Source organism: Mesorhizobium sp. M0119 (assembly GCF_040322615.1).
Taxonomy (GTDB): Bacteria; Pseudomonadota; Alphaproteobacteria; order Rhizobiales; family Rhizobiaceae; genus Mesorhizobium.
Map to the genome: position 1 here is coordinate 1 of NZ_JAMYTU010000035.1, position 52250 is coordinate 52250.

The 52250-nt window shown below is 62.7% G+C and carries 47 protein-coding genes and 1 pseudogene; 26 read left to right on the plus strand and 22 right to left on the minus strand.

Translation table 11 applies throughout. The annotated features are described in order from the left end of the window. From NKJ40_RS24650 to NKJ40_RS24675, 6 genes and pseudogenes are all read right to left on the minus strand, one after another. Window positions 1-229 (minus strand): annotated as a pseudogene (locus tag NKJ40_RS24650) (hypothetical protein); the annotation flags it as partial. A gap of 438 nt (window positions 230-667) precedes the next feature. Continuing rightward, on the minus strand, window positions 668-1150 hold the full coding sequence (greA, locus tag NKJ40_RS24655) for a transcription elongation factor GreA (protein ID WP_352468308.1): 483 nt from the start codon (window positions 1148-1150) through the stop codon (window positions 668-670). Between the two features lie 161 nt (window positions 1151-1311). Beyond that, a complete protein-coding gene (locus NKJ40_RS24660) occupies window positions 1312-1677 on the minus strand; it encodes a VOC family protein (protein WP_352468309.1) in 366 nt (121 codons plus the stop codon). Window positions 1678-2124: 447 nt separating this feature from the next. Further along, window positions 2125-2589, minus strand: coding sequence for an SET domain-containing protein-lysine N-methyltransferase (locus NKJ40_RS24665; protein ID WP_128185026.1), 465 nt, complete (start codon window positions 2587-2589; stop codon window positions 2125-2127). Window positions 2590-3244: 655 nt separating this feature from the next. After that, entirely contained in the window at window positions 3245-6367 is a 3123-nt protein-coding gene (locus NKJ40_RS24670) for an MFS transporter (protein WP_352468310.1), read from the minus strand. A 345-nt stretch (window positions 6368-6712) separates the two neighbouring features. Further along, on the minus strand, window positions 6713-7762 hold the full coding sequence (locus NKJ40_RS24675) for a LacI family transcriptional regulator (protein ID WP_352468311.1): 1050 nt from the start codon (window positions 7760-7762) through the stop codon (window positions 6713-6715). 392 nt (window positions 7763-8154) lie between these two features. On the opposite strand from NKJ40_RS24675, the gene NKJ40_RS24680 reads away from it, so the two are divergent. From NKJ40_RS24680 to mgrA, 7 genes are all read left to right on the plus strand, one after another. Continuing rightward, window positions 8155-9393, plus strand: a complete 1239-nt coding sequence (locus NKJ40_RS24680) for an ABC transporter substrate-binding protein (protein WP_352468312.1) — start codon at window positions 8155-8157, stop codon at window positions 9391-9393. 107 nt (window positions 9394-9500) lie between these two features. Further along, window positions 9501-10394: a carbohydrate ABC transporter permease gene (locus tag NKJ40_RS24685; RefSeq protein ID WP_352468313.1), complete on the plus strand. Its 894-nt coding sequence runs from the start codon at window positions 9501-9503 to the stop codon at window positions 10392-10394. Beyond that, a complete protein-coding gene (locus NKJ40_RS24690; protein ID WP_502903753.1) occupies window positions 10387-11316 on the plus strand; it encodes a carbohydrate ABC transporter permease in 930 nt (309 codons plus the stop codon). The genes NKJ40_RS24685 and NKJ40_RS24690 overlap by 8 nt, the downstream gene beginning before the upstream one ends. 5 nt (window positions 11317-11321) lie before the next feature. Next, the gene (locus NKJ40_RS24695) at window positions 11322-12452 is read left to right on the plus strand and encodes an ABC transporter ATP-binding protein (protein WP_352468314.1); all 1131 of its coding nucleotides are present in this window, start codon (window positions 11322-11324) and stop codon (window positions 12450-12452) included. A 105-nt stretch (window positions 12453-12557) separates the two neighbouring features. Further along, window positions 12558-13304, plus strand: a complete 747-nt coding sequence (locus NKJ40_RS24700; protein ID WP_352468315.1) for a sugar phosphate isomerase/epimerase family protein — start codon at window positions 12558-12560, stop codon at window positions 13302-13304. 12 nt (window positions 13305-13316) lie between these two features. Beyond that, window positions 13317-14465 carry a Gfo/Idh/MocA family protein gene (locus tag NKJ40_RS24705; protein WP_352468316.1) on the plus strand — a complete coding sequence of 383 codons (1149 nt, stop codon included), beginning with the start codon at window positions 13317-13319 and terminating at the stop codon, window positions 14463-14465. A gap of 129 nt (window positions 14466-14594) precedes the next feature. Beyond that, a complete protein-coding gene (gene mgrA / locus NKJ40_RS24710) occupies window positions 14595-15641 on the plus strand; it encodes an L-glyceraldehyde 3-phosphate reductase (RefSeq protein WP_352468317.1) in 1047 nt (348 codons plus the stop codon). Between the two features lie 85 nt (window positions 15642-15726). On the opposite strand, the gene NKJ40_RS24715 is transcribed toward mgrA, so the two are convergent. Next, window positions 15727-16032: a DUF2934 domain-containing protein gene (locus NKJ40_RS24715; protein ID WP_352468318.1), complete on the minus strand. Its 306-nt coding sequence runs from the start codon at window positions 16030-16032 to the stop codon at window positions 15727-15729. A 190-nt stretch (window positions 16033-16222) separates the two neighbouring features. Here NKJ40_RS24715 and NKJ40_RS24720 point away from each other — a divergent pair, with 190 nt between their 5' ends. Then, window positions 16223-16573, plus strand: coding sequence for a hypothetical protein (locus tag NKJ40_RS24720; RefSeq protein WP_352468319.1), 351 nt, complete (start codon window positions 16223-16225; stop codon window positions 16571-16573). A 68-nt stretch (window positions 16574-16641) separates the two neighbouring features. On the opposite strand, the gene NKJ40_RS24725 is transcribed toward NKJ40_RS24720, so the two are convergent. After that, window positions 16642-17736: a S1 family serine peptidase gene (locus NKJ40_RS24725; RefSeq protein WP_352468320.1), complete on the minus strand. Its 1095-nt coding sequence runs from the start codon at window positions 17734-17736 to the stop codon at window positions 16642-16644. Between the two features lie 390 nt (window positions 17737-18126). On the opposite strand from NKJ40_RS24725, the gene NKJ40_RS24730 reads away from it, so the two are divergent. Next, window positions 18127-19209: a trypsin-like serine peptidase gene (locus tag NKJ40_RS24730; protein WP_352468321.1), complete on the plus strand. Its 1083-nt coding sequence runs from the start codon at window positions 18127-18129 to the stop codon at window positions 19207-19209. An 84-nt stretch (window positions 19210-19293) separates the two neighbouring features. On the opposite strand, the gene NKJ40_RS24735 is transcribed toward NKJ40_RS24730, so the two are convergent. The 3 genes from NKJ40_RS24735 to NKJ40_RS24745 form a co-directional block, all read right to left on the minus strand. Next, the gene (locus tag NKJ40_RS24735; protein WP_352468322.1) at window positions 19294-19995 is read right to left on the minus strand and encodes a DUF4760 domain-containing protein; all 702 of its coding nucleotides are present in this window, start codon (window positions 19993-19995) and stop codon (window positions 19294-19296) included. Next, window positions 19992-20372, minus strand: a complete 381-nt coding sequence (locus tag NKJ40_RS24740; protein WP_352468323.1) for a hypothetical protein — start codon at window positions 20370-20372, stop codon at window positions 19992-19994. Before NKJ40_RS24740 ends, NKJ40_RS24735 begins: the two co-directional genes overlap by 4 nt. A 101-nt stretch (window positions 20373-20473) precedes the next feature. Next, the gene (locus NKJ40_RS24745; protein ID WP_352468324.1) at window positions 20474-22675 is read right to left on the minus strand and encodes a caspase family protein; all 2202 of its coding nucleotides are present in this window, start codon (window positions 22673-22675) and stop codon (window positions 20474-20476) included. Between the two features lie 211 nt (window positions 22676-22886). On the opposite strand from NKJ40_RS24745, the gene NKJ40_RS24750 reads away from it, so the two are divergent. After that, entirely contained in the window at window positions 22887-23291 is a 405-nt protein-coding gene (locus NKJ40_RS24750; protein WP_023675234.1) for a Fur family transcriptional regulator, read from the plus strand. Window positions 23292-23517: 226 nt separating this feature from the next. Here NKJ40_RS24750 and polA read toward each other — a convergent pair whose 3' ends face one another. Beyond that, window positions 23518-26466: a DNA polymerase I gene (gene polA / locus NKJ40_RS24755; RefSeq protein WP_352468325.1), complete on the minus strand. Its 2949-nt coding sequence runs from the start codon at window positions 26464-26466 to the stop codon at window positions 23518-23520. Between the two features lie 447 nt (window positions 26467-26913). Here polA and NKJ40_RS24760 point away from each other — a divergent pair, with 447 nt between their 5' ends. The 7 genes from NKJ40_RS24760 to NKJ40_RS24790 all read left to right on the plus strand — a co-directional run bounded on the left by NKJ40_RS24760 (window position 26914) and on the right by NKJ40_RS24790 (window position 34090). Then, a complete protein-coding gene (locus NKJ40_RS24760; protein ID WP_352468326.1) occupies window positions 26914-28299 on the plus strand; it encodes a M20/M25/M40 family metallo-hydrolase in 1386 nt (461 codons plus the stop codon). A 103-nt stretch (window positions 28300-28402) separates the two neighbouring features. Beyond that, window positions 28403-29023: a ribonuclease D gene (locus NKJ40_RS24765; RefSeq protein ID WP_023675237.1), complete on the plus strand. Its 621-nt coding sequence runs from the start codon at window positions 28403-28405 to the stop codon at window positions 29021-29023. Between the two features lie 42 nt (window positions 29024-29065). Then, the gene (locus NKJ40_RS24770; RefSeq protein ID WP_352468327.1) at window positions 29066-29317 is read left to right on the plus strand and encodes a hypothetical protein; all 252 of its coding nucleotides are present in this window, start codon (window positions 29066-29068) and stop codon (window positions 29315-29317) included. A gap of 291 nt (window positions 29318-29608) precedes the next feature. Further along, on the plus strand, window positions 29609-31861 hold the full coding sequence (locus NKJ40_RS24775) for a transglycosylase domain-containing protein (protein ID WP_352468328.1): 2253 nt from the start codon (window positions 29609-29611) through the stop codon (window positions 31859-31861). A gap of 61 nt (window positions 31862-31922) precedes the next feature. Beyond that, complete coding sequence (locus NKJ40_RS24780) at window positions 31923-32675, plus strand: SDR family NAD(P)-dependent oxidoreductase (RefSeq protein WP_023718933.1); 753 nt, start codon at window positions 31923-31925, stop codon at window positions 32673-32675. A 366-nt stretch (window positions 32676-33041) separates the two neighbouring features. Beyond that, window positions 33042-33686 (plus strand): DUF433 domain-containing protein, encoded by a 645-nt coding sequence (locus NKJ40_RS24785; RefSeq protein ID WP_352468329.1) that lies wholly within the window; start codon window positions 33042-33044, stop codon window positions 33684-33686. Beyond that, entirely contained in the window at window positions 33683-34090 is a 408-nt protein-coding gene (locus NKJ40_RS24790) for a hypothetical protein (RefSeq protein ID WP_352468330.1), read from the plus strand. Before NKJ40_RS24785 ends, NKJ40_RS24790 begins: the two co-directional genes overlap by 4 nt. Window positions 34091-34460: 370 nt before the next feature. Here the strand turns inward: NKJ40_RS24790 and NKJ40_RS24795 are convergent, their stop codons facing one another. Further along, entirely contained in the window at window positions 34461-34910 is a 450-nt protein-coding gene (locus NKJ40_RS24795; protein WP_352468331.1) for a baeRF12 domain-containing protein, read from the minus strand. A 440-nt stretch (window positions 34911-35350) separates the two neighbouring features. On the opposite strand from NKJ40_RS24795, the gene cysG reads away from it, so the two are divergent. From cysG to NKJ40_RS24825, 6 genes are all read left to right on the plus strand, one after another. Continuing rightward, the gene (gene cysG / locus NKJ40_RS24800; RefSeq protein WP_352468332.1) at window positions 35351-36802 is read left to right on the plus strand and encodes a siroheme synthase CysG; all 1452 of its coding nucleotides are present in this window, start codon (window positions 35351-35353) and stop codon (window positions 36800-36802) included. Then, window positions 36799-37104: a DUF2849 domain-containing protein gene (locus NKJ40_RS24805; protein ID WP_352468333.1), complete on the plus strand. Its 306-nt coding sequence runs from the start codon at window positions 36799-36801 to the stop codon at window positions 37102-37104. Before cysG ends, NKJ40_RS24805 begins: the two co-directional genes overlap by 4 nt. 73 nt (window positions 37105-37177) lie before the next feature. Continuing rightward, complete coding sequence (locus NKJ40_RS24810; RefSeq protein WP_352468334.1) at window positions 37178-38848, plus strand: nitrite/sulfite reductase; 1671 nt, start codon at window positions 37178-37180, stop codon at window positions 38846-38848. Beyond that, complete coding sequence (locus NKJ40_RS24815) at window positions 38823-39587, plus strand: phosphoadenylyl-sulfate reductase (protein ID WP_292664601.1); 765 nt, start codon at window positions 38823-38825, stop codon at window positions 39585-39587. The genes NKJ40_RS24810 and NKJ40_RS24815 overlap by 26 nt, the downstream gene beginning before the upstream one ends. 59 nt (window positions 39588-39646) lie before the next feature. Continuing rightward, on the plus strand, window positions 39647-40183 hold the full coding sequence (locus NKJ40_RS24820) for a DUF934 domain-containing protein (RefSeq protein WP_292664602.1): 537 nt from the start codon (window positions 39647-39649) through the stop codon (window positions 40181-40183). Window positions 40184-40320: 137 nt separating this feature from the next. Next, window positions 40321-40941: a DJ-1/PfpI family protein gene (locus NKJ40_RS24825; protein WP_352468335.1), complete on the plus strand. Its 621-nt coding sequence runs from the start codon at window positions 40321-40323 to the stop codon at window positions 40939-40941. Window positions 40942-40981: 40 nt separating this feature from the next. On the opposite strand, the gene NKJ40_RS24830 is transcribed toward NKJ40_RS24825, so the two are convergent. Together NKJ40_RS24830 and NKJ40_RS24835 are read right to left on the minus strand one after the other, a co-directional pair. Then, window positions 40982-42004, minus strand: coding sequence for a fatty acid desaturase (locus tag NKJ40_RS24830; RefSeq protein WP_023675248.1), 1023 nt, complete (start codon window positions 42002-42004; stop codon window positions 40982-40984). A 126-nt stretch (window positions 42005-42130) separates the two neighbouring features. Beyond that, entirely contained in the window at window positions 42131-42334 is a 204-nt protein-coding gene (locus tag NKJ40_RS24835; protein ID WP_023675249.1) for a hypothetical protein, read from the minus strand. A 237-nt stretch (window positions 42335-42571) separates the two neighbouring features. On the opposite strand from NKJ40_RS24835, the gene grpE reads away from it, so the two are divergent. Further along, window positions 42572-43207, plus strand: coding sequence for a nucleotide exchange factor GrpE (gene grpE / locus NKJ40_RS24840; RefSeq protein ID WP_352468336.1), 636 nt, complete (start codon window positions 42572-42574; stop codon window positions 43205-43207). A gap of 143 nt (window positions 43208-43350) precedes the next feature. Here the strand turns inward: grpE and olsB are convergent, their stop codons facing one another. The 7 genes from olsB to NKJ40_RS24875 all read right to left on the minus strand — a co-directional run bounded on the left by olsB (window position 43351) and on the right by NKJ40_RS24875 (window position 50796). Further along, entirely contained in the window at window positions 43351-44226 is an 876-nt protein-coding gene (gene olsB, locus NKJ40_RS24845; protein ID WP_292664606.1) for a l-ornithine N(alpha)-acyltransferase, read from the minus strand. A 149-nt stretch (window positions 44227-44375) separates the two neighbouring features. Beyond that, window positions 44376-46664 carry a PAS domain-containing hybrid sensor histidine kinase/response regulator gene (locus NKJ40_RS24850; protein ID WP_352468337.1) on the minus strand — a complete coding sequence of 763 codons (2289 nt, stop codon included), beginning with the start codon at window positions 46662-46664 and terminating at the stop codon, window positions 44376-44378. Between the two features lie 87 nt (window positions 46665-46751). Further along, a complete protein-coding gene (gene acuI, locus NKJ40_RS24855) occupies window positions 46752-47741 on the minus strand; it encodes an acrylyl-CoA reductase (NADPH) (RefSeq protein ID WP_292665188.1) in 990 nt (329 codons plus the stop codon). 51 nt (window positions 47742-47792) lie between these two features. Beyond that, entirely contained in the window at window positions 47793-48269 is a 477-nt protein-coding gene (gene lspA, locus NKJ40_RS24860; protein ID WP_352468343.1) for a signal peptidase II, read from the minus strand. 26 nt (window positions 48270-48295) lie between these two features. Next, on the minus strand, window positions 48296-49159 hold the full coding sequence (locus tag NKJ40_RS24865; RefSeq protein WP_352468338.1) for a TrmH family RNA methyltransferase: 864 nt from the start codon (window positions 49157-49159) through the stop codon (window positions 48296-48298). Further along, on the minus strand, window positions 49160-50221 hold the full coding sequence (locus NKJ40_RS24870; RefSeq protein ID WP_352468339.1) for an RsmD family RNA methyltransferase: 1062 nt from the start codon (window positions 50219-50221) through the stop codon (window positions 49160-49162). Window positions 50222-50310: 89 nt separating this feature from the next. Then, window positions 50311-50796, minus strand: coding sequence for an anthrone oxygenase family protein (locus tag NKJ40_RS24875; protein ID WP_352468340.1), 486 nt, complete (start codon window positions 50794-50796; stop codon window positions 50311-50313). 124 nt (window positions 50797-50920) lie between these two features. Between NKJ40_RS24875 and NKJ40_RS24880 the strand changes: the two genes are divergently transcribed. Both NKJ40_RS24880 and NKJ40_RS24885 read left to right on the plus strand, forming a co-directional pair. Next, the gene (locus tag NKJ40_RS24880; RefSeq protein WP_352468341.1) at window positions 50921-51604 is read left to right on the plus strand and encodes a helix-turn-helix transcriptional regulator; all 684 of its coding nucleotides are present in this window, start codon (window positions 50921-50923) and stop codon (window positions 51602-51604) included. A gap of 86 nt (window positions 51605-51690) precedes the next feature. Beyond that, window positions 51691-52059 (plus strand): VOC family protein, encoded by a 369-nt coding sequence (locus tag NKJ40_RS24885; RefSeq protein WP_352468342.1) that lies wholly within the window; start codon window positions 51691-51693, stop codon window positions 52057-52059. Window positions 52060-52250: the final 191 nt, after the last annotated feature.

A 52250-nucleotide genomic window follows, 5' to 3' on the forward strand; every position in this document is an offset into this window, starting at 1 on the left:
CCTTCCAGATCAAAGGGAAGTCATCTACTTGCCGTTGGTCATTGTAATAGATGGGATATTTGATCATCTGCGATACGGCTTTTTGGTCGCTCTTGTCGACGGCAGCCTTGAATTTTGTCCAGAACGCTGCGAATCCGTCATCGCTCTTCGCCGCCAGCGCTGATCCCGCCGATATGAACAGACCAGCCAAAAACAGTCCCTTTGCGATCGCCGACCCGATCGAATTCATGATTGCCCCCGATGAATAATTTTTATTGCCTGTCGTTTGTAAGTTAGCCGACCTTACGAGCATGCTCAATCGGTTATGACTGCCTGTTGTCAGAACGGTCGATATCCGGGGAGGCGGACTCACAGTCGCCGTCACGCACCCCTTCGTCGATCAATTTAAGTGCCAACGCGACGGCAGTCGGGTGCGCTGTCATTATGCTATCCGTCGAGCGCGACTGAAACCCGACAGTCAGCAATCGGCCCATTACTCGCCCCTGAGTTGCCGCTATTAAGCGCAGAATGGGTGGCTCGCGGCAAGCTGGCAACCTCCATGTTACGGCGACGGGTGTAACTCGCGCGCGTCACCTGACAGTGTACCAAACGTGACGGTGGCGGTTGACCGTGACGAAGTCACAGAACATGCCTGCAATTCGGTCGTGCGTCGTAGCCCGATGCCCAACTAAGAAATGGACAGGATCTCGAGTTCGCGCTGCCCTAGCTGGACAACGTCGCCAACGGTTTTGCCAATCAATGCGATGGCAACCGATGAACCATGCGATATGGAAGCTTGAGACGGGTTGGCCTCATCCTCACCGACGATGCGGAAGGTCTGAGTGCGGCCATCATCACGCTCGAAGGTAACGGTGTGGCCGAAGGCGATCACTTCATTAGACGTCGGCACCGACATAAGCTGAGCCGTACGGACGCGTTCGGCATAATAGCGCATATCTCGAACCGGAACCGCCGACTGCCGTCGCCTCTCGTTGACATCTTCCAGCGCGTTAGCGGCCTCGAGAGCCTGCTGAGCGCGAGCCAATTCATCCTGCAGCATCTTGAGGCCCGCGTCCGTGACGAGGTTGATCCGACCGGAGATAGGGCGAGCCGGCAGGATGGTTTCCGATGCTGCCTCCGCGCTTTCCTCCTTGGCAAATGCTACGCTCAATTGGTCGGGACTCCGTGTCGAACACCGTCACCGGGGTGGATTCCGGCTCGTCCGCTTTTGATCAAAGACGGCAGAAATCTGTCGTCGGTGGCGGAACGCGACATGACCATGAGCAGACGCATCAAAACCAACCGCCCGCCGTCACCAGCTCTACGTCAGGCTCAGTCCTTTTTGAACTCGAATAGCTCGATGACGTTGCCCGATGGATCTTCGAGCAAGATGGCGCGACCGGCACCGCCGTCGCTGATTTCGCCGCGGAATCTTGCATCAGCCCGGCGCAACCGCTCAATAAGGACATCGACCTCGTTCGTAACGATCATAAATCGGTTCCACCCGCCTGGCTTCGGATCGCCGCCCGCCTGACCACCGCTCCCCGCACCTGGGGCGCTGAGATACAGCGTCAGGTCGTCGCGCAGCAGCGCAGCGAACTTGCCCGGATTGTGCATGTCGATCTTGAAATCGAGATTGTCTCGATAGAACGCGACCGCCTCGTCGACGTCCGCGACGATGTATCGGACGGATGCCATTCAACCTTCTCCTCTGTCTTGTAGCTACAACAGTCAACTCGCGCAAAGGTTTCCCTGTCGGTGGAGCCGAGTGCAGAAGCGGGCTGTCTGGATGTCAGCCGAAGTAGTCGGATGAGGGTTTTTGGACATAGGTCGTATTTCGGCGGTGTGTATGACACTCTATACGACCCACATTGGGTCGGCAGCGTAATGGCTGCTTTTGACAAGCCAGTACCAAAAGCAGACCGTCAACTTCCGGCCCACTTTCGGACGTTCGGAGGCGATGGCGAACACCTCCCGCACGAGGCCGAGCAAGAGGCAATCCGAGAAATGGTCGCGTTCCGGGCTCCGGAAAGCCCCCTGAGCGACATGGCCGACACTGCGCGCGGGCCGGAATGCGAAAATGGGGCCATGGTTCTGATCAGCAAGTTTTGGTAATGAGATCAACGGAAAAACGTGACAGCAGCATCAATTCCGTTCCCAAATCGCTTTCGCGAATTCGCCATACAGAGGGGCCCACGGACATTTTCCATAGTGGGAATAGTCTTCCAGGATTTCGGCTCCCGGTCCGATGTCATGAAGCGCTAAGCTTTGAAGTTTGGTTGGGTCGTCGACGGAGTTGGGGGTGAATGAATGGTTGGTGAATTGTGCTCCATCCAGGATCAAAATAAGCCGGTTAAGACCACTCGGGTAGTAGCTATAATGCAAAATGGCGTCCAGAAGCCCATTGACAAGAACGGTACGGGGCAAGGAGTCAATAGCTTCGTATTGATCTCGCTCTATCACCAGCACATCTTGCGAACGCGCCTGCCACCAAACTGTCCCCTTAGGGATGAGTCGTCTCGCGAACACACCCCAACCATGCAAGGCGCTAGCGCGAACTTCCGTCAGCTCGCTAAAAGGATTATGGGCAAAAACAATTTCGTTTTGCATCAGCAAACTCCTGCGTAACGGATGGTTCGTTGGACTCGGGAAATCGACGATGCGGCTCTACTATCGTAATTAGCATCTTGCTCCGAAGGGAAGGCTTGTGTGATGCATCATTACTGTATAGTCGCTTCGGTCGGGATCATGCCGTCGATAAACCGACGCCTCGGGTCAGAGGATCATGGGCAGCGCCCTTTGTCAAAGGCCGCTCCGCTTCACCTTCTGCTCTCTCGAGGTCAGCACCTGTTCCAGCCGCGCCCGTAGGTGCGGTGCACGTTCGAGCAGATATGAAAACTGTTCGCGCTGCAGCGATAGAAAGGTGCCTTGAGGTCAAAAGGTGACCACCAAGGCCGGCACGCGCCGCAATCGGTTCCCTCACCGCACTGCTCGACGTTGCCGTGCTGAAAAAAGGCACTGCGTCGGCGAGCGAAACAGTTGGGATCGATTGACCTGGACCACTGCCGAGGTCAGATGACGACGGCAGCGTTCAAGAGTAGTTGTCCGATTGCCTCGAAAGTTCGACGTTCGTATCGGGTCAAAAGCCGACAATTGGCTGGCGGGCCGCTCGTGCTGATGTTGTGGCTAATTAAACGGCGTCGAGCGATGGCGTTCCGAAACGTCCGCTTTGCGCCCGCCAATGGACATTCCGATTACCTGAAAATCACTGCAATCCGCGCGATTGGGCTGTAGAACTGGATTCCAGCAACCCACTCTTTGCTGACTTCGCTGTTTGCAGGTCATGGAGTTTCTGGTTCGCGGCACGCAGTCTTCCACCCAACACCCGGCAGATCTGCAGCAGAATACCCGGCCGCTGCCGGGCAAGGTCCTCGAAATGCGAACGCTCCAGCACAAGGCAGCTTGCGTACCCGACCGCAACTATATCCGCCGAGCGCTCACCTTCGCCGAACAGCGCCATCTCTCCGAACATCGAGCCGGGTTTCAGCGTTGCAAAGTCGGTGAAGCCCGAAGGACCGCGCTGTCTCACTTTGACTTCGCCTTCAAGGAGGACAAAAAGCTCCTCGCCATGCGCGCCCTGCTTGACGATAACCTCGTCGGATAGGTAGTCGGTGCGCTTCATGACCTGTTGCACTGCATACAAATCGTCGAGCGAGCAGCTTTCGAAAATTGGCACATTGCGCAGGAAAAGCAGGCGGTCGAGCAAACCGTGTTCGGCATTCGGCATATCGGACTCCAATGATCGTGCAGCCACAGCGGCCCGGCGTAGCCAGGGCAACGAGGAGGTGCTCATGGCATCGAGCACGGTTTTGATAGGGAGGGTCTTGCCACGCTTGGCCGTATCACCGTCAAGCAGTGGGATGAGCGGCGTCACCAACCGCCGCTGGTCGACGGCGGTAATTGCCTCTGCCGCGCGAGCACGCATACGCTCGTCGCGGGCGCTCAGGAAGCGCCGGATATAGCTGACCGTCTGTTTGTGGCCGAGGGCAGCAAGCGTCACCAGGACCTCGTCGATCGCGGCCTGATTGGCCTCTGCCATTGCAATTCTGGCGATCGCAGCCCAGGCGAGGTTGCTGTCGGGCACTGCCTGACGCCATTGGCGATACCTGTCAATACGGGGGAAGGCATCTTTCTGCAGATAGCTGAACAGGGCTTCGGTGGCGCCTACGTGGCCGAGCACCTCGATGACGGCGAGGCGGACGGATGGATTCTCGTCTCGCAGCATAGGCAATACCGCTGCCACGGAATCCTTGCGGGCGACCAATGCCGCGATTGCGACGCGGCGTACCGATTCATCCCGATCCGTCAGCCCGACAGCGATACGCTTCGCCGGCCAGCCTCCTCGCACCGCCAGTTGATAACCAATCACTCGTCGTCCCGTGTCGTTGGAACGGACGGCTTCCTCGAGCAGGTCCTGGGGCAGACCAGTACTCCCGGGCTTGGAATAAGGCAGGGCAGCGATCGTCTTGACTATGACCTCTTCAAGCGAAGCATGATTGCGAATGATGCTGACGAGCATCGGCGTGAACGCGTCGTCGCACCGCGCGGCGGCGATCGGCAGCAGTGCCGTGGCTACCTCCAATTGAGACTGGGCCATCGTTACGAGCGCTTGCGCCGCTTCCGGCGATTTGCCGAGGCGTGCAGCCAAATCGAGCGCGATCATCACCGGTCCCTGATCCCGATCCTCGGGCAGGGATCGCCCCACTGCCACAAGGTACTGGGCGATGCGGACGCGGAGCACCGGTTCCGCATTGGGCCAGAGTGTCAGCAGATCTGCTGCATGCCGGTCGCCTCCACGAGCCAGGGCGATGACCGTTTCGTCGCCCGATGTCGTGAGTTTCTCGGTGATTGGTTCGAGGAATGGTCCTATCGAGGTATGGGCAACAATACGCAGAGCAAGTTCGGTCGCAGTTCTGTCCTGTCCACTTAGCATCACGACGAGGTCCGCACTGTTGCTCGCGGCGACGGCCGATGCTTCGCGTATCAGGAACTCGTCGCGATCGAGATCGACAGCCCCCTCTCGCAGTATCCCTACGAGCCCGCTGACATAGCGCCAGCCGATACTCCATCCGCATGCGAGGAAGCAGAGGCTAAGAACAACGCCGAGCACGCCGACACCGAAAAGACCTGCGAATTGCGCCACCACCCAGACCAGCAGCCCGGATATGGCCAATGCCATCGGATAGATCAGGCTGTCGTTGAAGGCGCGCAGCCGGCTTGCAAACCGCCCTGGAACTGCGTTGTAGTTGATTGCCGTGACCGGCGCATCGATATTCTTGGAAAGACCATCATAGACGACGTGCGCAAACATCGCGACCGGCAGCGCCGGACTGGCAAGCATGGCGATGAAGCTCACTCCGCACGCGGCTGGGAAAACAAGGTTCATGCGCGCGATGCCGAGCCGTTGCATCAACGGGCTGGTCAGCCACAACCCGATCGCCATGCCAACAAAATTCAGGGCGCCGCTCATCAGTCCGAAGAACTTGGCAAGCGACTGTTCGTCCGGAAAACTGTCGGTGTAGATGTTGAAAACCATATACTCAGCGATGCATTGCGTAACAATATTCAGGAAAAGTGCGGTTGAAAGCAGAATTGCTATTAAAAATCCCCGCATCATGCTGCCTATGCTGCGAAGGTTTTCAAGTATTCCGGACTCTCCCTGCTCCTCCCTTTCGCCCGCCGGCTTCCAGCGGAGAGACAGCCAGGCCAGATGCGCGAGGCAGAGGCACAGTATCAGCGGCATGCCGAAGAGCAGCCAGAAGGGCGATACGAAACCTGCAAGCAAGCCGGCGAGGCTGCCACCCACCATGCCCCCTGCGGACAGGGCGACAGCGACACGCGTCGAATAGCGCGTCATTTCGCGCGCAGTCAGATAGTCGATCAACACCACTTGGAAGACGCTGTAGAGCAGCGACTCCAACACGCTGATTCCTGCGTAGAGCGCATAGTCCGCTGCCGTACCGCCAAACCCGCTGGCGAGGATCAACAATGCTGTCATCACAATGACGGCGACCATGAACCGCTGCAGCAGGACAACACGGCTGCCGCGGTCGATCATCCGGGCATAGACAACCCACGCGGGAATCGAGACGAGAGCGAACACCATGTAGTAAATCGCGACCCCCTCGCCGCCTTGAGTCGATAGAAACCGGGCAGCCGCCAAGGAGGAACCGAAGGTGTTTGCGGTCGCGAGCAGGAAGGCGCTCAGTACGAGATGCCCGATGCGATCGTTGGGAATCGGCAGCCTGCGAAGCCAGCGAAGGAGCATTTCAATTCCCGAGGGGGCACTCATGGGTTGGCCACTCGAAATCTTTTCCGCCTTGGTCAAACGTCGCATTCACGAATAGCTAAGTTGCGCCAATAGGGTCTCTTGGAACCAGACCATTTCATTGGCGCGAAGGATAGTGCCTTGCGGTAGAAGCGCTCCCAGAACGCACGACGGGAACCGGTGACCGGCAAATGTCACCTTTGGGTCACTCACGACATCGGAACTTGGGAGTTGAACGTCCGCTATCAGCCTTCCTACACCACAAGCGGACCTACTGCTTCCGGCCCCAAGGTTGCCAGTCAGCAGCGCGCATTTGCAGCCAAGTGGAATCACTTGGCGTCGCAGAAATGCGTCTAGGACAAATGGATGGAGGGGGATGCCCAGTTCAATCTGAACGTATCCCGCTCACGCCGGCCGGCGATAGGCCTGGACTTCGCCCGGCTCGCTCAGGCTTTGCAGGGTGCCGGGTGCGGCGCCGCCGATCCAGCCCAGCACCGAGCGGGCGAGTTCGGCGCCGGCCAGCCGGAAGTTCTCGTTGACGACCAGCAATTCGCTGCGAAACAGGTGCAGCAGCTCCGACGATTGTTTGGACACCACATCGACATCGCGGCCAAGCTTGAGGCCGGCGTCTTCGATGCCGGCGACGATGGCGAGCGTCGCGGCGGCGGCGCTGCTGATGAAACCGTCCGGCCTGACGTCGCGGCGCATCAGCTGCGCGGTCCGCATTCTGATCTGCTCGATCGAATGATCGATCGAAACGGTGTTGAACGGGACCTCGCTGGCGCCGACCTCGCTCAGCGCATCGGCAAAGCCGGCGAGCGTGTGGCCGTGATAGGTCAGCTCGACCGGCGGCGCCAGCAGCGCCAGCCGGCGGCGGCCGAGGCCGGCCAGATGGCGCACTGCCTCGGCTGCGAAAGCGTAATTGTCGAAATCATGATAGGGATGGATCAGCCCCATATCGGTGCGGCCATGCGTGGCAAAGGGGATGCCGCGCTCCAGCATATAACGGGCCCTCGGATCGTTCGGCTGCGTGCGCGAAATGATGACGCCGTCGGCTGAACCGGTTTCCACGAGGTAGCGGATCGGGTCGAGCGGATCCTGCGAGCGCGAGTAGGGCGTCACGATCAAATGATAGGGCGTGTCGGCGATGACTTCCGAAACGCCGTAGATGATATCCGAGACGAAGCTCATGATCTCGTGCTCGGTGTTGAGCACCAGGCTGATGACATTGGTCTTGCCGGTGCGCAGGCGTACGCCGGCACGGTTGGGCCGATAACCGATCTGCTTGGCGACAAGCTGGACACGCCGCCTGGTCTCGGCGCCGATCTCGGGCGCGTCCTTCAGCGCACGCGACACAGTGGTGACGCCCAGCCCGGTCATGAAGGCGAGCGTCTTCAGTGTCGGCCGGCCCTGGCCCGACGCCTCGTCGGCCGTCTCTTTTTGATGCCTGTTCATTCATCCCGCCCCGTCAGGCGCATAACAGTTGCCGGACAGGCCGGCAATCGGCCGGCCGCGGGTTCGCCGCGGCCCCTCACCGAATGAAACCGCTATATACTGAAACGTTACAGATTGTCACGCATCGCCATAATCACTGGTGACAGATGCAAAACGAGCGGTGCTGCAATCGGCGCAAAACAGCGATTGGAACGGGCTTTTCCGGTTTTTTGGCGTCGCAGCATTCTATTTCGCAGTGCAACCCCTCTTGTTGCGGCGCGGTAGGCCGGCGAGCCGCGCGATTTTATTCGTGCTTCGAAAAAACTTGATGCCACCTTCGCCTGAGGGGTTGCGCGCCTCAAGCAATTGCCGTATCGAAAATCTGTAACGTTTCAGGTTCTGGGAGGAACGAAATGCGATACCAACTCATGACTGCTGCGCTGGCTGCGACGGTCGCGCTGCAATTCGCCGGCCCGGCGGCCGCGACGGATCTGGAAGTCACCCATTGGTGGACCTCCGGCGGCGAGGCGGCAGCGGTCGCCGAACTCGCCAAGGCTTTCGACGCAACGGGCAATCATTGGGTGGACGGCGCTATCGCCGGCTCCGGCGGCACGGCGCGGCCGATCATGATCAGCCGCATCACCGGCGGCGACCCGATGGGTGCGACCCAGTTCAATCACGGCCGGCAGGCGGAAGAATTGGTGCAGGCCGGGCTGATGCGCGACCTCACCGATCTCGCCACCAAGGAAAAGTGGACGGAAATCGTGCAGCCGAAGAGCCTGCTCGACGGCTGTACCCTCGACGGCAAGATCTATTGCGTGCCGGTCAACATCCACTCCTGGCAGTGGCTGTGGCTGTCGAACGCCGCCTTCGAAAAGGCCGGCGTGCCGGTGCCGAAGAACTGGAACGAATATGTCGCTGCGGCGCCTGCGCTTGAAAAAGCAGGCATCCAGCCGCTCGCGGTCGGCGGCCAGCCCTGGCAAACCTCCGGCGCTTTCGACGTGCTGCTTGCGGCGGTCGGCGGCACCGACGCCTTCCTCAAGGTCTACAAGGACAAGGACGCCGAATTCGCCGCCGGGCCCGAAGTCGCCAAGGTCTTCAAGGCCGCGGACGACGCCCGCAAGATGGCGAAGAACACCAATGTGCAGGACTGGAACCAGGCCACCAATCTGGTTATCACCGGCAAGGCCGGCGGCCAGATCATGGGTGACTGGGCGCAGGGCGAGTTCCAGGTTGCCGGCCAGACCGCCGGCAAGGACTATACTTGCCTTCCGGGCCTCGGCCTCAACGAGATGATCGCCACCGGCGGCGACGCTTTCTACTTCCCGCTGCTGAAGGATCCCGAAAAATCGAAGGCGCAGGAAGTGCTGGCCCACACGCTGCTCGATCCCAAGACGCAGGTCGCCTTCAATCTCAAGAAAGGTTCGCTGCCGGTGCGCGGCGACGTCGACCTCAAGGCGGCGAACGACTGCATGAAGAAGGGGCTCGAAATTCTCGCCAAGGGCAATGTCATGCCCTGGACCGACCAGCTGCTTTCGCAGGATACGCAGAAGCAGAAGGAGGATCTGTTCTCCGAGTTCTTCGCTAAGCAGGACATGACCGTGGAAGATGCGCAGAAGCGCTTCGCCGCTATCGTCGGTTCGGCCGATTGAGCGATCGACCAACCGCCTCACTCCCGCCCCTGCAAACGCAGGGTCGGGAGCTCGGGTCAAGACCTCTTGACCCTCCGGCCCTTACCCGATCCAGCCCGGCTGTGCAGATGAGCAAGAGCGAACGCCCTAGCCAACTCTTTCGCAACCTCAATGCGAAAATCGCCTCGATCCCAATGATCTTCACCGCGCTGGTGATTTTTGTCGGCGGCACCGTCTGGACGGTGCTGTATTCCTTTACAAATTCCAAGCTGCTGCCGCGGCTGCACTTCGTCGGGCTCGACCAGTATTACCGGCTGTGGGCAACCCCGCGCTGGCTGATCTCGATCGAGAACCTGCTGATCTACGGCGTGCTGTCGCTGGTGTTCTCGCTGGTGATCGGCTTCCTGCTTGCTGCCTTGCTCGACCAGAAGATCCGGTTCGAGGACACGTTCCGGACCATTTTCCTTTATCCCTTCGCCCTGTCCTTCATCGTCACCGGTCTCGTCTGGCAATGGCTGCTCAACCCGGAATTCGGTATCCAGGGAGTGGTGCGCAGCCTCGGCTGGACGAGCTTCAGCTTCAATCCGCTCTATGATTCCAGCATCGTCATCTACGGCATATTGATCGCCGCTCTCTGGCAAGGCACCGGGCTCATCATGTGCCTGATGCTGGCGGGCTTGCGCGGCATCGACGAGGATATCTGGAAGGCCGCGCGGGTAGACGGGATACCGACTTGGAAGACCTATCTGTTCATCATCATACCGATGATGCGGCCGGTCTTCATCACCACGCTGGTCATCGTCGCCTCCAATATCGTTCGCGTCTACGACCTTGTCGTCGCCCAGACCAGCGGCGGGCCCGGCATCGCCTCCGAAGTCCCGGCCAAATATGTCTATGATTACATGTTCTTCGCCCAGAACCTCGGCCAGGGGTTCGCCGCCTCGACGATGATGCTGCTGTCGGTGATCATCGTCATCGTGCCGTGGGCCTATCTCGAGTTCGGAGGCAAGAAGCGTGTCTGACCAAGCCGTTTCATTGCCTGCCATCACCGGCGGGCTAGAAGCCTACGGGCCGAGCGGACCGAAGCCGCGCCACACATTCTCGCGCCGTAACATCTTCCTCTACGGCACGCTGATCGTGGTCGCGCTCTACTATCTTTTGCCGCTCTACGTGATGGTGGTGACATCGCTCAAAGGCATGCCCGAGATACGCCTCGGCAACATCTTCTCGCCGCCGATGGAGATCACCTTCGAGCCATGGGTCAAGGCCTGGTCGAGCGCCTGCACCGGGCTCAACTGCGACGGGCTGTCGCGTGGTTTCTGGAATTCGGTGCGCATCACCATCCCGTCGGTGATCCTGTCGATCGCACTCGCCTCGGTGAACGGTTATGCGCTTGCCAACTGGCGCTTCAAAGGGGCCGACACTTTCTTCATCATCCTGATCGTCGGCGCCTTCATCCCCTATCAGGTGATGATCTATCCGATCGTCATCATCCTGCGCGAGGTCGGCCTTTACGGCAGCCTCAGCGGCCTAGTGATCGTCCATTCCATCTTCGGCATGCCGATCCTCACACTCTTGTTCCGCAACTACTTTACCTCCATGCCGGAGGAGCTGTTCCGGGCAGCGCGTGTCGACGGCGCCGGCTTCTGGGGCATTTATTTCCGCATCATGCTGCCGATGTCGCTGCCGATCTTCGTCGTCGCCATCATCCTGCAGGTGACCGGCATCTGGAACGACTTCCTGTTCGGCGTCGTCTACACCCGCCCCGACACCTATCCGATGACGGTGCAGCTCAACAACATCGTCAACTCGGTACAAGGCGTGAAGGAATACAACGTCAACATGGCAGCCACCATCCTGACCGGCCTGGTGCCGCTGATCGTCTATTTCCTGTCCGGAAAATTGTTTGTGCGCGGCATCGCCGCCGGCGCCGTGAAAGGATGATGGCGATGAACGCAAACGGCAGCATTGCGGTAAACGGCAGCAAGGGGGCAAACGGCACCAGCGTCTCGATCCAGAACCTGTCGCTGAATTTCGGCGCGATATCGGTGCTGCAGACGCTCAACCTCGATGTCGCCGAAGGCGAGTTCATCGTGCTGCTCGGCCCGTCCGGCTGCGGCAAGTCGACCCTGCTCAACTGCATTGCCGGGCTGCTCGACGTTTCCGAAGGCCGCATCTTCATCAAGGGCAAGAACGTCACCTGGGAAGAGCCCAAGGATCGCGGCATCGGCATGGTGTTCCAGTCCTACGCGCTCTATCCGCAGATGACGGTGGAGAAGAACCTGTCGTTCGGGCTGCGCGTTGCCGGCCTCGCCAAGGACGAGATCGCCAAGCGCATCGCCCGGGCTGCCGAGATCCTGCAGATCGAACCGCTCTTGCATCGCAAGCCGGCGGCCCTGTCCGGTGGCCAGCGCCAGCGCGTGGCGATCGGGCGTGCACTTGTCCGCGACGTCGATGTCTTTCTGTTCGACGAGCCGCTCTCCAACCTCGACGCCAAGCTGCGCGCGGAATTGCGCGTCGAAATCAAGCTGCTGCATCGCAAGCTCGAGAACACCATGATCTACGTCACCCACGACCAGATCGAGGCGATGACGCTGGCCGACCGCATCGCGGTGATGAAGGGCGGCGTCATCCAGCAGCTCGATGCACCGCAGACCATCTATAACCGGCCGGTCAACCGGTTTGTCGCCGGCTTCCTCGGCTCGCCGGCAATGAACTTCCTCGACGGCAGGCTGGAGCAGGCGGCAGGCGACTGGCACTTTGTCGCCGAGGATGTGCGGATACCGCTTGCCACCTATGCTTTCGAGAAGGACCCGGTGCCAGGGCCGGCCGTGTTCGGCATCCGCCCCGAGCACGTGGCGTTCAACAGCGGCACGGGATGGCCGTTCGCAGCCACGGCAAATGTCGAAGTCGTCGAGCCCATGGGTTCCGACACGCTGGTCTGGCTGAAGCTCGGCGGCCAGAATTTCACGGTACGGGTGACAGCCGAGCGCACGCCAAACAACGCCGAGGCGGTCGGCATCGGTTTTGATCCGATGCGCGCTTCGCTTTTCGACGCCGCCACCGGCAGCCGCCTCTAGAGCATGATTTAGCCTCGCAAGACTCTTCCATTCCCCCCCAAGACTCATCCCCCAAGACTCTCATCCCCCCAAGACTAACCATCCACAAGAAAACGGACAGAGACGATGAACTGGTCATTCCAACTTTACAGCGCCCGCAATTTCCAGCCCTGGGAGGGCGTGCTCAAAATGCTGGGCGAGCTTGGTTACAGCCAAGTCGAAGGGTTCGGCGGCGTCTATGACGATCCCAAGGCGTTCCGTGCCGAGCTCGACAAGAACGGGCTCGCCATGCCGACCGGGCATTTCTCGATCGACGCGCTCGAGAAGGATTTCGACGGCGTGCGCAGGACGGCCGACGCGCTCGGCATCACGCTGCTCATCTGCCCCTTCCTGAACGCCGAGTTAAGGCCGGCCGACGCGGCCGGCTGGCGCGGCTTCGGCGAACGCCTGGCCAAGGTCGGCGAGACGGCCAAGAAAGCCGGCTATGGCTTTGCCTGGCACAACCATGATTTCGAGTTCAAGGCGCTTGCCGACGGCTCGGTGCCGCAGGACCATATCCTGTCCTCGGCGCCCGACATCGGCTGGGAGATGGATGTCGCCTGGGTGGTGCGCGGCGGCGTCGATCCGCTGCCCTGGATCGAGAAGCACGGCAAGCGCATCGTCGCCGTCCATGTCAAGGACTTGGCCAAGCCGGGCGAGGGCCTCGACGAGGACGGCTGGTCGGATGTCGGCCACGGCACCATCGACTGGCCCGGCCTGATCAGGGCGCTGCGCGCCAAAAGCGCCGCAAAATACTACGTCATGGAACAGGACAATCCCAACGATATCGAGCGCTTCGCCCGCCGCTCGATCGCAGCTGCCAAGACCTATTAGGAGCACACCAGCATGGCAACAAAACTTGGCATCGGCGTCATCGGCTGCGGCAACATCTCGAAGGCGTATTTCTCGCTGGCGCCGCTGTTTCGCGGCATCGAGATGCGCGCCTGCGCCGACATCAACAAGGAGGCGGCGAAAGCGCGGGCAAAAGAGTTCAAGCTACGCGCCGAAACCGTCGAGGGGCTGCTCAAGGCCGACGATATCGACATCATCGTCAACCTGACCATTCCGGCGGTGCATTACGAGGTGTCGAAGCAGATCCTCGACGCCGGCAAGCACGTCTATTCGGAGAAGCCCTTCGTGCTGTCGGTCAAGGAAGGGCTCGACCTGAAGAAACGCGCGGAAAACAAAGGGCTGCGCATCGGCTCGGCCCCCGACACCTTCCTCGGCGGCGCGCACCAGCTTGTCCGCGACCTGATCGACACCGGCAGGCTCGGCAGGATCACCAGCGGCACCTGTCATGTGATGAGCCATGGCATGGAGCATTGGCACCCCAATCCGGACTTCTTCTTCCAGCCGGGCGCCGGGCCGGTGCTCGATATCGGACCCTATTACATCACCAACCTGATCCAGCTGATCGGGCCGGTGAAGCAGGTCGCGGCTTTCGCTTCGATCCCGATGACGGAACGCATCATCAGCTCGAAGCCGCGCGCCGGCGAAAAGATCCCGGTCTCCACGCCGACGACGATCCACGGCGTGCTGGAATTCGAGAACGGCGCCGTTGTGACGCTCAACACCAGCTGGGATGTCTGGAGCCACGGCCACGCGCCGATGGAGCTCTATGGCGAGGCAGGCACGGTGTTCGTGCCGGATCCGAACTTCTTCGGCGGTGAAGTGCGCTACACCGAAGCCGCCAAGCCGGTGAAGAAGCTGCCGAAATGGGGGCATCCGTTCGGCGTGCCCAACGAGATGCATTCGCACGGGATGATGGCCAACTACCGCACCGCCGGCCTTGCCGACATGGCGATCGCGATCAGGGAAGGCCGGCCGCACCGCTGCTCGATGGAACTGGCGCTGCATGCAGTCGACGTCATGACCGGCCTGTTGCGCTCGGGCGAGACCGGAAAGTTCGTTGCCATGCAGACCAGCTGCGAGCGGCCCGCGGCACTCGGCGTCAAGGCGGCGAAGGAGCTGCTGGCGAAGAAGAAAACCAAGTAGGCGGCGCACCTCCCAAGCACCGCAAAAAGCCTCTCCCCGTTTGCGCGGGGAGAGGCTAAGGGTGGCAAGCTCGACTGCCCCACCGTCGCGGCGGCAGCCGTCGGGCTCGTTTCGATTTGAGGATTTCCCATGCCGTATGTCCCCGCCGAAAACCGCTACGAAAAGATGGTCTACAATCGCTGCGGGCGCTCCGGCCTGAAGCTGCCGGCGATCTCGCTTGGGCTGTGGCACAATTTCGGCGACGACACGCCGCATAGAACCAAGCAGGCAATCACGCGCAAGGCGTTCGATCTCGGCATCACGCATTTCGACCTCGCCAACAATTACGGCCCGCCGCCCGGCTCGGCGGAGCGGGCCTTCGGCGAGATCCTGCGGACTGACTTTGCCGGCTATCGCGACGAGCTGATCATCTCGACTAAGGCCGGCTATGAAATGTGGGCAGGACCTTACGGCGAATGGGGCGGCCGCAAATATGTGCTGGCCAGCCTCGACCAGAGTCTCAAGCGGATGGGGCTCGACTATGTCGACATCTTCTATTCGCACCGCTTCGACCCCGACACCCCGCTGGAGGAAACGATTGGCGCGCTCGATCACGCGGTCCGCTCGGGCAAGGCGCTCTATGCCGGCATTTCCTCCTATAATTCGCAGCGCACTCGCGAGGCCGCCGACATATTGAAGCAGCTCGGCACGCCTTGCGTGATCCATCAGCCGAGCTATTCGATGCTCAATCGCTGGGTCGAGGATGATGGCCTGCTCGATACGCTGGAGGGGCTTGGCGTCGGCTCGATCGTGTTCTCGCCGCTGGCGCAAGGCATGCTGACCGACAAATATCTCGGCGGCATCCCCGATGGCAGCCGCGCCAGCCAGGGCAAGTCGCTGCGCCCGGCATTCATCAACGACAAATCGATCGCCAATATCGAGGCGCTGCACGTCATCGCCCGTCGCCGCGGCCAGACGCTGGCGCAGATGGCGCTGGCCTGGGTGCTGCGCCGGGGCAGGGTGACGTCGGCGCTGATCGGCGCCAGCCGGCCGGAACAGGTCGTGGATTGCGTCGGCGCGCTTGAGGCGCTCGACTTCAGCGATGCCGAGCTCGCCGAGATCGACACCTTTGCCCGCGAGTCGGACATCAACCTCTGGGCGGCATCGGCCGAACGCAAGGGGCCGCCGAGGAAGTAGGCGACTCCCGGTCCGCGGGTCCGTTTCCATTCGAAAAGGCGCGGCAGTGCAAACTGATAGCCGTCTTCGACACGGTGGCCAGCGGCTAACTTTCGGCTGCCTTGAGGTTCCGCGCGGCTTCCTCGAGTGTTGCCCTGTCGTTGCCAAGCCTGTCGATCAGCTCTTGCGCCTGATCACCGGTTATCCCGGTGCGCATCGCCAGCGCCTCGACCGTCAGAACGTCGGAACTGGCGATCGTTCCAGCAGGAGCCTGGCCGGTCGTCGTCTCATCGTAGCCAAGCTCTTGCTTCGCCTGCTGCCAATGACGCTCATGCGCGCCATCCGGGCGGCCCTCGCGCAGCCAGATTTCATAGGCTCGCTGCCGAATTTTTTCATGCCGATCGTTGTCCATGACGGTTCCTCCCTTGTGGCGTTTTCACCAACGCGGGGAGCGCCGGAACGATCCTATGTTCAAGCCGATTTCGCACACATGCCGGACAAAACCCGGTCTCTCATCGAACAAACACCGGACAGACGCGTTTTGCAGAGGAACCTAGATAGCGGGCCGGCCGTTGAGCCGAACCTGAGCAAAGGAGATTACCATGGCCGACGAACCGAACGAATCCGCAACACCGAAGATGACTCAACGTGAAGCTCAGGAAGCCCTGGAGAAGCAGGTCGCGCAGCTGAGGCGCGAGATCAGCAAGATCAATCGGACCTTGGCCGAACGCGCGGAAGAGGCGATCGAAGACGCCGGCGGCTGGTATGACAACGCTGCTGAGCGCGCCTCTCGGACGGCACAAGCCCTCCGCAACAGGGCGCAAACGGTGTCGGGGGTTGTCCAGGAGAATCCTGGCACAATATCGTCCGCATTCATGCTCGGAGCGGCAGTAGGGGCGCTACTGGGCCTCACCTTGGCCGCCACAGACCAGCGCCGCGATCGCTGGTTCTAGTCCCGACCTAAGATTTCCCGGACAAAACGGCGGGATTGCTCCCGCCGTCATTCAGCAAGTGACGCCGGTCAGGGCGTGGCCGGCTTCTGGGCCGTGCCGAGGGCTTTGGGCGCTGCGGGTACGGGCGCTGCCGTCTTCATCTTCTCCTCGATCCAGCCGGTGTAATTCGCCAGCCGCGTGTAGATGCCGTAGGCGTTCTTGTGGCCGCAGGCGGTGCTGCCGTCGGCCGGACCTTCGCCCCAGCTGACGACGCCGACCTGCACCGGACCATCGGCGCCAGTCATGAACAGCGGTCCGCCGCTGTCGCCATTGCAGGCGTCGCGCTCGCCGCTTGCGGTGCCGGCGCAGATCATGTTGCCGGTCAGCGGATCGGCCATGTCAGCTGCAATCGCGTTGGCGGCTGCCTCGATGCCCCTTTCCGAGTAACGCATGCGGCGGGCGAGCTCGCCGAGCGCAGCCTTCAAATCATGCGCATAAATCGCCTTGATGCCGCTGTTGCAGGTTGCGTTCGGCTGGAGGTCCAGGTCGGCGACCATCAGCGCGGTGGGAAATGTTCCGTCCTGCATCTTGCCCCAACCGATGACCGTCGTCTTGCCGGCGTCGGGGGTCGGCTCACGCGCAATTTTGATGGTCGGGGCATCGGCCGGCTCGGCCAGCCGGATCAAGCCGAGATCGTTGTCCAGCGTCTGCTCGCTATAGCCCTCGTTGACGATGATCTCCACCGCCTTGTAGCGCTTGCCCTCGCTGAGATCGGTGGCGCCGGTGAGCACGGTGACCATATCAGGCGAAATCGGCTCGTCGTCGTCATTGAGGCAGTGCGCCGCCGTCAGCACCCATTGCGGCGCGATCAGGCTGCCGCCGCAGAACTGCGCATTCGCCTGCGAGGCCGGGCTTTTGTCCAGTTTGCCGGTGGTCAGCAACGCCACCTGGAACGGGTAAGCGCCCGTCTCGGCCTCTTTGCCGCCGTAGACGCGATCGGCGCCGTCGGGGTTCTCCGCCCTGGCCTTTGCCCTGGCCTCGGCCACGCGTTTCATCGGCGAGATCGCCGCCTCCGGCCGGGCGGCCGTGTTCCCGGCATGAACGGAATTGACGACCGGCACGACCGCCGCGATGCCAAGCAGCGCGGCGGCGGCAATCGGTCTGAACCTATGGATGATCTTCACCTCGAACCCCCTGAGACGATGTTCCGACAGGTCAGTCGCCGACGCATGATCCACTGAAATGGAACCGGCCGGTGAGATCATGCTCCACGGCGAAGCACGATCCGTCACAAAGCCGAGCACCATTTCTGCTAGTCGTGCTGTCGAGCCAAACCCGCCCAAAATCCTATAGCCCGCCACGGGCTATGTGGAAGCAATTTGTCGTTGCCAATGTTGGATTATTTTAGGCAGTATACCGTTGCAGGCATTTTTGGCGGGGACCTAAACTGGCTGCACTGAATAATGGCCCGGTAAAGGCACCGGTAACCAATTTCATTTTTCTGCGCCACCACGATCTCGACAATATTTCTCTATCTTGATCCAGTCCTTGCTGACTTTTGGGAGAGTCTCACCATGACAAAACTGACACATAGCATTATTGCGTCCGCGTTGCTTTCCACCGCAATGTGGGCGGCTCCTGCCTTGGCTGCCGATCCAGGTTCCGCCAATGCCGGCAACGGCGAAAGCATGCGGGACGTGACATCGGGCGATTACAAGCCCGGCCGGGCGAAACCGATCGCCCCGCCGAAACTGACCGACGACGAGGCCAACCGCGCCGCGCCGCTCGCCGACGAAGCAACGGCCGTCAAATCCTATGGCATCGTCGGCCGCTCCGCCGATGGCAAGGACATCAAGATCGACCCGAACGAGACGCTGAAGGACCTTGTCATCAAGGAAATGAACGCGCCCGCCGACGGGCAGAAGTCCGACAATTCCGGGCTGGGCGGAGGCGAAGAGGCCGGCCGTCAGGTGTTCGGCGCGGACGACCGCGAGCAGATCAAGAATACCAAGACCTACCCGTTCACCGCGATCGGCTATCTCGAAGGCAAATCGAAGAGCGGCAGCTATGGCAGCTGCTCGGCGACGCTGATCGGCCCGCGCACGGTGCTCACCGCGGCGCACTGCCTCTACAGCCACGAAGACAAGGCCTGGCTGGACGACATCCTGTTCGTCCCGGCCCTCAATGGTAAGACCGCCGACGACGCACCATTCGGCGCCTTCACCTATGAAAGCGCCTATATCGTCCAGGGCTTCATCGATAACTACCAAGGCTTTTACGGCTCGGTCGTGCCGTGGGATCTCGGCATCGTCACCCTGAAGCAGGATGTCGGCACCAATCTCGGCTGGCTGGGCTATGCCAATTACGAGGATCTCGGCGATTTCACCGCCAACATCATCGGCTATCCCGGCGACAAGCCGATGGGCACGATGTGGAAGGCGACCTGCGAAGTGCACGCCGAAAACATCGCCACCGAGTATTTCCAGTACGACTGCGACACGTATCCAGGATCGAGCGGCAGCTCGGTCTATGCCTATGACAATGGCTCCAAGCAGCGCGTCATCACCGGCGTGAACGTGGCCGAGAGCCCGGATGCCAATACCGCCGTGCGCCTGAACGCCATCAACGTCCAGTGGATCAACAGCCTGTACAAATAGGCGTGCAGAATTTCGGCCGCGATCATCGCGGAAAACCAGCCGGCGGCGGAGCATTTCCGTCGCCGGCTTTCGCATTTTGGGGGATTATCTGGACCGGGCCGAGGCTGGCGCCTGGCGGACATAGTTCTCGATCGGCAGGGCGAAGGTCGGCGAGCCGGCCTTGCGCTCCTTGTCGATATAGCCGGCAAAATAGCTCCAGAACGAAGCGGCGTAGTCGCGGAAATAGGAGTCGGCGACCTCGCGCGAGCACAGCCTGCCTTCGACGCAGAAGGAAAGGCGGTTGAGAAAATAGACGATGCGGTCGAAATTATCGCTGAACTCGGCAAGCGGCATGTCGCCGCCAGTAGCGCTCATCGCTTCGATGCCGATGCGCTGTCTGAACACCTGTTCCTCGGTCGGCGTCGGATTGGCGCTGAGCAGATTGCCGTATTTGGCGTTGAGCGCCGCCAGGCGTTGCTTGAGGGCCCGTTGCGCCTGCTGGTAATCCTTGCTTTCCCAGAGCTCGACCAGCGACATCGTCTGTTCGACGCGCTTCTGCTCCTGGTTTGCCAGGAACTGGTAGACCGAAAAGATCAAGGTGAAGATGATCGCCAGGCGCACCAGCAATCCGGACCAGGCATAGACGAGCATGCGCCAGTCGCGATCGGTGAACGGGTTGGCCTCCTTCTTGACCTCGTGATTGCTTACCCACGGCAGGCCTTCGACGGTTTCCGGCAGTGACACCGGCTTCTTTTGCGGTACCGGCGCCGCTGCCTGCTGCGTTGCGTTGCCCCCCGCTCTCGTCATCCGCAGCTGTCCAGTTCTATGGTGGCGGACGGGTCGAGCACGATGCCCGGCGTCTCCAGCTTCTTCTTCAGGCAATCCAGCTGTGTGCGCGATACGATGAACTGCACGTCAGGCTCCACCTGCGCCTTGCCCGGCGACGGCAACGGTTCGACCACGCCGCGCGAGGTGCAGCTGCTGAGATCGACGACGACGGCGGTGCTGCCGGTTTTGGCGATCTGGTCGTACTGGTCGAGAAAGCAGCTCGCCAGCTCGGAGTTGATGACGACCTCCTTGGCGCAGAGGCCACAAGCCTCGTCCGCCGAGGCATTGGCGGCCAACAATAGCCCGGCGACAAGGCCGGCGGTTGTTGCGCGCCACGAAAATACGATCCTGTTCACGAACGCCTCATCCGTTCCGTTCGGCCGCCGACAGCGGCGGTCGAAGAATGTTCATTATCAGCCGATCAGGCAAGAGGCCCGGCCGGGCACTTGATCCCGCTTCAGGCGCGCGGCACCGTCTCCATCGGGAAGATCATCACGGCGCCCTTCGACCCCTTGTCGTCGGTGAGCCGCATGGCCGATCGCGTCGCCGGCGCCATGCCGATATCGGCCAGCATATCGGAGAAGCTTGGCTGTCCCAGTCCGCGCGTTACCGAGACAACGCCGTCTTGCGCCAGGAAGCTCAGATCCTGCTTCTCGCTCTGCGGCGGCGCTTCGGTCAAGACGGCGATCATGCGCTCCATACCGAAGCTGGTATCGGTGAATTTGAACAGGCCTTCCTCGAGCACGGCGCCTTCGGTCAGGCGCTCGGCAAGAAAATGCTGGATGGAATAGTCGGAGCCGACATAGAGCACGTTGATGTCGACCAGGTTGGTCGAGCTGTTCCTGGCCAGCACGTGCACCTGATCGTCTGGCGAAACACGCGGCACCGTCGACGGTTCGATCGGCTGCAGCGTGTCGCTGTCGAAACGCTTGATCCGGAACTCGACACTGACCTCTTCCGGCCGATAATCGGAAGCGGCGGCCAGCCTCGACAGGCCGATGGCGCGGAAGATTTTCGTCAGATTCCGGGCCGCGGCGTCGATCAACTTTTCGCGGCCATCCGGATGAATGACGATCATCAGCGGCTTGTTGCCGTCCTCGAGCGTCATGTCGCCCGAAGCCGGCAGGAACCACAGCGCCGGCGTGTCGGTGGCATCTTCTGCGGCTCCGGCAATGGCGTTCTCGCGCAGCACGGCGAGACGCAGATCTGCGCTCTTGCCCGGCTCGACCAGCGCGATGTGGAACCCTGAGCTTTCCCTGGCCGCCAGATCGTCGAGAACCGAGTTCACCAGCGCAGCCTCCTTCTCGAGGCCTTTGGTCGCCGCCGGCCGTGCAACCACGAGCTTGTAGTCGACGGCGAGCTCGGCCAGCCGCGCATAGGCATTGGCGGGGATGTCGGCCAGCTTGAGCGCCGGCTTACCGCCGAACTCGACCGGCTGGACCCGGCTTTCCAGGTTTTTCGCCGACTGCACCTGGAGATAGCCAAGCGCCTCGGACAGCGGCGACAGCGCCGAGGGCAATATTGCGAGCCTGCTGCCTGGGGTGAGGCGATGCAGCAGTCCGGCGCCGATCATGGCTTTGTCGTTCTCGACGACGATCGGCCATTGCATGACCGCGTCGGTCTTGTCGGTGCCGAAGACGCGCGCGTCGAGTTCCCCTTCGAACAGCGGCGTCGGCCGGGTGCGGCCGTCCGCCGAATATTGCTGCAGCACCGCCTGGCCGAGCTGGCGGTAGGTGATGTTGGGGTTCTCGGCCAGTTTCGACAGGATGGTGAAGGTGAACAGCCCGAAACGCGGCGCATCGGCCGTGCCCTTGGGCAGCGGCATCTCAGGCGTCGTCTCCACCGTCTGCGCCGCGTAGAAAGCGACCAATGTACCCTTGGTGGTCGGCTCGGCGCCGGTCGGCGTCAGCTTGAAAGCCGGCTTGCGCTGCCCGTCCTCGTCAAAGCCGCGCGGCGCGGCCGACGCAATCCCGTCATAGGCTTTCACCGCAGCCGCCCTGGCAGCGTCGTCGCCGCCGACCAGATCGGCGAACTCGACCTTGCGTTCCAGCTCGTCGTCGACCTCGGCGGCGCGCGTCGCCGTGCCGGAATGGCAGCAGTCGAACACGGCCCAGATAAAGGCGCCCTTGTCGCGGATGGCGTCGAGCGCGGCGCCGATCTCGTTGTCGACCAGCGCATTGGGCACGCCCTTGTCGCGGTTGATCCATTTATCGATGTCGGACGGCAAGAAAATCTCGTCGAGGCCGTCGGTCTCATCGCCCTTGTTTGCCGCCGGCTGCTGCGCGCCGTGACCGGACAGATGCAGGTAGACGAAATCGTCGCGCTGGACCTTGGCGGCAAGGTCGGCCAACGCCGCCTTGATCGCCGCATGTGTCGGCGGTCCGTTGGCGGCTTCGACATCCTTGGCGAGCAACGTGACGTTTTCGGCTGAAAACTTCACCGGCGCGGGCGTGTTCTTCAGGAGGTAATCGCGCACCAGGCCGGCATCGTTCTTCGGTCCGATCAGCCAGTTTTTCTTCGGCAGGTTCGGGTAATCGGTGCAGGCAACAAGCAGCGCATGGTAGGTGCGCGCCGCTGCGAATGCCGGAAACGGCACCAGGCCGGCAGCGGCCAGCGCGGACGTGCCGGCAAGCAGCGTCCGCCGCGTCACTTTGATCATGATTGCTTCCCCAAGCCCGATCGAATTTCCAAGCACGGCCAGCCTCGCCGACGATTTTGTCAGTATTTTGAATATGGCACCGCCGGCCAGCCGATCACCGGCTGCGAATAGAAACAGTAGCAAAAATGGCAGTTCGTCGCTATCTCAGTGGAAGTGGTCCGATCGCATGCGAAATGGCAGTGATCGGCACGAAGCGGGTTGGAACAGGATCATGGCGGCAAGGGATGTACTGACGAAGAACCAGCTTTGCGTTCTCGAGAAACTCGAGGCCGCCAGCGGCCCGCTCAGCGCCTATACGTTGCTCGACCAATTGCGCGAGCGCGGCTTTCGCGCGCCGCTGCAGGTCTACCGGGCGCTCGACACGCTGGTGAAATCCGGCTTCGTGCACAGGCTCGAAAGCCTCAATTCCTTCGTCGCCTGCGCCGAGCCGCACGACCACAGCCATTCGATGACGGCGTTTGCCATCTGCGACACCTGCGGCCAGGTGACCGAGTTCTCCGACCACGATGTCGGCCACCGGCTCGACGAATGGGTGCGCTCGACCGGCTTCGCCGCCAAGAAGGCGGTGATCGAATTCCGCGGGACTTGTGCGAAGTGTTTGGCCGAGGCGGCTTGAGGGCTTACTAAGCCGCGAGATGCTGGCGGGACAGCGCCCCCCTCTGTCCTGCCGGACATCTCCCCCACATGGGGGGAGATCGGCTAACATCCCGGCGTTTGCCACTTCCAATCGATGGTGCGCAGCGCCCAAGCTGCCAATTTCCCCCCTCGTGGGGGAGATGTCCGGCAGGACAGAGGGGGGCGCGACGAATCGCTACAGATTGCAGTTGATCGGCCGCGGGACGTTAATGCGCCTCTTCCCAATTGTTGGCGGCGCGGGCGTCGACGTGCAACGGCACCGACATCGATACCGCCGGCATGGCGGCGTTCTCCATCACGTGGCAGACGACCGGAATCGTCGCCTCGACCTCGGCTTCGACCGTCTCGAAAACCAGCTCGTCATGCACCTGCAGCAGCATGCGGGCGGAAAGCCTGGCCTTTTCCAGCGCCTCGTCCATCCGGATCATGGCGCGGCGGATGATGTCGGCGGCGGTGCCCTGCAGGCGTGCGTTGATCGAGGCGCGCTCGTTGAATGCCCGGACCGAGGGGTTGGACGAGCGTATCTCGGGGTAGTGGATGCGGCGGCCGAAGATGGTTTCGACGAAGCCGTGCTCGCGGGCATAGGCCTTGGTCGCATCGATATAGTCGCGGATGCCTGGGAAGCGCTCGAAATATTTCTTGATGTAGTCGCCGGCTTCCTCGCGCGCGATCGACAGCTGGTTGGCGAGGCCGAAGGCCGAAATGCCGTAGATGATGCCGAAATTGATCGCCTTGGCGCGGCGGCGCACTTCCGAAGGCATGCCCTCGACCGGCACGTTAAACATTTCAGACGCGGTAATCGCGTGGATGTCGGCGCCGTCGGCGAAGGCCTGCTTGAGCTGCGGGATTTCGGCGACGTGGGCCAGCACGCGCAATTCGATCTGGCTGTAGTCGGCGGATACCAGCTTGTTGCCCTTGTCGGCGATGAAGGCCGTCCTGATCTTTCGGCCCTCGACGGTGCGCACCGGAATGTTCTGCAGATTGGGGTCCGAGGACGACAGCCGCCCGGTCGTCGTCGCGGCAAGCGCGTAGGAGGTGTGGACGCGCTTGGTGTCGGGATGGATGAAGCCGGGCAGCGCATCGGTATAGGTCGATTTCAATTTGGTCAGCTGGCGCCAGTCGACGATCTTGCGTGGCAATTCGTGGCCTTCGGCGGCGAGGTCTTCGAGAAGCTGCGCCGAGGTCGACCACTGGCCGGTCTTGGTTTTAGAACCGCCGGGCAGGCCCATCCTGCCGAACAGGATGTCGCCGAGCTGTTTTGGCGAGCCGATGTTGATGCGCTCGCCGACCAGCTGATAGATCTCGTCCTCGAGCCGTGCGGCACCCTGTGCCAGTTCGCCGGAGAGCCGCGACAGGATCTGCCGGTCGACGGAGATGCCGCGCTGTTCCATCCGTGCCAGCACCGGCACCAGCGGCCGTTCCAGTCGTTCATAGACCGAGACCAGGCCCTTGGCGGCAAGCCGCGGCTTCAGCACCTGCCAGAGCCTGAGCGCGACGTCGGCGTGCTCGGCCCCGTAAGCCGTCGCCTTGCCGAGGTCGGCCTGATCGAGGCCGACGAAGCTTCTTCCCGAACCGGCCAGTTCCTTCAGCGGAATGGTCGCGTGGCCGAGCCATTTATCGGCCAGCGCCTCCAGGCCATGGCCACCATGGGTGCCGGCCTCGAGCACGTAGGAGATCAGCATTGTGTCGTCATAGGGGCTGATCTCGATGCCGTGACGGCTCATGACGACAAGGCGGTATTTCATGTCGTGCACGATCTTGAGGACGGATTTGTCCTCGAGCAGCGGCTTGAGCAACGCCAGAGCGTCGCGGATCGGGATCTGGTTTTCGACCGCGCCGCCGCCGAGCAGGTCGCCATTGCCGTTCTTGTGGGCAAGCGGCACGTAGGCGGCATGGCCGGGCGCGACGGCCATGGCAAGGCCGATCAGTTCGGCCCGCATCGGATCCGGCGAGGAGGTCTTAACGTCGAACGCGACGATGCCTCTCTCCATCGCCTCGGCTATCCAGACCTTCAGCGTCGCGGCGTCGCGGATGCAGGCGTAGGCGCCGGTGTCGATCTTGCGGGCGGTGGCAGCCTCCAGGCGAAGCGCCGAAAGCAGGGATGGGGTGTCGCCTTGCTTGACTGCGGCCGGGGCTTCGAGTGCCGCTTCGTCCGACGGCGGTGCGCTCTCGGCGGCCGCGGGCACGCCAAAACCCATATCGGGGCCATGCGCGGTATCGGCACGCTCTATCGTGACGGGAGTGGCTGGAACGTCGCCCGCGTCGGTTCCGGTCGCTTCGGCCACGCGGCGGGTCAGCGTCGAGAATTCCATGGTCTTGAGAAAGCCGATCAGCCTGGGGCCGTCCGGCTCGTGCAACACGAACTCGTCGAGCCCCTCGGTCACCGGCACGTCGTTCTTCAGCGTCACCAGGTCACGCGAGATGCGCGCCTTGTCGGCGTTGGCGATGATCGATTCGCGCCGCTTGTCCTGCTTGATCTCGCCGGCGCGGGCGAGCAGCGTATCGAGGTCGCCGAACTGTTCGAGCAATTGTGCCGCCGTCTTCGGCCCGATGCCGGGCACGCCCGGCACATTGTCGACCGAATCGCCGGTCAGCGCCTGCAGGTCGATCATCTTCTGCGGCGGCACGCCCCATTTCTCGATCACCTCGGGAACGCCGATCTGGCGGTCCTTCATCGGGTCGTACATGGCAACCGTTGGGCCGACCAGTTGCATCAGATCCTTGTCGGAAGAGATGATGGTGGTGTCGGCGCCGGCTTCGCAGGCAAGCCGGCAATAGGTGGCGATCAGGTCATCGGCCTCGTAGCCTTCCGTCTCAAGGCATGGCAGGTTGAAGGCCCTGGTCGCTTGACGGATCAGGCCGAACTGCGGGATCAAATCTTCCGGCGGCGCCGAGCGGTTGGCCTTGTATTCGGGGTAGAGGTCGTTGCGGAAGGTCTTCGACGAATAATCGAAAATCACGGCGAAATGCGTCGGCACGATGCCGACGTCGGTATTGCGAGCGTCCTGCGTCAGCTTCCAGACCATGTTGCAGAAGCCGAGCACGGCACTGGTCGGCAGCCCGTCGGACTTGCGGGACAGTGGCGGGAGCGCGTGATAGGCACGGAAGATGTAGCCGGAGCCGTCAACAAGGAAGAGATGATCGCCTTTTTTCATGGCACGAGGGATAGCGCGGCGCAGCGCCGCGGTCCATGCCAAAGGCGGCTTGCGCCAAGGCTTCCGGCAACACCCTGACAAATGGCGTGCGAGCTTGGCCGGCCATGGCGGCTTGGCCGGAGCTTTGTTCGCTCACGCCTATGTTACAAAAGTGTAATTTTTGTGCCCTTGAATCGCCACGTTCGCAGACACAAATAAACGCCATCGGCAGTTTTCGCCGAAGTCCGGAGCAAGGCCCGTCCCCCGCCTATCCCGGACACTTGCGGCAGCCTATCCCCCCTCTCCGGGCTGCCGCATCGTTTCGAGTAAAGGCCGCCGTGGTTCCCCTCCACCACGGCGGCATTTTTTTGCCTTTCGACAGCATCCGGCCTGTGGCACAACGGTCGCGGGCTTTCCGTTTCGCCGCATGGGCTCTAGATTCGCCGCCAGAATCGAAAGGCCCGCCATATGTCCGCAGTTTCCCCTGTCCTCGACCGCCTCGACAAGAACTTCGACCAGAGCCTCGAACGCCTGTTCGGCCTGCTCGGCATCAAGTCGATCTCCACCGATCCAGACTACGCCGCCGACTGCCGCAAGGCCGCCGAATGGCTGGTCGCCGAGCTCAAGCTGATCGGCTTCGACGCCAGCGTGCGCGACACGCCGGGGCATCCGATGGTGGTCGCGCATCACGATGGGCCGGCGGGCGCGCCGCATCTGTTGTTTTACGGCCATTACGACGTCCAGCCGGTCGATCCGATCGAGCTGTGGGAAAGCGACCCGTTCGCGCCGGCAGTCAGGGAGATCGAGCCCGGCCACAAGGTGATCACTGGCCGCGGCGCGGCCGACGACAAGGGTCAGCTGATGACCTTCGTCGAGGCCTGCCGCGCGTGGAAGCAGGTTCATGGCGGATTGCCGTGCCGCATCACGATCCTGTTCGAGGGCGAGGAGGAGTCCGGATCGCCGTCGCTGAAACCGTTTCTCGAGGCGAATGCGGATGAGCTCAAGGCCGATTTCGCGTTGGTCTGCGACACCGGCATGTGGGACCACGATACGCCGTCGATCTGCGTCTCGCTGCGCGGGCTGGTCGGCGAGGAGATCACGGTGACGGCCGCCGACCGCGACCTGCATTCCGGGCTCTATGGCGGTGCCGCCACCAATCCGATCCGTATCCTGGCAAAAATCCTGGCCGATATCCACGATGCGGATGGCCACGTCACCATTCCGGGTTTCTATGACGGCGTCGAGGAAACACCGTCGCAGATATTGCAGTCGTGGCTGTCGCTGGGCGAGACCGCCGAGACCTTCCTCGGCCCCATCGGCCTGTCGATTCCGTCCGGCGAAAAGGGCCGCTCGGTGCTCGAACTGACCTGGGCGCGCCCGACGGCCGAGTTCAACGGCATCATCGGCGGCTATACCGGCAAGGGCTTCAAGACGGTGATCGCCGCGCAGGCCTCGGCGAAAATCTCCTTCCGCCTCGTTCACAAACAGGATCCGGAAAAAATCCGCGCCGCCTTCCAGGCATTCGTCAGAGAGCGCGTTCCGGCCGACTGTTCGGTCGAATTCCACCCGCATGGCGCCTCGCCGGCGATCCAGCTTTCCTACGATTCGCCCTTCCTCGCCAAGGCCAAGCAGGCGCTGTCCGACGAGTGGCCGAAGCCGGCGGTGGTGACCGGCAGCGGCGGCTCGATCCCGGTGGTCGGCGATTTCCAGACCTATCTCGGCATGGAATCGCTGCTGGTCGGTTTCGGTCTCGACGACGACCGTATCCACTCGCCGAACGAGAAGTACGAGATGAGCTCCTTCCACAAGGGCCAGCGTTCCTGGGCGCGCATTCTCGACGCGCTGACACGCTGAAATTGCGCCAGACTCAAGTTTTTGTTGATTTTTCGCCGGATCGCGGCAAGGACGGGCAAGGTCCGTCGCGCATCGCTGCACGGGGCCGCGACCGGAGAAGACGATGAGCGACATACGTTTCCATAAAAACGATTTGCCCGGCCTGCTGCATTACGATGTCGGGGCGGTCGCCATCGACACCGAGACGCTGGGGCTGAACCCGCATCGCGACCGGCTCTGCGTCGTGCAGATCTCGCCGGGCGACGGCTCGGCCGATGTCATCCAGATCGCGCCCGGCCAGAAGAAGGCGCCGAACCTCGTCAGCCTGCTGAAGAACCGCAGCATCACCAAGCTCTTCCATTACGGCCGCTTCGACCTTGCCGTGCTCTACAACGCCTTCGGCGTCATGCCGGAGCCGGTGTTCTGCACCAAGATCGCGTCGCGGCTGACGCGCACCTACACCGACCGGCACGGGCTGAAAGACATTTGCTTCGAGCTTCTCGGGGTCGGCCTGTCGAAGGCGCAGCAATCGTCCGACTGGGCCGCCGAGACGCTGTCGCCCGAGCAGCTCGAATATGCCGCCTCCGACGTGCTCTATCTGCACCGGCTGCGCGACGTGCTGAGCGCGCGGCTGGCGCGCGACAACCGGACCAGGGAAGCCGATGCCTGCTTCCGCTTCCTGCCGACGCGTGCGAAACTCGACCTGATGGGCTGGGATGAAGAGGATATCTTCGCCCACAGCTAATGGCCTTCTGGCAATTATCGCCGTCGGCCGGGAGGAATTGAAATGGCTGCGCGAAAACCGATCGAAACGGCACCGAAGGACGGTTCCAAGATCACCGTCTACTGGCAGGACAGCGACGGCGTGATGAACGAGAGCATCGCGCAATACCGCTCGCTCGACCGGCTGAAAGCGGCCGGCGGCGACTGGGACGAAAGCGACGCCGGCTGGTGGGCCTATACCGACGGCCATACGCAAAGGAAGATCGAGCCGATCAGCTGGCGGCCGGCCTCCGACGATCCGGACGCGGACGACTGAGGGTTGTCGCAACCGCCGACCTGAAGTGATTATTCTGAGGCAAAGCGTATTTTGTTCTTGCTTTGTGCCGGCAGCTATGCTACTAATCTCGGTATGGTGCTCATTGGCTCCAACGACCCGCCCGCCGAGGCGGGTTTTTCATTTCCGGCTTTGGCACTGTCACGAGCCGCGCCGGCTTCGCAAGCGATTGAATACAGTTTACTTCGATTTTTCCCGACTTAACCCGCCTTTAAACCGCCGCATCTAGTCTTCAACCCGAACGCCATAGGCATGGGGAAGACAGCACAGCGCATGGCGAACCGGAAAGACAGCCGCATCGAGCCCAGCTTCGAGGCATCGCCGGGGGCGAGATCCTCGGCCGGCTTTTCGGTGAGCGAGGAGGACCGCGTCGTGCCGAGCAACCGAAAAGCCGCTGCAAAGCGCAAATCGTCCAAGGCCAAGCCGTCGCGCGGCGGCCGCGGCAAAAGCCGGCGCGGCCTGTTCGGCGTGCTTGCCCGGCTGTTCTACTGGTGCTTTGTGCTGGCCATCTGGGGTGGCATCGCCACCGCCGGCATCGTCGTCTATTACGGCGCGAAAATGCCGGCGGCCACCACCTGGGCCATTCCCGACCGCGCCCCCAACATCAAGATCGTCTCGGTCGACGGCCAGCTGCTTGGCAATCGCGGCATGAGCGGCGGCGAAGCCGTCGGCCTGCACGAAATGTCGCCCTACATTCCCGAGGCCGTCATCGCCATCGAGGACCGCCGCTTCTATTCACATTTCGGCATCGATCCGATCGGCCTTTCCCGGGCCATGGCGACCAATGTGCTCGGCGGGCATTTTTCGCAGGGCGGCTCGACGCTGACCCAGCAGCTGGCCAAGAACCTGTTCCTGACGCCGGACCGCACCCTGGAACGCAAGGTGCAGGAGGTGCTGCTGGCGCTGTGGCTGGAGCACAAGCATACAAAGGACCAGATCCTCGAAATGTACCTCAACCGGGTTTATTTCGGCTCCGGCGCCTATGGCGTCGAAGCGGCCTCGCGCCGCTATTTCGGCAAGAGCGCGCGCGACGTCACGCTGTCTGAGGCGGCACTTCTCGCCGGTCTGCTCAAGGCGCCGTCGCGGCTGTCGCCGGCGCGCGACCCAAAAGCGGCCGAGCAACGCTCGCAGCTGGTGCTCGCCGCGATGCGCGACGAGGGCAAGATCAGCGCCAAGGAGATGACCACGGCGATGACCGCGCCGGCGACGCGCGCGCCGTCCTACTGGACCGGCTCGGAAAACTATGTCGCCGATACGATCATGGAAGAGCTGCCCGACCTGATCGGCGACGTGCGCCGCGACATCGTCGTCGACACGACCGTCGACCTGACGCTGCAGAAGCTCGCCGAGGAATCGATCCGGAGGCTGATCGACCAGAGCGGCAAGAAGCTCAATGTCAGCCAGGGCGCGCTGGTGTCGATCGACAATTCCGGCGCGGTGCGCGCCATGGTCGGCGGCTATGATTATTCGACCAGCCAGTTCGACCGCGCCTCGGAAGCACGCCGCCAGCCCGGTTCGGCGTTCAAGCCGTTCGTCTATATGGCGGCGCTGGAATCCGGCCGCACGCCCGACAGCGTGCGCAACGACGCGCCGATCAAGATCGGCAACTGGACACCCGACAATTACGGCGGCAAATATTTCGGCAAGGTGACGCTGGCGACGGCGCTGGCAAAGTCGCTGAACTCGGTTGCCGCGCAGCTGACCATGGAAGTCGGGCCGAATGCGGTGGTCGAGGCGGCGCACCGCATGGGCATCCAGTCCGAGCTGACGGCCAACACCTCGATCGCGCTCGGCACCTCGGAAGTGACGCCGCTGGAACTGACGTCGGCCTATGTTCCCTTCGCCAATGGCGGTTATAAGCCGGACATCCATTTCATCCGCCGCGTCACGACAAGCGACGGCAAGGTGCTCTACGAAAACAATGGCGGCGGTGCGCCGCGCGTCGTCAAGGCCGACATCGTCGGCATGATGAATTCGATGATGACCGGCACGGTCGAGATCGGCACCGCCAGGAAGGCGGCGTTCGCCTGGCCGGCCGCCGGCAAGACCGGCACCAGCCAGAACTCGCGCGACGCCTGGTTCATCGGCTATACAGCCAACCTGACCACCGGCGTCTGGTTCGGCAATGATGACGGCAGCGCGATGAAGAAGGTCACCGGCGGCGCACTGCCGGCGCAGGCCTGGCACGAGTTCATGGTCGCCGCCCATGAGGGCGTGCCGGTGCGGCCGCTGCCCGGAACCTGGAAGTCGACGCCGCCCGACACCGTCGTCCCGGACGACATACCGTCCGACACGGCGCCGCCGGCTCCGGTCGCTTCCGTTGGCCAATCGGCGCCGCCTGCAGCAGCCACCCAGTCGGCTTCGCGTCCCGTGCGTCCTGCCGAGACGGTCGATGCCGGCGGCCTGGCCATGCCGGGCGTCGACAGCGCCACGGGATCGATCAAGCATCCGGTGCCGCCCGGCAATGTCGGCGGCCCGGCCAAGAAGCGGCAGACCTCGATCCTGGACATTCTGACAGGCGGCTGAACGACAGGCCCCTCGCCACCGCGGCCGCGTTCCGCTACATCTCCGCCTGGAGACAAGCGACATGGCCGAACCCGACACCAGAAAGACCATCGTGCTGACCGGCGCCAGCCGTGGCATCGGCCATGCCACGGTCAAGCGCTTTTCACGCGAAGGCTGGCGCGTCATCACTTGCTCGCGCCAAGCCTTTGCCGAGGACTGCCCGTGGCCGGCCGGCCCGGAAGACCACATCAAGGTCGATCTCGCCGACCAGGAGGATGTCGGCATCGCCATCTCGGAAATCCGCCACCGGCTGGAGGCGCATGGCGGCCAACTGCATGCGCTGGTCAACAATGCCGGCATCTCGCCGAAGCTCAAGGACGGCAACAGCCGCATGAACTCGATCGACACGCCGATGCATGTCTGGCGCGACGTGTTCCAGGTGAATTTCTTCGCCCCGATCATGTTGGCGCGCGGACTGTTCAAGGAACTGGCATCGGCCAAGGGTTCGATCGTCAACGTCACCTCGATCGCCGGCACCCGCGTGCACCCTTTCGCCGGTACCGCCTATGCGACGTCGAAGGCGGCACTCGGCTCGCTGACCCGCGAGATGGCGCATGATTTCGGCCCGCACGGCATTCGCGTCAACGCCATTGCGCCGGGCGAGATCGACACCGCGATCCTGTCGCCGGGCACCGAAAAAATCGTCGAGACCATCCCGCTGAGGCGGCTGGGCACCACGGCGGAAGTCGCCGACATCATCTTCTTCCTGTGCTCGCAGCAGGCGTCTTACGTGACCGGCTCGGAAATCCACATCAATGGCGGCCAGCACGTTTGAGCGATTAAGTTTTATCAATCGTCGGCACTGCCCCTCAACCCCCTGCCGGGCACCTTCTCCGCATAATGACGGGAGAGCTTCGGCGCCGCCATTGCCCTTTGTTCACGGGTGCCGAATTTACTTTCCGGTCGAACATCGGACGATGCAGAACGCGATGTTCGATCTGACGGTGGATCGCGTTTGATCACTTGGAGGCCGCTTCTAGAAAGGCGGCCTCATAGATAGGACCGATTCCGGCGGCTTCTTATTGAACAACAAATTCCTCCAGCCGCCCGGATTTTAAAGCTTCTGAAAGTGACAAGTGGGCTTCATTGATGGCGCACATCGCCTCTTCTTCTGGCCCTAAAGAGGGGTTAGGATATAGTTATGCCGAAGGCAAATTCAAACGTGGTGGTTTCCGCCTTTACGGAGGAACAAGTCGTGCGCCTGACAGGGGTCAGTCGCAGACAACTCCGCTATTGGGCTACAGATAAGTTCTTCATTCCAAGCATTAAAATGGAAGATGACAGTCTCGCGGAGCTTCGCCTCTATGGGTTCCGTGACCTGCTCTGTTTGAAAATTATCAGTTCCATCCGCAACGAATCGAAGGTGTCGTTTCCTGAGCTGCGGAAGGCAAAGGAAAGGCTGGCCCACCTAGGGGCCGACATGTGGGCAAAGACGACGCTATATGTCCACCGCAAGAAAATCGTTTTCGACAACCCCGAGACAGGTCAGAAAGAAGAGACGTCGACAGGCCAAGGAGTCCTGGAGATACCTCTTCAAGTCGTGGCTGGTAAGATGGAGGACGCTGTGCGTGCTATGCGACAGCGCGATTCTCAAACCATCGGGAAGATTGATCAGAAGCGCGGTGTCGCTCAAAATCAGCCTGTGATCGCGGGCACGAGAATCCCGGTAAGACACATACAGGCCTTTCACAAGGCAGGCTATTCTGTTGAAGATATACGGAAGCAGTATCCAAGCTTAGATGTCGGGGACATTGCGGCGGCCATAAAATTTAAAGAAGTGGCGTGAAAGGGAAAAAACGAACTCTAGTAGTTCTTCTTGACGAGGGGACACCCGTTCTCTCGGCGTCGCCATTTTTGGACCGTGGCTATCAAATTATCTATCATGGCGATGTTTTGGAAAGTGGCGCCAAGGACGAACTGGTTGCCAGCACAGCTATCCTAAATAGTGCCGCGCTTATTGCCGTTGATTTAGATATGAAGAGGCTAGTGAAACGGTTCGGCTCTCCGGGCAATAACCCGCGATTTGCGAAGCTTGATTTGATTTTCGTCGGCTGCGATCCAGTGATGACCGCGAAAAGGCTCGGCCATGCGATGTCATTCATAGAGAACGAATGGTCCGTTCGCTGCGAGAAGGCCGCTAGGCGACTTTGGGTCAGTATCGATAACCACCGGTTAACAAGTTATCGGTAGCCATCAAGCGCGTTGACAAACAACTGCTTGGGTGGATGGGACTTGAACCCGCAACCTCCCCGGTTAGCAATCGGGCGCTCTATCCGGGTGAGCTACCATAGCTCAGTAAATAACCGGAGCCAATCGTAATAGTCGGCGCTGCCCCTCAACCCCCTGCCGGGACCTTCTCCCCGTGAACGGGGAGAAGGGGCTTGGACGCAACGCTGGCGACCCCCTCTCCCCGTCCTTCACCGGGCTCCGGAGGACGGGCGAGACAAGCGGCTCGCCCCGAAATGATAAGGGTGAGGGGCGGCGCAAACCTGATGCGATTTGCCCTGGCCTCTCCAGCCTGGCGACTAATTAGGAAATTGCTGCGCCGCCGATGCCCCGATCAGGTCGCCTGTAGCAGGCTCTCGATATCGGGTATGCTGTGGTTGGTCAGCGTCTTTGGAATTTCGGCCGTTATCTTGTCGGTGACCTCCTTGTGCAGCTTCCTGCGCATGTCGCCCAGCACCGCCGGCGGCGCGATCAGCACGATCTCCTTGAAGGTGCCGCGATGTGCGAGCTTGTAGAGCCTGTCGGCAATCTCTTCGGCAAAACGCTCCTTGCCGAGACGGTGCCAGTCGGTGTCCTCGACCGCACTGCGGTGGACGGAAGGGCCGTCGCTGTAGCGGCCGGGGCGGTCCGTGCCTTGTTCTCGGGTTGCCGGATTTTCCTGCTCCATCTCGTGCACGACCTGAAGGTCGGGATATTGGACGTCTCCACGATTCTCGAGGAACAGCGCCTTTTCGCCATCTGCCACCACGATCCACAGTCCGCGTTTCAGTCTGACGTTGCTCATGGGGCGCTCCTTTTTTGATTTTTCGAACCCATCGCCGGGCCTTTGCCGCAGGGGCATGACCGGGCCTGGGCCCATAGGGCAAACGCGTGCCGAGGCGGGAATGTTCCGGTACTCGGCCCGGTATTCCAACAAGAGCCGGCGAGAGCGCCGGGCTGCCTTTGATGGCTCGGTTGGCATCCGGAGGCTTTAATCTACTAAATTGGTAGAATTTAGAAAAATCTGTTTTGTGGCTAGCGCGGCCAGCTGCTAGAAAGGCAGCGGATCAAGGGCCGCAACAGCAGCTTCAATCCGCTCCGCATTTGAATGTGGAATATTTTTCTCTTGGCGTTCATGCTTGCAGAAAAGAGATTGCCTGCTACGAAGCGATGCGCGAGTGGGTGCCTTCTGGTTTTTCGCGCCCCCGCGTAGAACTGGCAAACGGTTCCAGGATTCCGCTCGTCATGCCGCAAGCCACGCCCAAGCTCAATGCCTTTCCCGTCTTCATGCGGGTCGAGGGCGAAGCCGTAGCCATCGTCGGCAGCGGCAAGGAGGCGCTGGCCAAGGCGCGGCTGCTCGCTCAGTCGAGCGCTGTGCTGCGCATCGTCAGCGATGCCGCAAGCGCCGATCTGCTGGCCTTTATCGCCGAGACGGGGGCCACCCACATCGCCGACGCCTACGATGCAGCACATCTCGCCGGTGCGGTGATGGTGTTTGCCGCCAGCGGCAATGAGGCGCTCGACCGCCGCGTTGCCGGGGATGCGCGCCGGCTGGGCATTCCGGTCAATGCCGTCGACCGGCCGGAGCTGTGCGATTTCTTCACGCCGGCACTGGTCAACCGCGCGCCGGTCGCCATCGCCATCGGCACCGAAGGCGCCGGCCCGGTGCTGGCGCAGATGCTGCGCAGCCGCATCGACCGCATGCTGGCGCCCTCGCTCGGGCCGCTCGCAGCCCTTGCCGCATCGTTTCGCGGCGCCGCCGAAAAACTGTTGCCGAAAGGCAATGCCCGCCGCCGCTTCTGGAGCGAATTCTTTGGCGGCGCGCCGGCCCGTGCCGTGGAGGCCGGCGAGCTTTCGCAGGCGCATGATGCCGCCGTCGGCCTGCTGCTTTCGAACGAACCGCCATCGGGCCATATCGCGCTTGTAGGCGCCGGTCCCGGCGCCGAGGACCTTTTGACGCTGCGCGCCCATCGCTTGCTGATGGAAGCCGACGTGATCGTCCATGACGCGCTGGTGCCGGAGGCGATCGTCGCCATGGGCCGCCGCGATGCCGAACGCCTGCCGGTCGGCAAGCGCAAGGGCTGCCACTCCAAGAGCCAGGCCGAGATCAATGCGCTGCTGGTCGAGCTTGGCCACGCCGGCAAGCGCGTCGTGCGGCTGAAGTCCGGCGACCCGCTGGTGTTCGGCCGGGCCGGCGAGGAGATGGCGGCACTTCGCGATGCCGGCGTCGCCTACGAAGTGGTTCCGGGCGTCACCGCGGCGTTTGCCGCCGCCGCCGATTTCGAACTGCCGCTGACGCTGCGCGGCGTGTCGTCGTCGATGGTGTTCACCACCGGCCACGACCTCAAGGGAAATTCGCTGCCCGACTGGGCAAAGCTCGCCATTTCCGGCGCGACGGTCGCCGTCTATATGGGGCGCTCGGTCGCCGCCGAGGTCGCCGGCCGGCTGATCGAAGCCGGCCTGTCGCCGGATACCGCCGTCGCCGTGGTCGAGAATGCCAGCCTTGCCAACCGCCGCCGTTTCCACGGCACGCTCGCCGACCTGCCGTCGCTGGAGGCACGCGCCGACCTCAGCGGCCCGGTGATGACCATCATCGGCGACGCGGTCGCCGGCGCCAATTTCGAACGGTCCGAGCCGCTGGCGGCACACAGGCAGGAAGGCGTGGCCCGGTCTGCCGCGGAAGGAGTGAACCAATGAAAGTCCTGACCGCAAACCGCCTCGCCGACGGCATAGCCGTCTGGTACGCCAATGGCGGCTGGGCCGAGACCATCGACCATGCCGACACCGCCCATGACAAGGCGGCCGAGGACCGGCTGGAGGCGATCGGCGCCAAGGCCTCCGCCAACAACGAAGTGGTCGACGTCAATCTGATCGACGTGACCGTGGTCAACGGTGCGGTCGAGGCGGTCCGGCTGCGTGAAAAGATCCGTGCCGCCGGCCCGACGACCCGCAACGATCTGGGCAAGCAGGCCCGTCCGCAGGCCGCACGCGCGGCGTAGATGACACAAGCATGATCCCGATCATGCTCGAACGAAGAAAATAACGGGCGGACGCGCCCGGAAAGACCTGAATATGTACCGTTACGATGAGTTCGACCACGATTTCGTCAAGGCCCGCGTCGCCGAGTTCAGCGACCAGGTCGCGCGGCGGCTTGCCGGCGAGATCACCGAGGACCAGTTCCGGCCGCTTCGGCTGATGAATGGCGTCTATCTGCAGCTGCATGCCTATATGCTGCGCATCGCGGTGCCCTACGGCACGCTCAACAGCAAGCAGCTGCGCATGCTCGGCCATATCGCCCGCAAATACGACAAGGGTTATGGCCATTTCACGACGCGCCAGAACATCCAGTTCAACTGGCCGGCGCTGTCGGACATTCCGGCGATCCTGGCGGATCTGGCAAGCGTCGAGATGCACGCCATCCAGACCAGCGGCAACTGCATTCGCAACGTCACCGCCGACCACTTCGCCGGCGCCGCCGCCGACGAGGTTGCCGATCCCCGCCCCTATGCCGAAATCCTGCGGCAATGGTCGTCGGTGCATCCGGAATTCTCGTTCCTGCCGCGAAAGTTCAAGATCGCGGTGACCGGCGCCGAGCGCGACCGCGCCGCCATCCAGACGCACGACATCGGCCTGCACCTGAAGAAGAACGCTGCCGGCGAGCTCGGTTTCGCCGTCTATGTCGGCGGCGGCCAGGGCCGCACGCCGATGGTCGCCAAGAAGATCCGCGACTTCCTGCCCGAAGCGGATCTGTTGTCCTATTGCACAGCGATCCTGCGCGTTTACAACCTCTACGGCCGTCGCGACAACAAATTCAAGGCGCGCATCAAGATCCTGGTCCATGAGACCGGCGTCGAGGAGATCACCCGCCAGGTCGAGGCCGAATGGCAGGAGTTGAAGGACGCCGAGCTGAGGCTGCCGGAAGCCGACATCCGCGCCATCGACGCCTATTTCGCGCCGCCGGCGCTTGTCGACCGGCCGGAAGGCGACGAGGCGGTCAAGCTTGCCCGGCTCGACTCCAAGAGCTTTTCCGAATGGCTGGACCAGAATGTGGTCACCCATCGCCATCCCGACTACGCGGCGGTGACCATCTCGCTCAAGGGCATCGGCGAGACGCCGGGCGACGCCTCCGACAGCCAGATGGAAGCGGTCGCCGACATTGCCGAAAAATATTCATTCGACGAGCTGCGCGTCAGTCACGAGCAGAACCTGATCCTGCCGCATGTGGCGCGTGCCGACCTCAAGGCGGTCTACGGCGCGCTTGTCGATATCGGGCTGGCGACGGCCAATTCCAACCTGATCAGCGACATAATCTCCTGTCCCGGCCTCGATTATTGCGCGCTGGCGACGGCGCGCTCGATTCCCGTGGCGCAGGAAATTTCGCGGCGCTTCGCCTCGCTGGAGCGCCAGCGCGAGATCGGCGAATTGAAGCTGAAGATTTCCGGCTGCATCAATGCCTGCGGCCATCACCATGTCGGCCATATCGGCATCCTCGGTGTCGAGAAGAAAGGCGCCGAGCTCTACCAGGTGACGCTCGGCGGCTCGGCCGACGAGAACACCTCGGTCGGCGAGATCATCGGCCGCGGCTTCAGTTCGGAAGAGATCACCGATGCCATCGAGCAGATCGTCGAGACCTATCTCGGGCTTCGGCTGGACAGAAACGAACGATTCATCGACGCCTACCGCCGAGTCGGTCCCGCGCCGTTCAAGGAGGCGCTCTATGCTGGCGAAACCAAGGCCGCTTGACCGGATCGTCGACGTCGAGGCCGGCATCGCCGCCGAAGCGGCGGGCCTCGACGCGCTCTATGGCCACCTGAAGCCGCTGGAGATCATCGAGCGGTCGGCCCGGGAATTCTTTCACGGCGAAATCGCCGCCGTCTCGTCCTTCGGCGCGGATTCGGCGGTGCTGCTGCACATGATCGCCGAGATCGACCGCACGCTGCCGGTGATCTTTCTCGACACCGGCAAGCATTTCGAGGAGACCCTCGGCTATCGTGACGCGCTGGTCGCCGATTTCGGGCTGACCGATATCCGGGTGATCAGGCCCGACGATGCGGCACTGGCAAGGATCGACCCGACCGGCAATCTGAACGAGACCGATACCGACGCCTGCTGCGACGTGCGCAAGGTCGAGCCGCTGGCGCGCGGCGTCGAGCCGTTCCGCGCATGGTTCACCGGACGCAAACGCTTCCAGGCGGCGACCCGGGCAGCGCTCCCGGTGTTCGAGGCGGTCGGCTCGCGCATCCGTATCAATCCGCTGGCGCACTGGACGACATCGGACCAGGCCGGCTACATGCGCGCGCATGCGCTGCGTGAAAACCCGCTGGTCGCCTATGGCTATCTGTCGATCGGCTGTTTCCCATGCACGCAGCCGGTGCAGCCGGGCGACGACGCACGCAGCGGCCGCTGGGCCGGGCACGCCAAGACCGAATGCGGCATTCATTTGTCGGGGCTGGAAAGGTCGCTGACCGACGCCTCGCTTTAGGGTCTTTTTTGAGACCCAGGATTTTTGGCATCCAGATTTTGGACTTGGGAACTTTCTTGATGAGCGACTTGATAGCCGAAAACGCCACGCGGCTGTGGACACCGGATGGGTTCCGCGAGGACGAGTGGGTTCATGCCGAAAGCGCCGAGGCGCTGGTCGGCAATGGCCGTTTCATCCTGCCGCTGCAGGCGTTTCTCGGCCTCGATCCGGAGGTGCGGCGGTCGGCGAAGGAACGCATCGGCGTGCTGCTGCAGCCCGGCGACCAGCTCGAAAAGATCGCCGGCCTGCTCGATCAGCTGTCGCTGGTGGCGCTGGCCTTCCCGGCGTTCAATGACGGCCGCTCGTTCTCCAAGGGCGAATTGCTGCGCAGCCGTTACCACTTCACCGGCGCCATGCGCGCCACCGGGCAAGTGCTGGTCGACCAGCTGCCGCACATGCTGCGCCTCGGCTTCGACGAATTCGAGATCTCGCACCCGGTGCTGCTGAAGCGGCTCGAGCAAGGCCGCACTGGCGGACTGCCGCTGTCCTATCAGCCGGCGGTAAAGCCGGAGGCCAAAGGCCCGAAATATTCCTGGCGGCGGGTGCGCGCCGGCTGATCCGTTCCAGGGGACCAGAAGCCCTATCTGGTCGGACCACATTCCCGATTCAGCCTTTTATTTTGCGCCTCCCCGCCTTAGGATAGGCCCATTATTTCGGGATCCGAATAAATGTGGCCACAAGGGAGGAACCGGATATGGCTGGCAAGAAGATATTGATGCTCGTTGGCGAGTTCAGCGAAGAATACGAGATTTTCGTCTTTGAACAGGCCATGCACGCGGTGGGCCACACCGTCCATGTCGTCTGTCCCGACAAGAAGGCCGGCGATATCCTGAAGACCTCGCTGCACGACTTCGAAGGCCACCAGACCTATACGGAAAAGCTCGGCCACGACTACATCCTCAACAAGACGTTTTCAGAGGTCAACCCGGCCGAATACGACGCCGTCTATGCGGCGGGCGGGCGCGGGCCGGAATATATCCGCATCGACAAGCGCGTGCAGGCGCTGGTGCGGCATTTCCATGAAACCGGCAAGCCGATCTTCACCATCTGCCACGGCGTGCAGATCCTGATCGCGGTCGACGGCGTGGTGCGCGGCCGCGAAGTCGCGGCGCTGCAATATTGCGAGCCGGAAGTCACGCTGGCCGGCGGCATCTATATCGATGTTGCGCCGACCGGCGCTCATGTCGACGGCAATCTTGTGTCGGCCAAGGGCTGGCCGGGCCTTGCCGCCTTCATGCGCGAATGCCTGAAAGTGCTGGGCACCGAGATCCGCCAGGGCGAGATCCTCATGCGCGACCAACGCCAGGCGGCTTAAGCTGGAATTTGCCCGCCGCACCCTTGGTGCGGCGGTGCGTCTACACGGCCATCCGCGCTTCGCGGAACGATACCAGTTTGCTGCGGCTCTCGTCCCACAGCGCCAGCTTGACGCAGCGCAGGCTGTCGAGAAGCGTGACGCGGCCGATCTCACGCAGCTCCGGATAGTCCCTCAGCACTTCCGGAAGCCGATAGCATGGCACCTTGGCCGAGAGGTGGTGCACGTGGTGGACGCCGATATTGCCGGTAATCCAGTTCAGCACCGGCGGCAGGTCGTAATAGGACGAGCCGTGCAGGGCTGCGTGCTGGAATTCCCACTCGGAGTCCTTTGTCCACTCCGTCTCCTCGAATTGGTGCTGGACATAAAACAGCCAGATGCCGGCCGATCCGGCGAGGATGACGATCGGCAAATGCACGACCAGGAACGCGCCAGGGCCAACGAACCAGATGAGCAGCGCGGCGATGACCGCGATAGCGAGATTGGTCGACATCGACGACACCCAGGGGGTGAGGCCGCCCCGCATCATGCCCAACGGCAATCTCTGCTCGAAAATGAAGATCCATATCGGGCCAAGGCCAAACATCACCAGCGGATGGCGATAGAGGCGATAGGCGAGCCGGCCCCGCCACGAAAGTTGCCGGTATTCGGCGACGGTCAGTGTCTTGATGTCGCCGGTGCCGCGCTCGTCGAGATTGCCGGCGCTGGCGTGATGGGTTGCGTGGGCGCGGCGCCAGCAATCGTAGGGCGTCAGCGTCAGCACGCCAAGCACGCGGCCGATCCAGTCGTCGGCATAGCGGTTGGCAAAGAAGGACCCGTGGCCGCAATCGTGCTGGATCATGAAGATCCGCACCAGAAAGCCGGCTGCCGGAAGGATGAGGACCAGACCCCACCAATGGCCATAGGCATAGGCGGCCGAGGACAGTGCCCACAGCGTGGCGAAGGGGATGAGGGTGATGGCGAGTTCGACGGCGCTGCGACGCCTGTCGGGCTTTTTATAGCGCGACAGGATTTTCAACCAGGCGCGCTTGCTGTTTGCCACAGCTTCGGGGGAAATCATGTTCATCATGAAACATAGGCGGAGCGGCGCGCTGCCGCAAGGCGGAGATCACGCAAAGTTACTGCGCGTAAATGTCGCGCGATAGCAAGGAATGCCGGCCACAATCGCCGGGCGCGGCGCCGGCAACGGCGCCTACCGACGGCGCCCGCCTGCGACCACCTTGGCTTCCACGCCGTCCAGGCGGTCGAGCAATTCCTTCAGACGGTCGGGAATATCGGACTCCGTGCGGAAGGCCGGCAAGGTGCGCAGAAAGCGCTTGGTCGCCTCGGTGCCGAGCTGGCGCCGGATATCGGCGGCGAGCCCGTCGCGTTTTTCGCCGTTCCTGCGGGGCATCATCTCAAAATCCTGTGTCGGCTTCGAAACTCTTCCAAGGGAGGAATGGTTCCCGCATTGTAGTAGCCTGGCAAGCAAAGCCGGCGGTCACGGTAAAGTTTGAATTAAAATCGAAAGGTTTGCGCGGCCCGCCATCAGGCCGCGGCAGCGGCTGCAGTAGCGCTTGCCCCTTGATTTTTGGCCGCTAAACCTCGATATCGGGCGCAAATCCACACCATTCGAAAATGACGGGAAACGGCGATGAGCGACCAGGCAAAAGACGAACGCGCGCCCGACGAAGCCGAGAAGACCGAGGCTGCCGCGGAGCCAAGGGAAGGCGGCGTCGACGGCGACTATGAAGCGCTTGTGCGGCTTCTGAAGGAAAACGAAGAGCTGAAGGATCGCGCGCTGCGCGTCGCGGCTGACATGGAGAATTTGCGCCGCCGCACCGCCCGAGACGTCCACGATGCGCGCGCCTACGCGGTCGCCAACTTTGCACGCGACATGCTGTCGGTGTCAGACAATCTGCGCCGTGCGCTGGATGCCATCCCGGAGGAGGCCAAGGGGTCCGGCGATGCCGGTTTCAAGGCGTTGATCGACGGCGTCGAGCTCACCGAGCGCGCCATGCTGTCGGCGCTGGAACGTCACGGCGTGAAGAAGCTCGAACCCGAGGGCGAGAAATTCGATCCGAATTTCCACCAGGCGATGTTCGAGGTGCCCAATCCCGACGTACCGGCCAACACGGTCGTGCAGGTCGTGCAGCCCGGCTATTCGATCGGCGAGCGCGTGTTGCGGCCGGCCATGGTCGGCGTGGCCAAGGGCGGCCCCAAGCATGTGGCAAGCGAAGCGCCGGTCGAGCCGGGGCCGGTCAACGAACAGGCTGAGAAGGATGCGTAAGTTAGGGGAGTAGGGGAATAGGGCAGTGCGGGAGTAGGGAATAACGCTACGCGGGTAAAGTAGAGCAATTGCCTACTCCGGCCGTTGCCTTCTCTCCGCCTACTCCCCTACTGCCTTATTCCCCTACTGCCCTACTGCCCTACTCAGGCAGCGAAGCGCTGCGCTTCCCCGCCATAATAATTGACGTAGCGGGCGCCGATCTCCTTGACCGGCATCACCACGAACACGTCGACGGTCGAGAATTCACGGTCGATGACGCAGCCGTCGCCAATGCGCGCGCCGACGCGCAGATAGCCCTTGACGAGCGGCGGCATCGCGGCGATCGCCGCCTTGGCATTAACGGCCTCGATCGGCATCAGGTCCATGGAACAATAGCGCCCGGCGACGGCACGCACGTCCCACGATGAATTCGTCCGGCAGTGGTGGGCAAGATAGGTCAGCGCCTCGGCATGTGCCGCCGGCACAGTGCCGTGGAACGACGCGCAGCCGGTCATCACGCCGATGCCGTAATGGTTGATATAGGCCCAGATGCCTTGCCACAGCGCCTCGATGGTGCGCTTCGAGCGGTATTCCGGCAGAACGCAGGAGCGGCCGAGCTCGAGGAAGCGCTGGCCGGGATGCCGCGCGATCAGCTTGGTCAGTTCGAATTCGCCTTCGGAATAGAAGCCGCCGGCGGCCGCGGCAATCTCCTGCCGCAGCAGGCGGTAGGTGCCGACGATGCGGCGATGCTCGGGGCCGGAAAGCGAAGTATCGAAGACCAGCAGATGATCGCAGAGGGGATCGAAGCGATCGGCATCGCGGCGGTCCTGCATCTGGAACAGGTCCTTCCTGGCACCAAGCTCGTCGTAGAACACCCGGTAGCGCACTTCCTGCGCGGCAGCGATCTCGGCCTCGTTGCGGGCGAGCCGCACTTCGAGATTGCCGATGCGGCCGAGCGATGCGCCTTTTATGACGGCATCGGCGTTCCGGCCGACGAGCAAAGGCCCGCTGGCGTTCGGCCGAGCATCACATTCCGGCATGACTGTATGCACGAGTGATTCTCCTTCGAGCCATCCCTCTTGGCACGGGGATACGGTGTAGGTGCAACAGGATTGTGACAGTACCGTGATACGGCTCTGCGGGCAATACTTCGTCGGCTGGGTAATCTATCAACCGTCTATGTTGTGCCTCAGGCGGCCACTTGCCCTTCGACCGCATGAACCAGGGCATCGGGGTCGAGCGGCTTGGTGACGAAGCCGCTGGCACCGTGAGCGAGCACGGCGTGGCGGGTCTTTTCCTGGCTGTCGGCCGACAGCACCATGATCGGCACCGGCGGCACCGCGGTCTCCTCCTCATGACGGCGGATGGCGGCGATGGCGTCCAGACCGTCCATGACAGGCATGTGCAAGTCCATCAGCACCACGTCGTAGCGGTGCTTGTGGCCGGAGCTGATGACCGCCTCGACGGCGGCTTTGCCGTTGCCGACCACTTTCACGCGATGCCCGGCCTTCAGCAGCGTGGCGCGAGCCAGCATGGCGTTGATGTCGTTGTCCTCGGCGATCAGCACCGACAGGCCCTGCTGGCGGGCGCCAATGGCGTGCCCAGCCTGCGCGCCGCGCTTTTGCGGTTGTGGCTCTGCGATGACCGGCGCATGGCTGGTCAAAAGCACGCGCAGCAATGTCTCGCCGCGCACCGGCCTCGCCAGGAAGGTGGCATAACCGTTGGCACGGAATTCGCCAAGCATGCCGCGGTCGGTCGGCGCGATCAGCGTCACCGCCTCGCAATCGGCAAATCCGCCCTGGCGCAGGCGCCCGAGCAGCCTGCCGTCGCTTTGCTCCATGGCAGCATCGATCAGCAGCACGTCGCAGCCCTCGGCGAAAGGGGTGGCCTGGGCGGCGGTGGTGGCCAGATCGACCGTGCCGCCATTGGCGCGAATGGTGCGGGCGATGGCTTCGGCCTCGACCAGGTTCTTCGACACGATCACCGCATGCCGGCCCGACAGCGGGTCCTGGCGGATCTGCGGCGCCTCGACGGCGGAAATAGCGGGGATATCGAAGACGAATTCGGACCCCTGGCCAAGCCGGCTAGACACAGAGATGGTGCCGCCCATGGCGGTCACCAGGCGCTTGGAAATGGCAAGACCGAGGCCGGCACCGCCATGCGCACGGGTCGAGGTGCCGTCAGCCTGTTCAAAGTCCTCGAAGATGCGCTCCATGTCCTCCTCGCGCAGACCGGGGCCGGTGTCGGTGATGGTGAAGCGGATGCGGTCGGTGGTTTCGGTGCGGACGCGGGCGATGCTTGCCAGGACGCCGCCGCTGTCGGTGAACTTGACGGCGTTGCCGATAAGGTTGAGCAGCACCTGCCTGACCCTGCCGGGGTCGGCGGTGATCAGCTGTGGCACGTCGGGTTCGACATGACAGCCTAGGCCGATATCCTTGGCAAAAGCCCGCGCCGCCAAAAGCTCGATGACATTGTCGGCGATCTCGCGCACCGACATCGGCTGCGGTTCGGGATCGAAGCGGCCGGCCTCGATCTTGGAATAGTCGAGCAGGTCCTCGATCAGCGCCAGCAGCGCGCTGGCCGAGGTCGAGATGGCGCCGACATAGGTCCGCTGCTCGGCCGAAAGGCTGGTGTCGGCGAGAAGCCGGGCCATGCCCATGATGCCGTTCATCGGCGTGCGGATCTCGTGGCTGACGGTGGCGAGGAAGCGCGATTTGGCCTGGCTCGCATGTTCGGCTCGCTCGCGGGCGGTGATCAGCGAGGATTCGGCGCGTTTGCGGGCAGTGATGTCACGGGCGATGGCGCGATGCGAAACGGCGCCGCTGTCCTTGTCGCGCACCGACAGCTCGATCCAAGAGAACCAGCGTGGGCCGTCCGGCGTGCGAATGGCGACATCGGTGGAACTCAGGCATTCATGGTCGGAAAAGGCGGCGTCGGGGACGATGCCGACATCGATGCCTAGTTCGGCCAGGGTCTTGCCGGCAAGGTCGCGCTGGTCGGTTTCGACAAGGTCGGCGAAAACCTTATTGGCGTAGACAATGTGGCCGTCGCGGTCACGATGGACGACGAGATCGCCGAGTGCATCGATCAGACCGCGAAAGCGCTCCTCGCTCTCCTGCATCTCCCACATGCGGTCGGCCAGCGTCTCGATCTCTGCGCGGCTGCGGGCGGTCGTGGCATCGAGATGGGCCACCGCGCGGCGCTCGGTGCGCCTGTTGCGCAGATGCATGGCGAGCCCGGCGATGGCTGTCGCCAAAAGGCCAATGGTGATGAAGATCGGCGCTCCGGTCAGATGCGACAGGCCTGCCAGCACGACGATGGCGACGAGAGTCAAGAAGGGCAGGCCGTGGCGGTTGGCGTCCGGCAATTCCGGCGCCAGCGGTGGCGCGGCGACAAGCTGCCGCCCTGGCGCCTCTGGGGCCGCCCCGTCGGCCCGTTCGGCTGGTTCCGCCTCTCTGATGCCGGGTTCCGCAATCATACGGAATTCCTGCCAGACAGAGCTTATTGAAGGTTGTGGTTGATCGCTCGAATTTTAGCGGTCGCGCGCTTTTTTCCCTTTGGGGGCTCACATGTCCACCACCACGCGGCCGCGGATCTTGCCCTCGACGATATCATGCGCGGCGCCGATGATGCCGTCGAAGCCGATGCTCGTCGACAGGCTGGCAAGCTTTGCGTGATCGAGATCGGTGCCGATGCGGCGCCAGGCCTCGATGCGGACCGCCTTGGGCGCCATCACCGAATCGATGCCGAGCAGGGAGACGCCGCGCAGAATGAAGGGGGCGACGCTGGCCGGCAGGTCCATGCCGCCGGCGAGGCCGCAAGCGGCGACGGCGCCGCCATAGGAGGTCATCGACAGTACGTTGGCCAGCGTATGACTGCCGACAGCATCGACGCCACCGGCCCAGCGTTCCTTGGCGAGCGGTTTTGCCGGCTGGGCAAGCTCGTCGCGTGAAATCACTTCCGCGGCGCCAAGATCTATCAGATAGGGGCTTTCGGCAGCGCGGCCGGTCGAGGCAATGACGTGATAGCCGAGGCTGGACAGGATCGAGACCGCGACCGAGCCGACGCCACCGGCAGCGCCCGTCACCACCACCGGGCCGCGATCGGGCACGATGCCGTGGCGCTCCAGCGCGATGACGCAAAGCATGGCGGTGTAGCCGGCGGTGCCGACCGCCATTGCATCATGCGGTCTCATGCCGTCCGGCAGCGGCACCAGCCAGTCGCCCTTGACGCGGGCGCGTCCGGCAAAGGCGCCGAAATGCGTCTCGCCGACGCCCCAGCCGTTCAATATGACCTTGTCACCCTTGCGCCAGTCGGGATTGGAAGACGAGATGACGGTGCCGGCGAGATCGATGCCCGGCACCAGCGGCCAGCGGCGGATCACCGGCGCCTTGCCGGTAATCGCAAGGCCGTCCTTGTAGTTCACCGTCGTCGCCTCGACCGCGACGGTGACGTCGCCCTCCATCAGGTCTGCCTCGGTAAGCTCGGTCACCGCGACCGACTGGTTTTTCTCGGCGTCGCGCGAAACGAGGATGGCTTTGAAGGTTTTGGGCATTTTTTCTCCTCGGGCTTGCAGATCAGAATGTGCGGCGCCAGGCGAGTGAGGTCAATCGCTCGACGTTCCGCGCCGCCAGCCAATGAGTTCGTCGAAGACGACCAGCACGGCACCGACCGAAATGAAGGCGTCGGCGAGGTTGAAGACGGCGAAGGACCAGACCGGCGTATGAAACAGGATATAGTCGATGACGTGGCCATAGGCAGCGCGGTCGATCAGGTTGCCGAGCGCGCCGCCGACGATCAGTGCGAAGCCGATGCGGGCAAGCAGGTGGCCGGGCGGCGTGCGGGCCGCAAGATAGAGCACGAAAGCGACCACCAGAACCGCGACGACCACCAGGCCGGTGTCGCCGAAGGACGAAAACAGCGAGAACGCGATGCCGGTGTTGTAGGTGCGGTACAGCGCCAGGAACGGCAGCAGGTCGAGCCGTTCCTGAAAGGCAAGGCCGGTTTCGACCAGATATTTCAGCCACTGGTCGAGCGCTATCGCGGCGACGACCAGAAGAGCATAGGGCCTCCAGGACTTCATGGTTTGCAGTTTCACGGTTTGGGATGTCACGATCTGGCGTCCTCCGGGCCGAGCTTCAGCGTGCCGCGCCGGATCTCGAACAGCATGACGCCGGTGGCCACCGCAAGGTTGAGCGAATCGGCGCGGCCGGCCTGCGGTATCCGCAGCAGCTTGTCGCAGCTTGCGGCAAGCTCGTCAGGCAGGCCTTGCTGCTCGTTGCCCATCATCAAAAGCACCGGGCCTTTTGAAAAATCGACCGAGCGGTAGTCGACCGCACCCTTCAGATGGGTGCCGGCGACAAGGCCGGGAAAGCTCTTTCGCCAGGCGAGAAAAGCCTCGGGCGTCGCCTTGGCGACCGGCACGGCGAAAATCGAGCCCATGGTGGCGCGCACCGTCTCGACCGAAAAGGGATCGGTGGTCTCGCCGACCAGGATGACGCCCCTGGCGCCGACAGCGTCGACCGTGCGGATGACGGTACCGAGATTGCCGGGGTCGCGCACGCGCTCGAGCGCCACCCAGACGTCGCCGTCACTGGCGCGGATATCTTTCAGCGGCAGCAATTTCTGCGAGAACACGCCGACGACCATTTGCGGATTGTCGCGGCGGGTGATGGCGACCAGCACCTTTTCCGAGACTTCAAGTACGGTGCCGCCGGCGGCGACCGTGCGCGCCGCGACCTTTTCGACCGCCGCATTGCCGCGCCCGGCCTTGGCGAAGACCAGCGTCCTGATCGACCAGCCGAGATCGAGCGCGTCAATAACCAGCTTCAGGCCTTCGGCCATGAAGGCATTCTGCTGGTCGCGGAATTTCTTCACCGCGAGCGCCTTGATGTCCTTGATCAGCGGATTGGCGAGGCTGGTGACTTCCTTCACCTGCCCTGGCGCGCCCGCGTGCCGTTCGTACGCACTCATTCAGGCCACCCAGCGTGAGAACAGCGAGGTCGAAAGTGCCCGACCGGCAGATTTCTCGCGGATGATCAATTCGCCCGATTCGACCGTGCCGCCCATGCCGGCGAAGGTGTCGCGCATCAGGGCATGGATGGCGAAAAAGGAGGCGCGGATCGAATAGGCGGTCAGTACCACGGCGAGCGGCTTCGGCGTCAGGATCGCGCGGCAGATATCGGTCAGCGCCGGCAGGTCCTCTAACAGCTGCCAGACCTCGCCTTTCGGTCCGCGGCCATAGGCGGGCGGGTCGAACAGGATGATGTCGTAGCGGCTGCCGCGGCGCTCCTCGCGTTCGGCGAATTTCACGGCATCGTCGACGATCCAGCGGATCGGCTTTTGCGACAGGCCCGCCATCTCCTGGTTTTCGCGCGCCCAGCCGATCGCCTTCTTGGAAGCATCGACATGCGTGACCTCGGCGCCGGCACGCGCCGCCACCAGGGAGGCAAGGCCGGTGTAACCGAACAGGTTCAGCACCTTCACAGGCCGTTTTGCCGCCGCGATCAGTCCGGCCATGTGATCCCAGTGCGAGGCCTGCTCGGGAAAGACGCCGACATGGCGAAACGACGTGAAGCGGCCGAGATAGTCGATGCCGTCGTGCTTCATCGGCCAGGTCTCGCCGAGCGGCGTCTTGGGGAAGCGCCAGCGGCCGATGCCTTCCTCGTCGGTATCGCCGGTGAAAATGGCGTCGGCGCGCTCCCAGTCCCTGGCCGGCAAAGCCTTTTGCCAGATCGCCTGGCCTTCCGGCCGAACGATGCAGTAGGGACCGTATTGCTCGAGTTTTTCTCCGGCGCCGCTGTCGAGCAGCGCGTAGTCCTGATTGGGGCCGACCTCGAGGATCACCGGCAGATGTTCGGCAGGCAGCGCGCCATCGCGGCGCGAGAGCAGGCGTGGCGCGGCTTTCGGCTCGGACCGGTCCTGCAGTTTAGGCTCCGAACCGGCGGTCAGGCCGGTGTCGCGCCGCCGCGGCTGCTCCGCCCCGCCCTTCGCGGACGGGCGGCTGTCGCGGCGTTTGTCGCGAAAAGGTTTCAAGAAGGCGCATCTCCGGAAGGCGGCTTGGCCGCTTCTGCCACAGCACATTGACCGGCGCAACAAAAGGGCTGCCGACGTGTGCAACCGCATCAGCCGCGCCTGATCGACAGCAGGCCGATTGCGAGCGCTATGAAACCAACGGCCTTGAAGCCGGTGACGACCATATGGCCGGTTTCCCAGCGGCTCCGAATAGTTTCGAAATTGTCCGGGATCGGTCCAGACACCCAAGTGGCCAGGACATCGTTTGCCGGTTTGACCAGGGTAAACCACGCCACGAGGGCCATCAGATAAAGCACGGTGGCCGCCAAGACCCACCAGAATACCGGGCGATCGCTGCGCAGCATCCAAGCGAGGAGGCCCGGACAGACGATCGCCGCCACGTCCAGCGGCGCGCCGACAATCGCGAAGAATTGGAACTGAGCATTGAAGACAGTGGTTTCACGCCAGAGCGAAGGCGACCATCTGGTCAGCCGCGGCACCGATTCCAGCACGTGGGCGAAGGACGGCCCAAGGCTGAGCGCAGCGACGATGGCGCTCAAAACCGACCAGAACAACAGAAAACCGCGTATATCCATAATGGCCAGACAACGGCGTCAGACCGCAGACGTTCCGGTAGGCGATCATCTCGCTTGCCGCCGAAACCGCAGGCGCACTATCGTCCATTCAAATTGGGCATCCATCCAAACCGGGTTGCGATCCATGTCCCGCGCCGAACGCCTGCTCGACCTGATCCAGATCCTGCGCCGGCATCGCCGGCCGGTGAGCGGCCGCAGCCTTGCGGGCGAAATGGGTGTGTCGATCCGCACGCTGTATCGCGATATCGCCACGCTGCAGGGGCAGGGCGCGCCGATCGAGGGCGAGGCGGGGCTGGGCTACGTGCTCAGGCCAGGCTTCATGCTGCCGCCCTTGATGTTCACCGATGAGGAGATCGAGGCGATCGTGCTCGGTTCGCGCTGGGTGGCCAAGCAGCCGGACTGGCGGCTTGCGAACGCCGCCACCGACGCGCTGGCCAAGATCGCCGCGGTGCTGCCGGACGATTTGCGCGAAGAGCTCGATGCCTCGACGCTGCTGGTCGGGTCGCGCACCGAGGTCACAGAAGGCATCGATCTCGGCGTGGTGCGGCAGGCTATCCGGGAGGAGCGCAAGCTGAGCTTTGTCTATCGCGACGCCGGCGGCGCTGCCTCCGAGCGCACCGTCTGGCCGTTCGCACTCGGCTTCTTCGACAAGGTGCGCGTCGTCGCGGCCTGGTGCGAGATGCGCCAGGATTTCAGGCACTTTCGCGCCGATCGGATATCCGGCCTCAACGCCACCGAGATGCGCTATCCGCGCCGCCGTCAGGTGCTACTCAAAGAATGGCGGGCGACGCTCGACACGCCAAGCTAAGGCTGCTGCTCAGTTAAGACTGCTGCCAGAATCTGGCAGTGGCGTACGCTATGCTCCTCCAGTCGAAACCATCTGGAGAGCAATTCATGACACCGCCCAATTTCGTCATCCTCTATGTCGACAAGCCTGAGCAAAGCGGCGCCTTCTACAGCGAGCTGCTTGGGCGGCAGCCGGTCGAGACCTCGCCGACCTTCGTGCTGTTCGTGCTCGACAACGGCTTCAAGCTCGGTCTCTGGTCGCGTCACACCGTGGAGCCGGCCGCCGCGGCAGCAGGCGGCGGCGCCGAGATCGTCTTTGCGCTGGACACGCCGGATGCCGTCGACGCCACCCATGCCGAGTGGGCCGGCCGCGGGCTGAAAATTCTGCAGACGCCGACCGACGTGGATTTCGGGCGCACGTTTGTCGCGCTCGATCCGGACAACCACCGGCTGCGGGTCTATTGGCAAAGGGAGTAAGGGAGGAGGGCAGTAGGGGAGTAGGGAGTAGGGGAGTAGGGCAGTAAGGGAGTACGTGACAGGAAATATAGCTGGCGCGGCGCCGCACGATCAGTACGGTTTCCTACTCCCCTACTACCCTTAGCCCATTCACCCCAACAACACACCTCCCCAAAAGACAGAGGCGGAATAAAAACTCGCAGCAGCCGGCC

Coding starts and splice junctions, on each gene's coding strand:
- NKJ40_RS24660 (WP_352468309.1), bottom strand. CDS start 1,677: ATGGCATCCGTCCGATACATCGTCGCGGACGTCGACGAGGCGGTCGCG.
- NKJ40_RS24665 (WP_128185026.1), bottom strand. CDS start 2,589: ATGCAAAACGAAATTGTTTTTGCCCATAATCCTTTTAGCGAGCTGACG.
- NKJ40_RS24675 (WP_352468311.1), bottom strand. CDS start 7,762: ATGAACAGGCATCAAAAAGAGACGGCCGACGAGGCGTCGGGCCAGGGC.
- NKJ40_RS24680 (WP_352468312.1), top strand. CDS start 8,155: ATGCGATACCAACTCATGACTGCTGCGCTGGCTGCGACGGTCGCGCTG.
- NKJ40_RS24685 (WP_352468313.1), top strand. CDS start 9,501: ATGAGCAAGAGCGAACGCCCTAGCCAACTCTTTCGCAACCTCAATGCG.
- NKJ40_RS24695 (WP_352468314.1), top strand. CDS start 11,322: ATGAACGCAAACGGCAGCATTGCGGTAAACGGCAGCAAGGGGGCAAAC.
- NKJ40_RS24700 (WP_352468315.1), top strand. CDS start 12,558: ATGAACTGGTCATTCCAACTTTACAGCGCCCGCAATTTCCAGCCCTGG.
- NKJ40_RS24705 (WP_352468316.1), top strand. CDS start 13,317: ATGGCAACAAAACTTGGCATCGGCGTCATCGGCTGCGGCAACATCTCG.
- mgrA (WP_352468317.1), top strand. CDS start 14,595: ATGCCGTATGTCCCCGCCGAAAACCGCTACGAAAAGATGGTCTACAAT.
- NKJ40_RS24715 (WP_352468318.1), bottom strand. CDS start 16,032: ATGGACAACGATCGGCATGAAAAAATTCGGCAGCGAGCCTATGAAATC.
- NKJ40_RS24720 (WP_352468319.1), top strand. CDS start 16,223: ATGGCCGACGAACCGAACGAATCCGCAACACCGAAGATGACTCAACGT.
- NKJ40_RS24730 (WP_352468321.1), top strand. CDS start 18,127: ATGACAAAACTGACACATAGCATTATTGCGTCCGCGTTGCTTTCCACC.
- NKJ40_RS24735 (WP_352468322.1), bottom strand. CDS start 19,995: ATGACGAGAGCGGGGGGCAACGCAACGCAGCAGGCAGCGGCGCCGGTA.
- NKJ40_RS24745 (WP_352468324.1), bottom strand. CDS start 22,675: ATGATCAAAGTGACGCGGCGGACGCTGCTTGCCGGCACGTCCGCGCTG.
- NKJ40_RS24750 (WP_023675234.1), top strand. CDS start 22,887: ATGGCGGCAAGGGATGTACTGACGAAGAACCAGCTTTGCGTTCTCGAG.
- polA (WP_352468325.1), bottom strand. CDS start 26,466: ATGAAAAAAGGCGATCATCTCTTCCTTGTTGACGGCTCCGGCTACATC.
- NKJ40_RS24760 (WP_352468326.1), top strand. CDS start 26,914: ATGTCCGCAGTTTCCCCTGTCCTCGACCGCCTCGACAAGAACTTCGAC.
- NKJ40_RS24765 (WP_023675237.1), top strand. CDS start 28,403: ATGAGCGACATACGTTTCCATAAAAACGATTTGCCCGGCCTGCTGCAT.
- NKJ40_RS24770 (WP_352468327.1), top strand. CDS start 29,066: ATGGCTGCGCGAAAACCGATCGAAACGGCACCGAAGGACGGTTCCAAG.
- NKJ40_RS24775 (WP_352468328.1), top strand. CDS start 29,609: ATGGCGAACCGGAAAGACAGCCGCATCGAGCCCAGCTTCGAGGCATCG.
- NKJ40_RS24780 (WP_023718933.1), top strand. CDS start 31,923: ATGGCCGAACCCGACACCAGAAAGACCATCGTGCTGACCGGCGCCAGC.
- NKJ40_RS24785 (WP_352468329.1), top strand. CDS start 33,042: ATGCCGAAGGCAAATTCAAACGTGGTGGTTTCCGCCTTTACGGAGGAA.
- NKJ40_RS24795 (WP_352468331.1), bottom strand. CDS start 34,910: ATGAGCAACGTCAGACTGAAACGCGGACTGTGGATCGTGGTGGCAGAT.
- cysG (WP_352468332.1), top strand. CDS start 35,351: ATGCCGCAAGCCACGCCCAAGCTCAATGCCTTTCCCGTCTTCATGCGG.
- NKJ40_RS24805 (WP_352468333.1), top strand. CDS start 36,799: ATGAAAGTCCTGACCGCAAACCGCCTCGCCGACGGCATAGCCGTCTGG.
- NKJ40_RS24810 (WP_352468334.1), top strand. CDS start 37,178: ATGTACCGTTACGATGAGTTCGACCACGATTTCGTCAAGGCCCGCGTC.
- NKJ40_RS24815 (WP_292664601.1), top strand. CDS start 38,823: ATGCTGGCGAAACCAAGGCCGCTTGACCGGATCGTCGACGTCGAGGCC.
- NKJ40_RS24820 (WP_292664602.1), top strand. CDS start 39,647: ATGAGCGACTTGATAGCCGAAAACGCCACGCGGCTGTGGACACCGGAT.
- NKJ40_RS24825 (WP_352468335.1), top strand. CDS start 40,321: ATGGCTGGCAAGAAGATATTGATGCTCGTTGGCGAGTTCAGCGAAGAA.
- NKJ40_RS24830 (WP_023675248.1), bottom strand. CDS start 42,004: ATGAACATGATTTCCCCCGAAGCTGTGGCAAACAGCAAGCGCGCCTGG.
- NKJ40_RS24835 (WP_023675249.1), bottom strand. CDS start 42,334: ATGATGCCCCGCAGGAACGGCGAAAAACGCGACGGGCTCGCCGCCGAT.
- grpE (WP_352468336.1), top strand. CDS start 42,572: ATGAGCGACCAGGCAAAAGACGAACGCGCGCCCGACGAAGCCGAGAAG.
- olsB (WP_292664606.1), bottom strand. CDS start 44,226: ATGCCGGAATGTGATGCTCGGCCGAACGCCAGCGGGCCTTTGCTCGTC.
- NKJ40_RS24850 (WP_352468337.1), bottom strand. CDS start 46,664: ATGATTGCGGAACCCGGCATCAGAGAGGCGGAACCAGCCGAACGGGCC.
- acuI (WP_292665188.1), bottom strand. CDS start 47,741: ATGCCCAAAACCTTCAAAGCCATCCTCGTTTCGCGCGACGCCGAGAAA.
- lspA (WP_352468343.1), bottom strand. CDS start 48,269: ATGAAGTCCTGGAGGCCCTATGCTCTTCTGGTCGTCGCCGCGATAGCG.
- NKJ40_RS24865 (WP_352468338.1), bottom strand. CDS start 49,159: ATGAGTGCGTACGAACGGCACGCGGGCGCGCCAGGGCAGGTGAAGGAA.
- NKJ40_RS24875 (WP_352468340.1), bottom strand. CDS start 50,796: ATGGATATACGCGGTTTTCTGTTGTTCTGGTCGGTTTTGAGCGCCATC.
- NKJ40_RS24880 (WP_352468341.1), top strand. CDS start 50,921: ATGTCCCGCGCCGAACGCCTGCTCGACCTGATCCAGATCCTGCGCCGG.
- NKJ40_RS24885 (WP_352468342.1), top strand. CDS start 51,691: ATGACACCGCCCAATTTCGTCATCCTCTATGTCGACAAGCCTGAGCAA.